Consider the following 57,381-nt stretch of genomic DNA (forward strand, 5'->3'; position numbering starts at 1 on the left):
CAGGTCGGCGCGCCGACCGGTGTCGCTGGCCGGCCGGGAGCGCAACTGGGCGCTCGTCATCGTGTCTCCCGGAGGTAGTTCGGGCCGGTACGCAGGTAGTACTTGTTGATGTCGGCGCAGCCGAGCCGCTGTTTGGGCAGCAGGGTGCCGGCGGTGAGCATCGCCTTGATGGGCAGCCGGGCGGCGTGCAGGACCCGCTCGGTGAAGGTCCGTACCGCCGGTCCGTCACCCCACCGGTCACGGGCGGCGGCGAGCCGGGGCACCAGCGCCTCGGCGGGTGTCGGCACCGGCAGTCCTCGGGCGGCCAGGGCGACCAGGGGCGCGGCGGCGGCCAGATGCAGGGTGATGGTGACGAACACGTCGGCCAACTCGTGCGGGTCGCGCGCCCACATCCGGTCGTCGCGCAGGGCGAGCCCGTTCGCGCCGTCGTGTCGGGGGTCGAGCCGGGCGCCGTCGTTGTCCTTGTAGAGCAGCCCGACAGCCCCGTCCGGGTGCACCAGCAGGTGGATGTTCTGCGGGTGCGCCTCCAACGCGATGCCGTGGCGCAGCCAGAGAAAGACGTGCCAGTCGAGTAGCAGGTCCAGGTAGGACTCCAGCAGCGCAACAGGCTGGTGCGGGCTGACCCGTTCGAGGACCGTGCCCGCCACCGGGTCGGCGGCGGCGAGGGCCGCGACCGGCACCACCTGAACGCCGGCCAGGTCGCGGGGAAATCGGCGCAGCAGGAAACCGCGGCGCTCGTCGCCGTCGACGTGCGCCCAGGTGCTCTCGTCGGCGTGCCGGATCCGGCCGGCGAAGCCGGGTTCGGCGGTGGCGATCCGGTCGAGCAGCCCGGCGACGGCCGCGCCGTCGGCGAGCGAGCCCGGTTGCAGCGTGCGTCTGTTGCGCGCGCCGAGACTCGCGGTCGGCAGCGGCAGTTTCAGATGCAGGTACGGGTCGTGGTCGAGCGCCACCGTCCGCATGGAGAGGGTGGGTCGCACCGGGGTCACCGGCAGGTCGACCACCGGGAGCGCGTCGCGGTTCACAGTGATCGGATGCGCCGGCAGCAGCAGCTGGTCCGGTCGCGGCGCGCTCGGCCACCACGCTGGCAGCTCGCCCGCGAGTCGGACGTCGTCGGCCGGGGCGGCGTACCAGCGCAGGGCGAACCGTGGGGCGTGCTCCGGGGCGTACCGGATCAGTTCGTCGTCGCTGAGACCGTGCCGGCACCGGTCGGTGGGGTAGACGGGATGGCCGTGGTGGGCGGCGAGCACGTCGTCCAGGAGCGCCGCCGGCAGGCCGGTCGGGGTGGTGGCCCGCTCGGCGGCCACTGCGGTGAGCACCCGCGCGCGGTTGCCGGCGGCGAGGCGTCGGGCCCGCAGGTCAGCGCGGCACTCGACGCCGAAGTTGCGCCAGCCGGCCTCGGCCTCGGCGTTGTCGTACGGGGCGAGCAGCGCCAACAGTCCGTCCAGCGTCTCGGTGCGCTGTGTCTCACCGGCGCGGGTCACCAGCAGCACCGTCGGCGCGGCACTGCGCAGGGCCTGCTGAAACCCGTCCGCCCGGACCGGAATGCGCAGCAGGCCGTCGGGGTGCGGCACCTGCCACCAGCCGGGGCCGTCCGCTCGGCCGGCACTGCTCAAGCCGAGGTGATCCTCGCGCAGCAGGGCGTCGAGCACCCGGGCGATCACCTCCCGCTCACACTCGTCGCTCACTCGACGATGGTCCACTGGAGGCGCTCGCGGAGGGCGGTCAGCGACTGCCGGACGGTGGTCTCGTCGGGACCGATGCCGTGCAGCACGGCGAGGTAGTCGCGGTTCGTGCCGGTGTGTTCGGCGGTGCGGCCCACCTCGCGCAGCGGACGGCAGCCCAGCCGGACGTCGCCGTGGACGGTGTCGAGGGGGCCCGGTGCGGCGACGAGACGGCCGGACCGGTCCGCGCAGACGTACTCGACCCGGGCGTGGCGGTCGACGGTGTCGGGAAGGCCGAGGGCGGCCAGGGGTTCGCCGAGGTGCAGCCGGATGACGTACTCGAACAACGGCACACCGAGCAGGTCGGCAAGGATCAGGTCCATCCGGTCACCGATCAGCCGGTAGTTCACCTCGATGAGCCGGACCCGGCCGTCGGAGACGACGTACTCGGTGTGGCAGGCGCCGAAGCCGACCCCGAGGGCGTCGAGCCGCTCCCGTAACTGGGTGCGTGCCTGCTCCGTCGGGGGCGACCAGGCGAGGTTCTGCTCGGTGAAGGTCGGCGGCGGGCCGAGGCCGGTGCGCCATCCGCCGATCGAGGCCAGCTCGGTGCCGTCGCCGAGGGTCTCGAAGGTCCGCAGCTCGCCGGCGAGGTACTCCTCGACCACCAGTGCCACGTCCGACCGCCGGCCACGGATCTCGGCGACCCGGGCGACCAGCTCGGCGTGGTCGGTCACCAGGTAGGCGTCCTCACTGGCCACCCCCTCGCGGGGTTTGACCACCGCCGGGAACATCAGGGTCGGCACGTCCGGCGTGGTGCCGGGGTCGACGGTGACGGTGCGTACCAGATCGAGGCCCGCAGCGGCGATCGCCCGGCGGGCCGCGGCCTTGTCCTTGCAGAGACGGGCGGCGTCCGGGTCCTTGCCGGGCAGACCGAGCTTTCGGGCGGCGATCGCGGTGGCCTCCTGGAGATGGTCGCTGTTGGACAGTAGCGCCACCGGCCGGGCGGGTGCCGCCGCCGCTACCACAGCGGCCGGGTCGCGGACGGCGCAACGCGCCACCCGCACGTCGGACGGCCATTCCGTGGGCCGGTCGGTCAGCACGGTCGCCGACAGCCCGAGCGACGCCGCCGCCGGGAGCAACCCGTCCAGGAGCGCGTCGGTGGGGTTGAGCGCGGTCAGGTACAGCTGCATACCGCCTCCGTCGACTACCACGATGTCGCTATTAGGGTAGCCTACCCTTATTAGACGGATTTGTTGCGGTCTGCCCGGTGTAGCAACCCGGCGGCCACCAGGCCACCGATCAACACCGCAGCCGCGCCCACCAACTGCCCCGTCTCCAGTGCCGAGGCGAAGGCGACCGTCACCACCTCCCGCTCGGCTCCCCCACGGGCCGCGGCGAGGGCCGCGGGAAACGACCCGGCACCGGCCAGGGCCGCCGGCAGCAGCGCCGCGAACCGGGCGTTCAGCACGGCACCCAGCACCGCGACGCCGAGGCTGCTGCCGACCTCGGTCATGGTGCCGTCGACTCCCGCGCCCGCGCCGGCCTTCGCCGCCGGGATCGCGCTCATCACCGCCTCGACGATGGCCGGATTGGCCAGTGCGCAGCCGACACCCATGACGAGCAACCCGACCAGCAGCACCCCGTACCCATCGGACGGAAAGACGGTGACCAGCGCCAGACCGGCCGCCAGCAGCGTCATGCCGACGGCGATGACGACCGCGAGGCCGAGCCGACGGATCACGCTCGCGACGACACCACTGACGTTGAGCAGCACGATGGACAGCGCGAAGGGTGCCATCCGCAGACCGGCCTCCCAGGCGGGGTAACCCCTGACGAACTGGAGGTGCTGGGTGAGCAGGAACAGCGCGCCGGTGGCACCGAACGTGATCAGCACGACGCCGGAGATCGCACCGACGAAGCGCCGGTCCCGGAAGAAGCGCATGTCCAGCATCGGGTGCGCGATCCGTCGCTCCCACCGCACGAAGATCCCGAGCAGGAGTACGCCGACGACGGCCGCGCCGATCACCTCGGTCGACGCCCAGCCGCGCTCCGGCCCGGAGATGATCGCCCAGACGACAGCGGTCAGACCGGCGGTGGAGAGCACGGCGCCGAGCACGTCGAGTCGGCCGCCGGCCGGCCCGCGGGACTCCGGGACCAGCGCGCGAGCGACGAGCAGGCAGGCCAGCACGATCGGCACGTTCATCAGGAAGATCGCGCCCCACGGCAGATGCGCGAGGATGGTGCCGCCGATCGGTGGCCCGACGGCGAAGCCCAACGCGCTGGTGGCGGCCCAGATGCCGATCGCCCGGGACCGCTCGGTGGCGTCGAAGACCTGCATCGCCACCGCGAGCGTCGCGGTGACCAGCAGCGCGCCACCGACGCCCATCCCGGCTCGCGCGGCGATCAACTGCCCGCTGATGCTGGCCAGACCGGCGGCCAGCGAGCCGACCCCGAACAGGACCAGCCCGACGAGCAGCATTCGACGGCGGCCGTACCGGTCGGCGGCGCTACCGGCGGTGAGCAGCAACCCGGACAGCACCAACGCGTACGCGTTGATCATCCACTGCACCTCGGCGGTGCTGGCGCCCAACTCGGTGGTGAGCACCGGCACCGCCACGGTCAGCACGGTGTTGTCCAACACCACGACCAGTTGCGCGGCGCACAGCACGGCCAGGATGAGCCATCGCTGGGGCAGTCGTGCCGATGTCGCGGTGTCGGTGGCCGGCTGGACCGTGGTCACGCCACCGCCTTGACGCCGTCCACTGCGGGCTGCTCGGAGGGCTGCTCGGCCGCCGGGCCGACGGGGCCGGGCCGGTGCGGGAACCGCCGCTGGTGGACGAGGCCGAGGGCGACGCCGGCGGCCACCAACACGATGGCCGCGACCGCGACCGCCGGATAGCCGACCTGGTCGGCCGCCGCGAGACCGATGGACGCCGCCACGAACGAGCAGACCAGGCCGAACGACGACAGCACCGTGAAGTCGGTGCCACCGGTGTCGGGTCGGGAGTAGTCCATGTTGACCGTGTAGAGCACGACGTTGGCGATGGTGTAGGCGACCATGAAGCAGCAGAGCGCGGCGACCGTTCCGCCCAGCGGCGCGCGGCCGTTCATCAGCGGCAGCAGCAACAGCGTCGACACCGTCAGCGCCCCGCCGCCGATCACGAGCACGCCACCGCGCCCGAACCGCCCGATGCCGAGCCCCGCGACCAGGCCCGCCACGATGGCCGGGACACTGGTCACCACACCGGTGACGACGCCGATCCGACCCAACGACCACCCGGCGTCGACCAGCGCCGGGGTGACCAGGGCGTACGCCATGCCCGCGCCGACGTAGACCAGTGGCACCACGCCGAAGGTCCACCACCGGCAGCCCGGCTGGCCGAACACCGACAGCAACGCCCGGTAGGCCGCGCCGACCCGTTCCACCCGATCGGTGCGGGGTGGCTCCCGGAACCGCCACACCACCACCAGGCCGACCGCCGTCATCGCGACCAGCAGGCCGATCGCCGGCGCCCAGCCGAACTGGTCGTAGACCAGGACGCAGGCGCCGCCGCCGAGCAGGTTGCCGAGGTAGCTCGCCGCCACCTGGATGCCGTTACCCGTCCCCCGCGCCGAGTCGGCCAGCATCCGGACCGCGACGGCGTCCACGGCGATGTCCTGGGTGGCCGAGAAGAACACGTACGCGGCGCAGATCGCGACGATCGGGCCGAGCGCGTCGGCCGGACTGGCGAAGGGCAGCAACGCCAGCAGCGCGAGCACCAGAGCGGTCTGGAGCACGAGCAGCCAGGAGCGGTAGTGCCCGCGGTGCCGTGAGCCGTACCGGTCGAGGATCGGCGCCCAGAGGAACTTGATGGGCCAGATCAGACCGACGATCTGCAACAGCGCCAGCGTGTCCAGCGAGGTGCCGCCGTCGCGCAGGATGGCGGTGAGCCCGACGGTGATGAAGCCGACGCCGAGGTACTGGGTGACGTACAGCGCGGTCAGGGTGCCGAGTCGGCCCTTCATGCCGCTTTCCAGTAGCCGAGGGAGGTCAGCCGGTCCTTGTCGACGCCGAGCGTCTTGCGGAGGTGTCGGGTGATGCCCCGGGTGGTGGCCGCCTCGCAGGCCACCCAGTAGTGGCCCGCACCGCTGGTCGGCAGGGCAGCGCAGACGGTGTCGACGAGGTGCTGACCCGCATCGCGCCGCGGCACCCAGGTGACGTCGTGGTGCGTCCGCGCCCGCAGCGCGAGTGCCTTCTCACCCTCGTGGGCGTACTCGAGCCACACCGTCGCCGGGATGTCGGCACCGGCGTCGAGCAGGCTGTTCACCGCGGGCAGCGAGGCCGCGTCACCGACCAGGTAGAGGTGCTCGGGCGCGGGGTCGGGCAGTTCGAAGGCGCTGCCCTGCACCGTCGCGCTGATGGTGTCGCCGATGGTGGCCGTGGTGGCCCAGCGGGCCGCGCAGCCGTCGTGGAGAGCGAATTCGAGGGTGAATCGACCGGTGGCCGGGTCGGGGTCGACCAGCGTGTACGCGCGTTGGTGGGCTCGCCCGTCGTTGTCGAACCACAGCCGGATCCACATCGTGGGGTGCACCCCGCACGCCTCCAGCAGGCCACCCCCGTCCAGGAGGAGTCGCTGGTAGTGGCCGTCGACTGACTCGGTGCCCAGGACGGTCAACTGAAAGTCCCGCCCGCCCATGGCCTTGAGGACCAGGGCCTCCCAGTTCCGTTTCACGCACCCCTCCAGGTAAGGTCATCCTTGGTTAGGGGAGGTTAACCTAAGTTGCGCCCCGGATGGAACAGAGGACAGCGCCCGATGACGTACCAGGAGAAGATCGCCGGTCTCGGTGAGCTGTCGTTGGTGACCGTCGACCCGGACCGGGACGCCGCACTCCTGCACGGTTGGGTGACCATGCCCCGCAACTCCTTCTGGGGCATGGGTTCGCACACCCTCGACGAGGTTCGCGAGATCTACGCCTTTGTGGACGGTCTGCCGACGCACCACGCGTACCTGATCACGGTCGACGGGGAGCCGGTCGGCCTCTTCCAGAGCTATCAGCCCGAGGCGGACCCGGTCGGCGAGCGCTACCCCGTCCAGCCCGGTGACGTGGGGATGCACCTGCTGCTCAGCCCCGACCGACGCCTCGCCCGCAGCCTCACCAACGCGGCGGGCCCGGCCATCGCCCGCTTCCTGTTCCGCGACCCGGCCGCGCAGCGCATCGTGGTGGAGCCGGACGTCCGCAACCACCTCGCCCTGCGCCGGCTGGAGATCGAGGGTTTCACCTTCGACTCCGAGATCGACATGCCGGACAAGCGGGCTCAACTCGCGTTCCTGACCCGTGACCGGTTCGCGGAGAGGCATCCGACGCCGGCCTGAGCACCGACCGTCAGCCGTTGGCGTTCCAGAAGCCGACGAGGGTCGCTGTCCACCAGGCGAGCTGCGAGATCGTGGCGGCGGCGACACCGGGTAGCAGGGCGGACCAGGGTGGGCGGCCCTGCACCGCCACGAGCCGGTCCCGGACCCGGCCGAGGAACAGCCCGTTGACGCCGACCACCAGCACCGCCAGCAACTTGACCCAGACCAGCCCGGACGACGTGTCCGGTCCGAGGGCGGCCCCGCTGGCGAGCAGACCCACCAGACCCAGCCAGATGAGCAGGTGCGCGCCGCGGGCGGCGGTGAGCACGGTGCCGAGCGGTTCCCGGCGCAGCAGCCAGCGCAGGCTGAACCAGTCCACCGTCAGCACCGCTCCGAAGCCCACCACCAGACAGGTCAGGTGGCAGAAGAGGGCGACCATCCGCGCACCCGGAGAGAGGGTGACGTGCGGCGCGACCAGGATCGCGATCAGCCACCCGAGGCCGACCGTCAGGACCGAGGCGACGATGGTGGCCCGGCCCGCGGCGCGCCGGTGACCACCGCGCCAGCCGGCAACCGGTGCCGGGGCGACCGCCTCGGGCAGGGGCGCGTTGCGGGTCCGGTGCGTCGCGCGCCGCACCGGGCGGACGGCGTCCGACGCGACGGCACGGTGGGCGGCGGGACGGGACGCCCGAAACTGTGGGTGGACGTCGACGTGCAGATCAGACGTTCGCATCGGCCGGACCTCCGGGCCGCATGCTCAGCCGCCCGATGCGGCGGTGGGCGCGCCGGGCCGGTCGTCCAACGCGTTCAGCTCGGCGGCCCGCGCCTGCTGGATCCGGCCGGCGAGCGCCCTCAGCTCCGGGCTGCCCCCGGCGGTCTGCTCGCCCCGGCACAGCACCACGGTCTGCGCGAGGTGCGCCCGGATCAGGCCGGCCGCCCGGGACGACACCTCGGTGTCGGACGCGGCACGCAGCTCGGCGAGGCTGGCCTGGGTGACCATGCCGGGCATCTGATGCCCCTCGTGAATGTTCAGCTCGGGCACGTTGCCCGCGGCCAGGAGCCCCCGCAGGTCCCGCAACTCCGCCTGATGGGCCTTCCGGACCTCGCCGAGCAGGGCCCGCAGGGACGGATCCGCCGGGCGGGTGTCGAGCTGGTCGATCAGCGCGAGCGCGCCCTCGTTCATCGGGATCAGCAGTTGGATGAAGGCGTCGTCGGTGCCGTTGAGCACCACCGGGGCGGTCGGCACCGCGGCGGCCGACGACGCCGCCGCCGTCGACGTTTCCGGTGCCGGGTTGGTGCGGCCCCAGCCCTGGCTGAGCCCGACGGCCACCGCCGTGGCGACCAGGGTCGCGGCGACGCCGACCAGCCGCCCGGCCCGTACGCGAAGACCTCGACGCTGCGCCATGCTCTGCTCGTCCATCCGATCGTCGGCGCTCACCGGGCGGCTTGGAACGCGCGGCCGACCACTGTCGCCTGGGCCCCGTCGCTGAACAGTCCGGACCGATCCTTGTCCGTGGCGGGCAGCCCGAACCAGGCGTAGCGCTGTAGGTAGGGGAGTTGACCGAGCATGGCGGTGGCGGCGGTGAGGAAGGCGGCCTGCTGCTGCTGGCTGGGGAACTGCGAACCGCCCCCGGCGAAGCGGATCAGCGCGAACTCGGTCAGCCAGATCGGCTTCCGGTAGCGCTGGTAGACGGCCTGGAGATACTGCCGGAGTTGGGCCACCGCGGTGGCGGTCGTGAAGTCGGCGCCGAACCAGTGCAGCGTGATGAAGTCCACCCGGTGGCCGCGGGCCTGAGCGCCGGTCATGAACCTGTCCAGCCAACCCTGCGGGTCCGGCGCACCCCAGGCGACCGCCGGGCTGCCCAGCTTGCTGCCCGTCGCCATCAGCTGCGGCCACAGGTCCAACGCCTGCTCGACGGTCATGTTCGCCTGCTCGGGCAGGTCCGGCTCGTTGAAGGTGAGCAGGTACGGCCCGGCGGCCCTGGCCCGGGCCAGCTCTGCGGCGGTGACGTTCTCCGCGCTGCGGATCATCGGCACGAACGTCGCGCCGCGCGGCGTGCTGATCCCCGGGTGCTGGGTGCCCCAGGTGTAGTACCAGCCGGCCTTGGAGTTCGCCAACGCCTGACTCGCCCCGGCGAAGTTCCACACCCCGACGCCCTTGCGGGCAGAGCTGACCGCCGGCGCTACCGGAGCCTTCGACGAGGGGCGTGCGCTCGGCGAGGGCGCGACGCTCGGGGTGGCGACGGCGGTGGGAGCGGCAGACGGCGGCGCAGCCCACGAGGGCGCGGACGGGTCGTCCGGCTGGATCACCACCGCCATGGTGATGGCCAGGACGGCGGCGGCCACCCCGGCGGCGAGGGACGGCACGAGGCCACGGGGCCGGTTCACCGCGAGGTCGACGACGCTCGGGCCGCCGCCCGCGTCGGTGGGCACCGGGCCGGGTGCCGTCGGTGCCGCGGCGGGCGCGGCGGTCGGGCCGGGCGGCGGGACGGCCTGCGCGGCGGCCGCCGGGGCGGCAGCGCTCGGCAGGTGGACGCCGAGACCCGCCGGCAGCGGCAGCAACGGCATGCCGGCGAGCAGTCGGTCGATCGGCAGGAGGGTGGTTCCCAGCCGTCCGCAGAACGCGCAGTCACGGACGTGTCGGGCCAGTCGCTTGCGCCACAGCGAGCTGGGCGTGCCGTCCCACTCGGCGGTCACGGCGCCCAGGTCCGGGCAGCCGGGGCGGGCGCGGAGCGCGCGTACGACGCCCCGGGCGCTCTGGATCTGCTCCTTCATCCGGTGGATCCGCACCGCGACGTGCCCGGGCGACAACCCGAGCGCGTCGGCGACCTCGTTCCGGTCGATCTCGCCGGTCTCCTCCAGCCACCACAGCGAGAGCAGTTCCTGGTCGTCCGGGTCGAGCCAGCGGGTCGCCTCGGCGACCTCGCGTCGTTGGTCGGTGAGGCCGAGCCGGAGGATGGTCATCCCCGCGAAGTCGGAGGCGGGGTCGGGCACGTTGTGGATCGCGTCCAGCCCGGCATCGCGGTTGAGCGCGACACGGCGGCGCGTCTCCCAGTCCCGCACCTGGCGGATGGTGATCGCCACCAGCCAGGACCGGTATGCCGCCGGGTCGTTGAGCGCCGGCAGGTACCGGATCACCCGTACCAACGTCTCCTGGACCACGTCGTCGACGTCGGCGTGGCCGCGCAGCGCACGCCCGACGATGTTGTAGACCAGCGGGAGCGAGGCCGCGACGACGTCGTCGAGCGCGCGCTGGTCGCCCTGCCGGGCCGCGACGACCAACCCGACATCGGGCAGTGCTCGACCGGCTGACGACATGGGTCTCACTCCTCTGGTGCTCATCCGCGCGGCGCCCACGCTGGTGTGCTGACCGCCCTCAAGATCGGAGACTCGCGGCAGCGGGTGGGATTACAGAATTCCCGGGCGGCCGGTTCGCCACAAGCGAGGCGGTTCCGTCGGCGGCGCATATGTGTCGGCGGCGGCGGGTATGGTGCGGGGTGTCGGTGTCGCCGGGCGCTCGCTCGCCCGCGCAACCAGGGCACCAGAGTTCGGGCGCCAGCGTGTGCGCCGAAGCGCCACCAGGTCGCACGGCCGACGTTGCCGAGGCCCCGGCGCACCCCTTTCGCTCAGACAGGATTCCTGCATGACATCGAACGACAACCCTCGCCGCGCACTGTTCCTCGCCACGTCGCCCGGTGACGTGCTGGACGGACCGGCGGTGACCTTCGACAGCAGCGAGGAGGCCATGCGGCGACTGCGCCACCCGTTCGCGGTGGAGCCCGCCCAGCCGGCCTCGGCTGCGGTCGACGCCCCCGCCCAGCGCGGCTGAGCTGGAGCGCACCCCCTTCTCCGAACGGCCCAGACCTGCCCCGGGTCATACTTTCGGGTAGTAAATAGTCGGTCGTTCGGGTAGGGTCGTTTCAGCACGTGAACGACATGACGCGGTGGCCAGGCCCGTGATCGTGGCCTTGCGACAGCGCGCTCCTGCCCGCAGGTGCGCCCCGGCGACAGCCGGTTCGGAGATCCTTCCGGTCGATCCGATCGACGGGCGAACGCCGGAGGGACCACCCATGTCCACGATCGTCGAGAACGCCACACGCACCGCCACCAACGCCACCAGCACCCGGGTCGGCCGGCGCGACAGCGATCAGAGCCCGGAGGATCTCCTCGCCGCCCTGGCGGCGACCTCGCCGCACGACCCTCGGCGCCCGGCGCTGCGGGAGCGCACCATCGAGGCGTGGCTGCCGCTCGCCCGGCACCTGGCGCGCCGCTACAGCGGACGCGGCGCGCCCGACGACGACCTGGCCCAGACCGCCTCGGTGGGGCTCATCAAGGCCGTCGACAACTTCGACCACAGCCGGGGGATCGACTTCAGCGGGTACGCCATCCCCACCATCATCGGCGAGATCAAGCGATACTTCCGGGATCGCACCTGGGCGGTGCGGGTGCCCCGCCGCCTGCAGGAGCTACGCCTGTCGATCAGCGCCGCCAACGGCGTCCTGACCCAGACCCTCGGTCGCCTGCCCACGGTGGCCGACATCGCCTCCTACCTCGACGTGTCCGAGGAGACCGTCCTGGAAGGGCTGGAGGGCGCGCGTGCCTACCGGGCCACGTCGCTGTCCACCCCGATCGGGAGCGACGGCAACCGGGAACTCGGCGACACCCTCGGCGCCGACGACCACGAGATCGATCTCGTCGAGATCCGCGTCGCCCTCGGCCCGGCTCTCGCGACGCTGCCGGAACGCGAGCGCCAGATCCTCAGCCTGCGCTTCAACGGCAACCTGACCCAGGCCCAGATCGCCGACCGGATCGGCGTGTCGCAGATGCACGTGTCCCGACTGATCACCCGCGCACTGGCCACGCTCCGTCAGAAGCTCGCCGACGACACCACCACCTGAGCCGGGTCACAGTTGGACGACGTGGCCCACCCGGGGCGGCGTACGACCGGCGAGGACGTCGAGCCACGCGTGCTGGAGGGCCGCCGGCCCGGCACCCACCCGAACGTCGAGCCACCGGCTCACGACGGCGGCGAAGCGTTGCCACGCCTCGGTGAACCGCTGGTCGAGCCCGTCGCGGCCCCAGTCGTGGCTGCGCTTACGCATCTGCACCGGCGCGAAGAACACCTCCTCGGCGGCGTCGGCGTTCGGCGTCTGGTTGGTGAGCCCGACCGCGATGTCCCGGACGAGCCGGTCGCCGAGACGTCGACGCAGGGCGGCGCGGGTCGAGGGCGCGCCGGACAGGTCGAGGTAGCCGCTCGGGACCACGTCGAGGGCGTCGATGTCGTCGTACGACACGACCTCGTCGTAGCAGCCGAGCGACCGGGTGAACGCCAGGTTGCCCGGTGAGGTGAGACCGACCAGGCGCGGTCCGCGCCGGTGCAGCTCGAACGCGGCGGCGTACGCGGTCTTGCTCGACGCCGACGACACCAGCAGCGCCTCGGCACCGTAGAAGTCGTTGTCGGCGACCTGGTCGGCCAGCATGAACGAGGTGAAGAACAGCGGCCGGAACAGGATCAGCAGGTCCTCCTGGTCACGCTGGTACGCCGGGTCGCCGGTGGTCGACCGGTACGCGTTGTACGGCGACGGCAGCTCGGCCCGGTGCGGGCTCGCCTCGCGGAACCCGGACGCGTCCACCCGGTCCGGCCGCACCACGAGGTGACCGGCGGGCGGGAGGTAGCCGTAGACCCGTTGCCCCACCTCGACACCGGCCACCGCCGAGGCGACCACCTCGGCGAAGCCCCAGAGTGGCGGCAGACCCCACTGCGGCCCGAGACCGTGGGCCGCCGGTGGGAAGAACTGCCAGTACCGCATCGAGTCGCCGAGCACCGCGTAGGTCACGTTGTTGGCGGTGAGGCCGACGCGGTCCACGCGCAGCAGCGCCTCGCCGTCGGACAGGACGGGGATGGAGCCATCGACGAGCGTCGTCTGCCCGAGGTCGTCACGCGCCACGGCGAAGGTCCATGAGTCAGCCATGAGGTGACGCTAGACAGCCCCGCAATCGGAGACAAGTGCACTGCGAGTGCAAAATCCCACTGCGTGCGAGAGGTCAGGGTCGGAGCGCGGCGAGGTCGCGGAGGTGCGCGAGCGGCAGGTGCGGTGGCCGCCACTCCACGAAGAGGGCCGTGGCGTCGTCCTCAAGCTGGTCGTCCTGGTAGCCGACGACCGCGCGGACCAGGCGACGCATCGTCTCCGGGCTGGGCAGCCCGTCGTTCAGGGCGCGGTTGACGAAGTCGACGAGCCGGTCCAGCCCGAACTGCTCCCCCTGCTCGCTACGGGCGTCGGTGATGCCGTCGGTGTAGGCGAGGATGCGGTCGCCCGGGTGCAGATCCTCCACGTGCACCCGCGGTCGACGGGGTGACATGTGGCCCAGGCCGAGCGGCAACGCGGTCGGCCCGGGTAGTTCCCGAACGGCCTTGCCGTCGCGCAGCAACATCGCACCGGGATGCCCCGCGTTGATCATGTTGAGCCGGCCGGTCCGGCGGTCCAGCTCGATGAGCAACCCGGTCGCGAAGAAGTTCGGATGCTCGGCGCGTACCCACCGGTCGATGCTGATCGCCGTGTCGACCAGGTCGAGGCCACACCGACGGGCATTGCGGTACGCGCTGACCACCAGCGAGGCCAGGGTGCTCGCCTTGATGCCGTGCCCGCAGGTGTCGAAGAGCCCGACGCTGAGCACGTCGTCGTTCAACGCGTAGTCGAAGATGTCGCCGCCGACGTCGTAGCACGGTTCGAGGATGGCGGTGACCACCAGATCGTCGGTGGCGAAGGTCAGCGGCGGAAGCAGGCCCCACACGATCTCGGCAGCGACCTGCATCGGCATCCGCCGCCGCATCCGCTCGACCACGTCACCGTAGAGCCGGCGGTTCACCAGGATCTGGGCGACGTTGACCGCCACCTCCCAGGCCGGGGCGTCCATCGCCTCGTCGGCGGCGGCCGGCGAGACGACTTCCAGTACGCCCATCCGCTCGCACCCGAGCAGCAGGGGCACCCACAGCCGGTCCGGGTTGTCGGGCGCGCGCTGGATGTCGAGGGTGGTGAAGGCCCGGCCGGCGAGCGTCGTCTCGATGGACAACTGGTCCCGGTCGGCACCCGCGCCGAGCAGCGGCACGAGGAGGGTCTGCGTGTAGTCGGCCAGATAGATGACGATCTCGCTGGCATCGATCTGGGGCGCCGCGCGGGCAACCAACTGCGACACCTCGTCCGGGCCGCCCCGGGGCGCGTTGAGCTGCAGCCAACGGACCACCTCGCCGATGTCGGCCACGCTCCACCTCCCCCTGTCCTCCCCGGTAGCAGGAGTACGTAGTGCGAGCGTGAGGCTACCTCGCCCGCCGGGCGCCCGGCGTCCACGAGTGGCCTACGCCCCAGGGCGGGTCGTGACGACCGGGCCGCCTCCGGCCCGAGACGGCAGCGCCCCGGGCGGGGCCGGAGGTCAGGGCTCCAGCACCACCTTGCCGGCCCGGCTGCGGTTTTCGGCGAACACCAGCGCCGCGGAGACCTCGCTGAGCGGGTAGCGGGCGGCGATCTGCGGCACGATCACGCCCTGCCGCAGCAGGTCGAGCACGATGCCGAGGTCGGTACGCAGGCGACGGCGGAACGCGGCGCGCCGGGTGAGCTGGCCGGCCCAGAAGTTGTAGAAGCCGGCGCGGTGGCCGTTGGGCAGGGCGTTCCAGGTGTAGAGGCGGGCCAGCAGCTTCACGAAGACCCACGCGACCGACTGCCCGGTGCCGACGGCGGCGGCGTTGCCGTAGACGACCAATGTGCCGCCGGGGGCGAGCAGGGCGTACGACGTCCGTACGCCCGGGCCGGCGACCGGGTCGAAGACGGCGTCGACCCCGCCCGGCGACAGCTCACGGACCCGCGCGGCCAGGTCCGGGTCGCGGTAGTCGAGCGGTTCGACACCGAGTTCGCGCAGCCCGGCGTGGTGCCGTTCGGCGGCGGTGCCGATGACCCGCAGGCCGAGGTGTCGGCCGAGTTGGACGAGCACACTCCCGACGCCGCCGTTCGCGCCGTGCACGAGGATCGTCTGTCCGGCCGTCAGGCTGGCGTTCCGCAGCATCTGCCAGGCGGTCACCCCGTTGACGACGACGGTCTCGGCCGCAGCAGGGTCCAGACCGGCGGGCACCGGGGCCAGGGCGTCGATGTCGACGAGCGCGTGCGTGGCCCAGGCGCCGGTCTTGGTGACCGCCGCCACCCGGGTGCCGACCAGCGCGTCGTCGCCGCCGGGGCCGACCGCCCGCACCGTGCCGACCAGGTCGTAGCCGGGCACGAACGGAAACTTCGGCTGGCCGGGGTAGAGCGCGTGGCGCATCTGCTGCTCGGCGAACGAGATGCCGGTGGCCTCGACCTGGACGAGCGCCTGCCCCCGGGCGGGGACGGGCATCGCGCGTCGGTGCAGCAGGAGGCCGTCAGGCTCCACCACGCCGGGCAGAACCACTTCGGTGATCGTCGTGTCGGTGGTCATCGGGTTCTCCTTTGTTTGTAAGTGTGCACTCACACACTTAGTTGGGCAAAAGATTGGGCCGCCGAGGCGGCCCAGCATCGGGGTCGGTCAGGGGTGGCGGATGCCGGCGGTCAGGGCGCGGGCCCAGGGCTCCGGGACCTGCTCCAGGCCGGCCGTCACGATCAGGTGGCACAACTGGCCGTACGCGAAGAACTGCTGCACCTGCGCGTCGCTGGCCCGGGCCCGACTCTGCACGAAGGTCGCGACCCGCCGGTAGCCGGCCCGCACCGCCTCGGCGACCTCCGGGATGTCCGTGACGGCCTGCGCCTGCACCTGGAAGAGCAGCAGGTCGCGATCGGCGATCAGCTCCGCGTAGGCGCCACCCATGGCGTCGAGGACCTCCTCCGGGCTGTCACCCCCGGCGCGCTCCGCGCCCGCCTCGATCGCTTCGGCGATCCGGTCGAAACACGCCCCGGCCGCCGCCACGAACAAGCCGAGCTTGCCGGAGAAGAGTCGGAAGACGTACGCCTCGGAGATGCCGGCGGCGGCGGCCACGGCGGTGACCGGGGTGGCGTGGAAGCCGGCGCGCGCGAACACCGACACCGCGGTGTTCAGGACGGTGACCCGGCGGGCCTCGGCGGTGGATCGCATGTTTGTAAGTGTGCACTCACAAACAACCTTCGTCAAGCCCGTCCTTCGGTCAACCCGCGGGCCGGGTCGCCGGGTCGAAGGCTGTCCGGCACGTCGTCCGCACTGCTGGCGGCGATCGAGCCGAGCAGCGCCAACGAGCGGGCGGACTCCGTACCGGGCTCGGCGTGGTAGATCACCAGCAGCTGCCCGTCGGCGCCCGCCACGGCGAGCTTGTCGCAGTAGAGGTCCAGGTCGCCCACCTCGGGGTGGTGCAGCCGGCTGACGATGCCCTCCCGCCGACGCACCTCGTGGCGCGCCCACAACTGCCGAAAACAGTCGCTCTTGAGGGACAACTCCCCCACCAGCGCCGTCAACCGCGGGTCGTCCGTGGCCCCGCCCGAGTCGGCACGCATCTGCCCCACCACGCTCTGCATCGCCTGCCGCCAGTCGCGGAACAGCTCCCGCTCGGCCTCGTCCAGGAACACCGCGCGGAGTCGGTTGGCACCCGGGGCGAGATTCGGCGACAGCGCCCTCGCCATCGGGTTGGAGGCCAGGATGTCCAGGTAGCGATTCTGCACGAAGGCCGGCATGGAGAGCTGCCGCAGCAGGTGCAGGATGCTGGCCGGCACCCGCTCGGCGGCCGATCGGGCCGCCCGCCGCGACCGCGCCCGGCTCAACCCGATCATGTACGCGGTGGCTTCCGGATCCAGTCGCAACACCCCGGCGAGGGCATCGAGGACCTGCACCGAGGGATGCCGCTCGCGACCCTGCTCCAGTCGGAGGTAGTAGTCGGCGCTGATGCCGGCCAGCATCGCCACCTCCTCGCGCCGCAGCCCCGGCACCCGGCGCAGGCCCACCCCCGGGCCGAGCCCGACGTCCTCGGGCCGGGTCTGCTCCCGGCGGGCGCGCAGGAAGTCGCCGAGCGGGTTCGTCGCGTCCATGCCACCGACGGTAGATCGCCGGGCGGCCCGGTGACTGGCTGTGTCACTACCAGGAACAGCTCGCCCTGCCGCCCAGGTCACTCGCGGCGGACAGTCGTTGATGGGTCGGATCCGTTCGGCCCGGGATGTCACCACGACTACCGAGACAAGAGGACGAGATGAGCGAGAACCTTCCCGGCGGTGCCCTCACCCCCGCTGACGGCCTCACCCTGAGCCGGATGGGCTACGGGGCGATGCAGTTGGCCGGCCCGGGTGTCTTCGGCCCGCCCCGCGACCGCGAGCAGGCGCTCGCCGTGCTCCGCGAGGCCGTCGACCTGGGCGTCCGACACATCGACACCAGCGACTTCTACGGGCCCGTCGTGGTCAACGAGCTGATCCGCGAGGCGCTCCACCCGTACCCCCAGGATTTGCATTTGGTCACCAAGGTCGGCGCGCGCCGCGGCGCCGACCGCTCGTGGATCCCGGCTCAGGAGCCGGACGACCTCAAGGCTCAGGTCCGGGAGAACCTCCGGCATCTCGGCCTGGACGTCCTCGACGTGGTCAACCTGCGGGTGGGCGTGGCGGAGGGCACCGGCGACGCGCCGCTCGGTGAGCAGTTCTCCGCCCTGGCGGAGCTGCGGCAGGAAGGCCTGATCCGGCACCTCGGGCTCAGCAACGTGACGCTCGACCAGCTCGACGAGGCCCAGCGCATCGCGCCGGTGGTCACCGTGCAGAACCTCTACAACCTCGCCAACCGCCGGGATGACGCCCTGGTCGACAGGTGCGCGGCGGAGAACATCGCGTTCGCGGCGTTCTTCCCGCTCGGCGGGTTCACGCCGTTGCAGTCCGACACGCTCGACGACGTGGCCGCCCGACTGGGCGCCTCACCGCAGCAGGTCGCCCTCGCCTGGCTGCTTCAGCGTTCTCCCACCACCGTGCTGATCCCCGGCACCTCCAGCCTGGCGCACCTGCGGGAGAACATGGCGGCGGCCGACCTGAAACTGCCGACCGACGTCATCGAGGAACTGGACGCGCTCGGCTCCTAGCGTTCGTGCGGCTCAGTGCTGGTGCGGCCGGTTGCGGATCAGGGCGAGCGCCAGCACCGCGGTGACGAGGAAGACGATGCCGGTGACCCGCAGCCCGGCCTGGACACCGGAGGTCAGTGCCTCCGCGATCGCCGTCCGGACCGGGTCGGGCAGGGGTTGGCTGCCGTTGACGCCCGAGGCCACCGCCGCCCGCACGGCGGTCCGGGTGGGTTCGTCGATCTGGTGCGCGGCGAGCCGGTCCGGCAGGTCGGCCACCATCGTGGTCGTCAGGAGCGTGCCGAGCAGGGACGAGCCGAGTACCGAGCCGACCTGGCGGGCGGCGTTCACCGCACCGGAGGCCATACCGGCCTGGGCGGGCGCGACGCTGGCCAACGCCGCCGCCGTCGCCGGCGCCACCACCAGTCCGGTGGCCGCGCCGAACAACGCGAACAGCGCCCACCGGTCACCGAACGACGTGGTCGGCCCCTGGTTGGCCAGCGCGAAACTGGCCACCGCACCGAGGACCAGACCAAGGGTCAACGGCGCCTTGAATCCGGTACGGCGGATCGCGCGCCCGGCGCCGAAGGCGACCAGCACGTACGCGCCGAAGAGCACCAGCATTCGCCAGCCGGTGTCCAGCGGGCTGAGCGCCTGGGCACGTTCGTGGAAGAGGACCAGCAGGATCGCCACGCCGGTGAAGCCGAACAGCGACACCGCGCCGACGACCATGACGGCGCTGAACGAGGCGGACCGGAACAGCCGCACGTCGAGCATCGGCGCACTGGTCCGCAGCTCGACCAGCACGAACGCGACAAGTGCGACGACCGCGACGACCCAGGCCGTCGACACCACCGGGTCGGTGTAGCCGACCTTGCCGCCCTGGATCAGCGCGTAGACGGCGGCTGCGATGGCGACGGTCCCCAGCAGCAGGCCGGGCACGTCGAGTCGGGCAGCGCTCGGCCGGGACTCGACCACCCCGACGATGGCGACGACGAGGGTGACCAGACCCAGCGCGATCGTCGACAGGTAGACGCTGTGCCACTGGTAGTGCCGCAGCAGGAAGCCGGCGATGAGTGGGCCGATCGCGAGGCCGATGCCGGACGCCGCCGACCAGGCGGTGATGACCTCGGTCCGTCGGTGCGGATCGGTGAACGTCGCGCCGAGGATCGCCAGGCTGTTCGGCAGGATCAGCGCTCCGCCGAGGCCGGCGACCAACTGCCCGACGATCACCCACCCGACGGTCGGAGCCTCAGCCACGACCGCTGCGCCGACGATCATCGCGACGACCCCGGCACCGAACATGCGCTTACGGCCAAAGCGGCTGCCCAAGGTGGCCGCGGACAGCACGACGCTCGCCACCATCAGGGTGTACGCGCTGGGGATCCAGACCAGAGTGGTGGGGTCGACCCGCAGGTCCCGCTGGATGGTGGTCAACGCGGAGACGGTCGCGGTGATCTGCAGAAACGTGATCATCGCGCCCAGGCACATGGCGATCAGGGTCACCGGGCGGGAGCCGCGCAGGGACGAGCGGGTAGGGGTGGCTGATCCGGGTGGGATCTTCCCGTGCGGGGTCGCTCCGTGAGGCGTCGCTCCGTGCGGGGTCGCTCCGGGCGGCGTCGCTCCGGGCGGGGTCGGGGCCGTGGCGCTGGTGGTCACTGAAGATCCTTCAAGCTGATGGCCTGACTTGCGTATGCTGAAGTCAGCACGATCCAGTGAAGCACCTGGCTAGCCTTCATGCAAGTCAGGTAGGCTGGTCGGCATGGAGGACCTACGAGACGATCGCGATTCCTGGACGAGCGAGAACTGCTCGGTAGCCCGGGCGATGGACATCGTGGGCAGCAGGTCAACGGTCCTGATCATGCGCGAGGCCCTGCTCGGCACACGCCGCTTCGACGACTTCGTCCGCCGGGTCGGCGTCGGCGAGCCGGCCATGGCCGCCCGCCTCAAGGACATGGTCGCCGCCGAACTGCTCGAACGAATCCCCTACCGCGAGCCCGGGCAGCGCACCCGCCACGAGTACCAACTCACCCGCAAGGGCCGCGACCTCCTGCCCGTCATCACCGCACTGCGCAACTGGGGCGACACCTGGGCCGCCACCGACACCGGCCCGTCCGTCGTCGCCACCCACCACGACTGCGGCGAACCGATCCGCGCGGTGCTCCGCTGCGCCGCCGGCCACGAGATCACCGACGGCGACATCGACATCATCGCCGGCCCAGGCCTCATCCGGCGCGACTGACCACGGCACCACCGACCCTGGGCCAACCGGTTAGTTGATCCTCCTCTCGCTGGATGCGCTCGCCAGCGCCCGTCGCGGCACCTAGGCCCGGCCGACAGCCGCGATCAAGGACGGAACGGCGCAGGGCGCGGCGCGACACGGCGCGGCGCGGCTCACGGCGCGGCCCAGCGCAGCGCAGCACAGCACGGCACGGCACGGCACAGCGCGGCACGGCACAGCGCGGCACAGCACGACGCGGCGCAGCGCGGCACGACGCGGCGCGGAGGGGCGGAGGGCGCGGGTATGGGCACGGCGTGGCACTACACGGGCACGAGGCGGCATGGGCACGAGGCGGCACGGCACTGCACGGGCACGGCTTCCTCAACTGATCAAGCCTTGTCGGCCTCGGTGGCGGAGCTGCCGTGATCAGCATCGAGCCCCGACAACGGATCGATCATGGTCGACTGAAAGTGTCGTACACCTGTCCTAGTGTCGGGTCATGGTCGAGGAGTTGGCGCAGGCAGACGAGGCGGTCGCCGCCTGCGTCGACGTCTCCGCCTGGCCACTTCCGGAACACGATCTGATCGCCGCGCTCGACGCCGCGCACCGCTTGGAGCAACGCCTGGCCGCCGTCAAGCTGACCCTGATCCGCGAGATCGACGGCCGCGGCACCGCCCGCGCCCACGGGGCATCCTCCACCGCCGTCTGGCTCCGCGAACGGCTACGACTGACCGTCCCCGCCGCCCGCCGCCTCGTCGACCTCGCCACCGCCCTGGACACCGGCCACCCCGGCATCCGACAAGCCCTGGCCGACGGCACCATCACCCTCGACCAGGCCCGGGTCATCGCCGACACCGCCACCACCGTGCACACCACCGCCGGCACGCAGGCCGCCGACAAAGCCATCAGCCTGCTCACCGACTGGGCCACCCAATTCGACCCCACCCACCTACGCAGACTCGGCACCCGCATCCTCGACCACGTCGCCCCCGACCTCGCCGACACCGCCGCCAAAGCCGCCCTGGACGCCGAAACCGCCCGCGCCGCCCGCGACCGCCACCTCACCCTCTCCGAACAGACCGACGGACGACTGCGGCTCACCGGCACCCTCGACACCGAAACCGCCGGCCTGCTCCGCGCCGCCATCGACCCGCTCACCGCCCCATCCGGACCAGACGACTCCCGGTCCCCCGGTCAACGACGCCACGACGCCCTCGCCGACCTGTGCCGACTCACCCTCCGCACCAGCGAACTACCCGAACACGGCGGCGACCCCGCCCAGATCGTCGTCACCACCACCTACGACGCGCTGACCCGACAGCTGAGCAGCGGCACCCTCGACACCGGCCTCACCCTCACACCCGAGGCCGTACGCCGCCTCGCCTGCGACGCCACCATCCTGCCCGCCGTCCTCAATGGCGCCGGCCAAGTCCTCGACGTCGGCCGACAACGCCGCCTCATCACCGGACCCCTCCGCCGCGCCCTCGTCCTGCGCGACCGCGGCTGCGCCTTCCCCGGCTGCGACCGACCACCCCGCTGGTGCGACGCCCACCACATCCACCACTGGGCCGACGGCGGCCCCACCAACCTGGCCAACGCCGTCCTGCTCTGCGGCCACCACCACCGACACCTGCACCACAGCGACTGGACCATCCAACTCAGCGGCGACGGCCACCCCGAATTCATCCCACCCGCCTGGCTCGACCCCGAACAACTCCCCCGCCGCAACCACTACCACCGACGCACATAGGAGCAGCCAGCCAACGCCGACCAGCCGGCGGGCGCACGGCCGACCTGCTCGATCAGCCCGACCTCTGAAGCTGGGCCACCAATCCGCCTGCGCTCTCGGGCAAGGGGGCAACCTCCGGTGGCTGGGTTCTGGATCAGCGGCCCGCTCCGCTTGCTCGACGGAACGCGGGCGCGATTCCGCCTGAACAAGACAGAGGCCAGGCCCCGCCTGCTCGACGGAACGCGGGCGCGGCTCCGCCTGCTCGACAGCGCGGACGAAAGCAGCCCGGCCACCGAACCACCGACCCTGTCGTTTGCTTCGCCTGTTGGTCGGCGGGCCGAGGCTGGCGACGAAGTCGTACAGGAGCAACTGCCCCGAGAACGACCGCGGCCAGACCGACCGGGACCAGACCGACAGAGCCCAGACCGACCGGGGGCCAGGCCGGCCGGGGCCAGGCCGACGGGGACCAGGCCGACGGGGACCAGGCCGGCCGTGCTGACGGCGAGGTGGGCGTCGAGGATCGCATCGTGTGCGACCTCGACCGACGGGACCGGCAGGTCCTGGAACCGGGAGAGTCCGCTGCGGTCCGCGCGTACGTCGTTGCGTGGTTCAGGATGCTGCCGTCGCGCCAGGTGGACGAGCGTCAGACAAGCCACGTCGCCGACCATCCGAACAGGACAACGAAGCCGGGCGGTCGACGGCGTCGCGCCGGAACACATGGCACAGATCTCTCAGGTCAACGCTTCCAAATGACGCGCAAAGTACCCGTTGTGTTACGAGCTTGTTTCCAAGATGACGGGCAGGTTACGGGTGCTTCTCGATGATCGGTACCGATCCTAGGTTTCGGCCACCGTCATCAGTCGTGGCGGCCGGCACCGAACGTGGAGGCAACGACGTGCCACAACCGAACGCACATCGGACCGGACGGGCCAGGTACGGGGTCAGCATGCTGGCCGCCGTTGCGCTGACCGCGGCCGGCCTGACCAGCCTGCCCGCCAGCGCCACCGCCGCGCCGGCCGACAGTGGGCCGACCGCCCGCTACCTCGTCCAGCTCGCCGAGGAGCCGCTGGCCACGTACACCGGCGGGGTTCCCGGGATCGCGGCCACCAAGCCGGCCGACGGGGCCAAGCTGAACCGCACGTCCGGGAACGCCGACGCGTACCGGGATCACCTGGGTCGGCAGCGTAAGTCGGTGCTGGACCACGTCGGCGTGCCAGCCGACCGCACCCGCGTCACCATGGAAACCGCGTTCAACGGCTTCGCCGCCGACCTCACCGGGCCGCAGGCCGCCCGGCTGCGCGCCACAACCGGTGTCCGAGCGGTGTACAAGAGCCAGAAGGTGCACGCCGCCACCTCGCACACCCCCGACTACCTGGGTCTGACCGGCAAGGGCGGGGTGTGGAAGAAGGAGTTCGGCGGAGACTCCCGCGCTGGTGAGGGCGTCATCATCGGGGTCATCGACAGCGGTTACTGGCCGGAGAGCGCGAGCTTCGCGCCGCTGCCCAGCCCCCGCCCCGACCAGGCCGTCATCGACGCCAAGTGGAAGGGCACCTGTGACGTCGGCATCGAAGCGCCGATCGCCTGCAACAACAAGGTGATCGGGGCACGCTGGTACAACGACAGCGGCATCGCCGATGCCTTCCCGGACGACTACTCCTCGCCGCGCGACCGCAACGGCCACGGCACCCACACCGCCAGCACCGCGGCCGGCATCCACGGCGTGCGGGCCACGTCGGGCACCCAGGACCTGGGCATGATCTCCGGCATGGCGCCGGCCGCACGGTTGGCGATCTACAAGGCTCTGTACGACAACGGTGCGGGCGGCGCGACCGGCACCGACATCGACATCGTGCACGCCATCGACGACGCGGTCGCGGACGGCGTCGACGTGATCAACTACTCGATCGGTGACGACACCGAGCAGTTCGGGGCGGTCGACGCGACGTTCTTCAACGCGGCCGCCGCCGGGGTGTTCGTCGCCGCCGCCGCGGGCAACTCCGGCCCGTTCGCCAACACGGTCGACAACTCGACGCCGTGGCTGACCACGGTGGCCGCGAGCACGACCGACCGGCAGAACACCCGGAAGCTCACCCTCGGCAACGGCACCACGATCGCCGGCGTGGGCATGGGCGAGACCGGTGTCGGGCCGGCCCGACTGGTCTTCGCGAAGGACAGCGCGATCGATCCGGACGGCGCCTACGGTGCCGGTCTCTGCGCCGACGACACGTTGGATCCGGCCAAGGTCAAGGGCGCGATCGTGCTCTGCCTGCGCGGCGAGATCCCGCGTACCGACAAGAGCATCGAGGTGGCACGGGCCGGCGGCGTCGGCATGGTGCTCTACAACGACGAGCTGAACTCCCTCAACGCCGACGTGCAGGCCGTGCCGACAGTGCACATCAACGAGGTCGACCTGGCCACCGTCACGGCGTACGTCGCCAAGGGCAACGCCACGGCGACCATCTCGCCGAGCAGGCTGGAGACGGTGGAGGCGCCCGCTGTCGCCGCGTTCTCCTCGGCGGGCCCGTCCAACCTGAACGCCGGCGAGCTGCTCAAGCCGGACATCAGCGCGCCCGGTCAGGACATCGTCGCCGCGTTCTCGCCGTCCATCGGCGGCAACGACTTCGCCCTGGAGTCGGGCACCTCGATGGCGGCGCCGCACATCGCCGGTATCGCCGCCCTGCTGCTGGCCAAGCACCCCGGCTGGTCGCCGGCGGCGGTCCGCTCGGCGCTGATGACCAGCGCCGTGGACAAGACCGACAAGGGCAACCCCATCAAGATCGGCACGTACGACGCGACTCCGCTGAACTACGGTGCCGGCCAGGTCGAGCCGGGCAGCGCCTTCGACCCGGGCCTGGTCTACGACTCCAACCAGCAGGATTGGATCCGGTACCTGTGCGGGGTTTCCGCCGACCGTGGCGGTGACTACGGACTCGGCGACCTGGACGGCTGCGACACCGTCGACGCGATCGACACGGCACAGCTCAACTACCCGTCCATCTCGTTGGGCCGGATGGTGGGCAAGCAGACCGTGACCCGGACTGTCACCAATGTCAGCGACAAGACCAGCACCTACACCTCCTCGGTGCAGGCCCCGCCGGGGTACAAGGTCAGGGTCACCCCGAAGAAGCTGCAGATCCGTCCGGGCCACAGCGCCCGCTTCACGGTCGAGGTCACCAACACCGGTGGTGCGTTCGACACCTGGGCCGACGGTTCGCTGACCTGGCGCGACCAGTTCAAGCACGCGGTACGCAGCCCGCTCGTCGTCCACAATTCCGGTCTGGTCGCCCCCGACGCCATCACCGGCAAGGGCACCTTCGGCAGCGTCCGGATCGCCGCCGAGGTGGGCTACAAGGGTCAGCTGGTCTCCCAGCTCTCCGGCCTCACCTCCGGTACCAGCACCGCGGTCACCCTGAAGGGCGATGGACCGAGTTGGGACTGGAGCACGTCGAACAACCTGCCGGTGCCGCTGCCCGCGTCGATCAGCAGGACCACCCTGCACGTCCCGGCCGGCACCCGCAGTCCGGAGATCCACGTGACGTCGGCGCGGCCCACCTGCTCCCACATCGACTGGGACGACGAGGAGGGCGTGATGGCGTGCACCGAGTTCAGCCTCAACGTCTACGACAAGTCCGGGAAGTTCGTCACCGCCACGGCCAGCACCCGGATCGGCGCCAAGGTCACCCTGCCGGACGGTGCCGGTGACTACATCGTGGTCGTCGAGCAGGAGTTCACCGAGAACATCAAGGACGGCGCGAACGCGTACACCGTCACCAGCTACCTGCCGGGCGCGCCGGGCACCTCGACCGGCCGGTTCACCATCGACCCGAAGCAGCGCAGCGTTCAGCCGGGCGCGACGGCGAACCTGTCCCTGCGCTGGTTCGGTCTCGCTCCGGGTCAGCGCTACGTCGGCGTGGTGGAGTTCCGCAACGGTGACGGCTCGCTGAAGACCGTGCCCGTCACCATCCAGTCCTGACTGCACCCCCCACCCGGCGGATCGGCGTGTGACCCAGGTCACCGCCGGTCCGCCGGCCCACTGTCGCGCCGGACAGAGGTGATCTGCTCGGCCCACGGTGATCGACAGTGGCGAGGAGAAGACACGGGGCGGCGGGAGCCCGACTCCCGTCCGCCCCGAACGTCTGCGCGGGCCCGTCGAGTTCGTCGGCCGAGCGACGGAGCTGGCGCAGTTACACCGGCTCGTCGCCACCCCGCCCTGCCTGATCCTGCTGGAGGGCGAGCCCGGGATCGGCAAGAGCCGACTCGTCGCCGAACTGCTGGCCGAACTCCCCGGACGACACCTCGTCGGCGAGTGCGACGACGTGCCCGAGCCTTTTCCGCTCGGCGTGCTGCTGGATGCGATCCGGGGCGGCGCCGACCGACTCGGTCCGCTCAACCCGGTGGCCGGGGCTCTCGCGCCGCTGCTACCCGAACTGGCCGACGTGCTGCCGAACGCCCCGCCCCCGTTGACCGACCCGGCGGCCGAGCGGCATCGCCTGCTCCGCGCCGTCGCGGCGGTGCTCGCCGCGCTCAGTCCGGCCACGCTGTTGCTGGAGGATCTGCACTGGGCGGACCCGGCGACCTGCGAACTCCTCGCCTATCTGAGCACCCGTCCGGTAGAGGGGCTGGCAGTCGTGCTGACCGCGCGTACGGCGACGCCGGGGAGCAGCACGCCGATCCACGACGCCCTGGCGCGCACTCCTCCGTGGAGCGTCACGCGCGTTGCGCTCGGCCCGCTGGACGCCGCCGACGTACACCGGTTGGCGGCCCGCACCCTGCGCCTCGACGATCCGCCGCAGCAGCTGACCACCACCCTGCTCGACCGCACGGCCGGCATCCCGTTCGTGGTCGAGGAGGTGCTGCGCACGCTCGCCGAGCGGGGCGGCGACCCGCTGGCCGACGACAGTGTCCCGTTCGTCCTGCGGGACGTGCTGCTCTGGCGGATGCGTCCGCTCGACGAGGCCACCCGGGAGGTGCTCGGCGCGGCGGCCGTACTGGGAATGATGCCTGACCAGCGCATCCTCGCCTCGGTGCTCAGCCTGGACCGGGTGGCGATCGGAGCCGCCTTGACCGCCGCGCACCGGGCGGGCCTGCTGCACGACGCCGGGGACGGCCTGCGGTTCCGGCACGACCTGGCCCGACAGGTGGTGTACGACCTGGTGCCCCGGGAGAGCCGGAAGTGGCTGCACCTGCGGGTGGCGCGGGTGTTGGAACAGGAGCTGCCGAGGCCGGTGGCCCAACTGGCGCACCACTACCGTCGAGCCGGCAGCGGGGCCGACTTCGTCCGCAACGCCGAGGCGGCCGCCGACCTCGCCACCGAGCGTGGCGACGACGCGACAGCGGCCAGCTTCCTGCTCCAGACGATGGACATCGCCGAGCTGCCCCGACCGGTACGGGTTCGGCTCGCCGCCAAGTTGGGCCGGTCGGCCATCGACGGACTCAGCCAGGCCGAGGCCATCCCGGTGCTGGAACGGCTGCTCGCCGACCGACGGCTGCCGCCGGGTGCCCGAGGTGAGCTGGGTCTGGTGCTCGGGCGGATGCTGCGACAGCAGGGCGAGGCGCTGCGCGGGTACACCGAGATCGAGCGTGCCGTGCCGTACCTGCGCGCGCCGCGCCGCAAGGCCCCGGCGCTCGCGGTGCTGGCGGCCCCCGACACCGTCGTCGGCCGGCACGTCGACGAACACCTGGCCCGCTGCGCGGAGGCGGAGACCGCCGCCACGGCCAGCGGGGATCCGGCGGCGCACCTCGCGGTCCGTATCGCCCGGGCCTCGTTGCTGCTGGAGCTGGGCGATCCGGCGGCCTGGGCGATCATCGCCGAGCTGCGCGCGTCCGCCGAGTTGGCCGACCGGCCCCGCGAGCACGCGCGAGCCTGCCTGAACTGGGCGCAGGGCGCGCTGCACGCCGGTCACCCGGAGCAGGCCGAAGCACTCCTGGCGGCCGGTCGGGCGCTCGTCGACGAGACCGGGTACGAGCGGCTGGCGTCCCTGGTCGAGGCGACCGAGCTGTCACTGGACCGGGCCGCCGGCCGGCTGGACGGGCTGGTCGAACGGCTCGGCCGATTGGTGGCCAACGCCGAGCGGATGCCCGTCACCCTGCTGGACGCGCGGGCCGAACTGGCCACAGTGCTGGCGCTGGTTGCCGGCACCGGACCCGGCGACACCGCCGAGGGCCGCAACGGAGCCGGCGGCACCACCGAGGGCCGCAACGGAGCCGGCAGCACCGCAGAGGAACGCAACGACCTGCGCAGCGCCGCCGAACGCCGCGACGACGTGCAGGCCGCTGAACGGGCGCTGCGGGATGTGGTAGCCGACGCTCGGCGGGTCGGCGCGATCTGGCCGCTGGTGCAGGCACTCTCGGCGCTGGCCCGGCTGCTGCTGGTCGACAGGCCGGACGAGGCGGTCGGGCACGCGTCCGAGGCGCTGTCGCTGGTGCGCGGGAAGGGCGTCCTGGCCTGGGCAGCCGAGGCTGTGCTGGTGTTGGCCGAAGCGGCAGCCGCGACCGGTGAACCGGCGCGGGCGGCGAGCGCGGTGGCCGAGTTGGAAGCCGGGATCGCCGGCCGCGAGGCTCCACTCGCCCTCGCCGCACTACGCCGATGCCGGGAGTTCGTGCCCGCCACCGGCAAACTCCCCTGGTGACTCACCATCTCCACCTACCGCAACCACTGAGGACACCGTGATGAACCTGCTCGACCAGCTGCGGACCCACCGGCTGTTGGCCATCGTGCGCGGCCCGGACCCGGCCGCCGCGTTCGTGCCGGTCGGCGGTGTCGACGCAGACGGTGCTCGGCGCTACCTCGACCGGGGCGCGACAGCCGTCGGTGTTGGTTCCCCGCTGCTCGGCGACGCCGTCCGAGGCGGCGACGCGACGGCGCTGCGCGAGCGCGCCGCCGCCTTCCTCGCAGCGGTCCGGCCATGACCGACCTGCTCACGCTCGGCGAGACGATGGCGGCGTTCCGCACCACCGGTCCACTGCGACTCGGCGGCACCGCCGGCATCTCCGTCGCGGGGTCGGAGTCGAACGTGGCCATCGGCGTGGCCCGGCTCGGCCACCGGGCGGCCTGGATCGGTGTCACCGGTGCCGACGAGCCCGGCGAGCTGGTCCGCCGTACGCTGCGCGCCGAGGGTGTCGACCTGACCTGGGCCCGGGTCGACAGGACCGCCCCCACCGGCCTGATCCTCTTCGAGAACCGTGTCGCCGACATCTTCCGGGTCACCTACCACCGGGCCGGGTCGGCCGGCTCGCGGCTGGGCCCGGCCGACGTGGCCCGGGCCTTCGACGTGCCGGGGTCGCCACCCCGGCTGCTGCACGTCACCGGCATCACCTGCGCGCTCGGCGTCGGGCCGTACCAGGCGGTGGTGGAGGCCGTGCGGCGCGCCCGCGCCGCCGGCAGCACGATCTGCCTGGACGTCAACCACCGCAACCGGCTCTGGTCGGTGGCCGACGCCGCCGCCGCGCTACGCCCGCTGCTGGCCTCGATCGACCTGGTGATCGCCTCCGACGACGAGTTGGCGGTGCTCACCGACGCGACCGACCCGGCCTCGGCGCTGCTCTCGGCCGGCGTCACCGAGGTCGTGGTCAAGCACGGTGCCGATGGAGCGACGAGCCACAGTGCGACCGGCACACTGCACCGTCCGGCCCGGACGGTGCCGGTGGTGGACACCGTCGGCGCGGGCGACGCCTTCGTCGCCGGGCTGCTCTCCGGCTGGCTCGACGGCGTCGACGCGTCGGCCCGACTGGACCGGGCCGTCACCACCGGCGCGTTCGCTGTCGCCACCCGGGGCGACTGGGAGGGCCTGCCCGACCGGGCGGAGCTGGCGCTGCTGGACCACGAGCCGGGCGGTACGGTCCGCTGACCGGGTGGAGGGCGGTCACCACGGATCGACAGGACCGCCCGCCGCCGCCCCGCAGATCGTTTGGAGGAGCGAGATGGAGCTGACCGAGCCGACCGTCTGGAGCACCGACCGGTTGGAGTTGGGCGAAGGGCTGCGCTGGGTCGACGACCGCCTGATCCTCGTCGATCTGCTGGCCGGACGGCTGCTGGAGACCGACGGCGACGCCCCCGCAGAGCTACGGGAGGTGCGTCGTCTCGACGTCCCGCTCGGCGCGGTAGCCCCGGTGGCCGGCCGGCCCGGTGACTGGCTGGCCGCCGCCGGAACCGGTCTCACAGTGCTGCCCGCCACCGGCGACCCCCGACCGGTCGCCGACCTGGTCGCTGACGCACCCGTTCCCACCCGGATGAACGACGCGGTCGCCGACCCGCACGGCCACTTCTGGGCCGGCAGCATGACGTACGCGATGACGCCCGGCGGGGGCACGCTGTTCCGGCTCACCCCCGGCGCGGCACCGGTGCCCGCGGTCACCGGACTGACCATCCCGAACGGACCGGCGTTCGACGCCACCGGCACCACCATGTACCTCGCCGACACGCCGCACGGCGAGATCGACCGGTTCATCGTCGACCCCGCGACCGGGGCCCTGAGCGGGCGGGAGCCGTTCCTCCGGTTGCCCTCCGGCGACGGCGGACCGGACGGCATGACCGTCGACGCCGCCGGTCACCTCTGGATAGCGCTGTGGGGCGGTTCGGCGGTCCGCCGCTACCGGCCGGACGGGACCCTGGAGCAGGAGATCCGGCTGCCGGCGAAACAGCCGGCCGGGATCTGCCTGGGCGGCCCCGACCTGCGGCGACTCTTCATCGGCACCGCCCGGGTGGGGCTGGACACGCCCGGCCGGGAGGACGGAGCGCTCCTCGCGGTGGACGTCCCCGTCCCCGGGCTGCCCGCCGCCCGGGCCGCCGCGCCGGTGGCCTGACCGGAACCCGGACCGGCCCGCCTTCCGGCCCCGCCGTCCCTTACTGCCCCGCCTTCCCTTACTGCCCCGCCGTCTCTTCCGGCTCCGCTGGCCGGCGACGCATACCGGACGTCCGGGCGGGAATAGCAGCGGTGGAGCGGGACATCCGGCGGGTCGGAAGGGGCGGGCGATGAGCACCGTGGGGCGGACGTCATGAACGGGCCGGTCGGCGACGAGCCGGTGGGCGAGCTGGAGTTGGTGCACACCTTCACCGGCCCGATGCCGACCGGGGTGAGCGTCTCGCACTCCGGCCGGATCTTCGTCAACTTCCCGAAATGGGGCGACGAGGTGCCGGCCACCGTGGTCGAGCTGCGCGACGGTCAGGAGGTGCCCTACCCCGACCAGGCATGGAACGACCCGTCCGGCGACGACGACGCGGGCGCGTTCGTTTCGGTGCAGAGCATCGTGGTGGACCCGGCCGACCGGCTCTGGGTGCTGGACACCGGCAGCCCGATGTTCCAGCCCACCAAGCCGGGCGGCCCCAAGCTGGTCCGGATCGACCTGGACACGGACACCGTCGCCCAAGTGATCACCTTCCCGGCGGACGTGGCGCTGCCGACGACGTACCTCAACGACGTCCGCTTCGACCTGCGGCGGGGCGAGGCGGGGGTCGCGTACATCACCGACTCGGCGGACTCCGGGCCGAACGGGATCATCGTGGTGGACCTGGCCAGCGGGGCCTCCTGGCGGCGGCTGCACGACCACCCGTCCACAAAGGCGGAGCCGCTGGCGTCGTTCCGGCCGGTGGTGGAGGGCCGGCCGTTCCTCGAACGGCCGGCCGACGGCCCGCCGAAGCCGGTGAGCATGGGTTCCGACGGCATCGCCATCTCCGCCGACGGCGAACGGCTCTACTACTGCCCGTTGGCGTCCCGACGCCTGCACAGCGTGTCCACCGAGGCGTTGGCCGACCCGGGCGTCACCCAGGAGGCGGTCGCCGACACAGTGGTCGACGAGGGCGACCGGGGCACCGCCTCGGACGGGTTGGAGAGCGACGACGCGGGGCGGCTCTACCTCACGGCGTACGAGCACAACGCGGTGCTGCGTCGACTGCCCGACGGCGAGTACGAGACCCTGGTGCACGACCCACGGCTGCTCTGGCCGGACACCATGTCGGTGGCCACCGACGGGTACCTCTACGTCACCGCCAACCAACTGCACCGGCAGGCGCAGTACCAGCGGGGCAAGGACCTGCGGCGCAAGCCGTACGCGTTGTTCCGCACCCGCATCGACGCCGGGCCGGTGCTGCTGCGCCGCTGATCGGACACCGCCGCGCCCGTCAGCTGGGGGGCAGGGTGCGGTCCAGGAGGTCGAACAGCGCGGCCCAGTGACGCTCGGTGGCCTGCTCGTCGTACATCGGGGTGTCGGCCATGGTGAAGCCGTGGTGCGCGCCCTCGTACACCTCGGAGCGGTAGCGGACCCCGGCGTTGTCCAGCGCCTTCTCCAGCGTGGCGATCTGCTCGGGCGTCATCGACTGGTCGGCGTCGGCGTGACCGAAGTACAGCTCGCCGGTGATCGAGCCGACGCCCCGGTGCGGGCTGTCCGGCGCGTCGGTGACGATCCGCCCGCCGTGGAAGCTGGCGACGGCGGCGATGCGGTCCGGGTGCGCCTCGATGGCCCGTAGCGCGTTCGTGCCGCCCATGCAGTAGCCGGTGATGGCGACCGGGCCGGGCCGGACGTCGTCGCGGGCTGCCAGGAAATCGAGGTAGGCGGCGGTGTCCCGGCTGACCACGTCGGGGGTCAGCGCCTCGATGAGCGGCATGATCTGCGCGAAGAGCGCGCCGCGCTGATCCGGCTCGGCGAGCCGGGACAGGTCGAAGATCGGTGCCCGGCCGGCCCGGTAGAACAGGTGGGGCGTCAGCACCAGGTAGCCCCGGGCGGCGATCCGCTCGGCCATCTCGACCAGGCGCGGACGGGGTCCGAAGGCGTCCATGAAGAGCAGCACGGCGGGGAACGGGCCGTCTCCGTCCGGCCGGCTCAGGGATGCGTCCGCGACTCCGTCACCGGTCGAAATGTCCACCGTCGTCGTCTGCACTGTGCCTCCTCGTACGCCGATCTTGGTTCGGTGGGAACGCTACTCCCCGTGTCGGCGGGCCCGGTCGGCAGCCGCGTGAACGCCGCGTCAAGAAATGGCGGTGACCCGTCGAAATGCCGTATCGAAGGGTCTTCCGTCGCCGTCCGCTGGTGACGATGGGTCCATGAGTCCTTGGCGGATGACACGCTGGGAACGCGGAGGACCGCCACCCGGCAGCGACGGCGACCCCGGTGAGACCGTGACCAGGGCGAGCGGGCCGCAGCGGCGGCACGAGGCGCTGGTGAGCGTCCGGCTCGGCCCTTCCGCGCCGGGCAGCCATCTGGTGGAGTACCTCCGGCACGAGCCCTGTGCGGTCGACGCGTGGTGGATCGCCGCCGACGTCGACGCCGTGATCCGCCTCTCCGCCGAGAGCATGACGGTGCTGCACCGCGCCGTGGCCGACCTGCGCCTTCGCGCCGGGGTGGAGGTGGCGGAGGCCAACTACATCCTGCGCGCGCTCGACCTGGGCGCGCCTGCGGGCCCGGGTGCGGAACAGGGCGTCCCGACCTGGGCGGTGTCCGCCGCATGAGCCGCCCCGTCGCAGCACGGATCGTGGTGGGGGTCGACCGCTCGTTCGCCGGGATGCAGGCGCTACGCCGTCCTGGGCACGGGCCGCGACGATCCGCCGCTTCGCCCACGACCTCGAACGATTCAGCCGATGACACCACAACCGCGGCACAGGCTCCATCCGCCGCAACCGCGGCACAGCCAACAACCGCCGCAACCGCGGCACCGGCGGCAACCGCCGCACGAACAGGAAGGACCAACCCGACGATGGACGAGGGCCCGATAACCTACGCCGTTCCGGTACGTGACCTGCCGGGACGGCTGGTACGGACGGTGCGGACCGGCCGCTCCCCACAGGGGCAACGGGTGGGCATCGCCTTCACCCGCCCCGAGCTGCTGGTCGCCGCCATGGGTCCGGAGCAGCCCTGGGAGGAGCTGTGCGAGTCGGCCCTGCGGGGCATGCTGGGCCCGCTCGGGATCGAGGTGATCCAGGTCGACCCGCTGCTGGTGGCACCGCCGCTGGATCCGAGGACCGTCGCCCGCCCGGAGACCGCCGCCCGCCCGGAGACCGCCGCCCGCCAGGAGGCCGCCGCCGTCGCGAGCGGTCAGGCCCGGACGAAGCGCACCGCGTCGGCGATCACGTGGCCGTCGGTGTCCTCGGTGCGGATCAACACGCTCCCCTCGGTGCCCGCCGTGAACGGATAGGTGCCCAGCGGCACCCACTGACCCCCGGACTGCCGCTGGTCGACGGTCCGGGTGGTCAACCCCCCGGAGTACGCGATGTCCACCGGCACGTTGCTCGCCCGGTTGGGGTCGGCGGTCCAGCGCAACTGCACCGTCCACGACCCGGAGACCGGTAGCGTCGGGCGGAACCGTAGCCGGTTGACGCCCTTGGCGGTGTTGCCGTCGTGCTCGTAGTCCGCGCCGTAGTAACCACCGATGCTGGTGCTGCGCAGCCACGTTCCGGCCCGGGTGATCCCGCTGGTCGACGCGTTGTCCAGGATCACCTCGCTGGTGGAGCCCCACTCCAGCACCGCGCCGTCCTGACGCAGCCGGCTCTGCAGGGCCGGCACACTGACGGCCTGCACGCCGAGGTTCCCGGCAAGCGCCAGGGACGCCGCGGTGGCCGCCGCCTGCCCGAGGATCATGAACACGGGTTCCATCCGGATCGAGCCGTAGGCGATGTGGCTCGCCGAGAGGCAGACCGGCACCAGCAGGTTGGCGCACTGCGCCTGGTGCGGCACGATCGCGCGGTAGCTCACCGGGTACGGCGCCGGCACACCGATCTGCACGTCCCCCTCGTTGCGCACCGTGCCGTTGACCACCACCCGCTGACAGTTGTGCGAGTCCATTGTGTAGCTGGCCAGGCCCACCGAGTCGGTGACGCGTACCCGGCCCCGACAGTCGGCCTCGGTCATCACGTACGCGGAGATCATCCGGCGGGCCTCGCGGATGTAGAGCAGCGGCGGCCAGCCGCCCGTGCCGGTGAACTCGTCCACCGGCAGCCCCCACCGGGCCGTCGAGTCGCGGACCGACGCCGGCAGCCGGCTGTCGTTGGCCAGGAACCACATCAACCCCTGCTGGTACGTGCGGTGCTCGGCGATGATGCTCTCGCGCGTCGCCCAGCTCGCCGTCGGGTACGCGTGGTTGAAGCCGATGTTGTCGGTCGACACGGCACCGTTGTTGTTGGAGTCGGTCTTCCCGCCACCGATCGAGTGGGTGGTGAAGTACGGTCCCGCGTAGCCGGCCTGGATGTGGCGCAGCAGCAGCTCGTACCGGATCGGGTCGTAGCCGGACGGCTTGCCGAACGGGATCCGGTTGGCCGCCTGGGTCAGGCACATCCGGAAGCAGTACGCCTGGATCCTGTCGTCGCCGCTGCCCTGCGGGGCGAGCGGGGTGGCGGAGATGCCGGGCAGCAGTCCACTGGCGGGCGAGCCGGCCGTCACGTACGGGTCGACGGGGTGGACGAACTGGTGGGTGTTGCGCGACTGCACCCCGTTGATCGTCTCGCCGTAGGTGTCGTTGGACTCCCGCCCGACGGTGAACCCGACGCCGGCCATGGCCAGCAGATCACCCTCGTAGGTGGCGTCGACGAACATCGCGCCCCGGTAGATCGAGCCGTCCTCGGTGCGCAGCTCGGTGATCCGGTTCCCGCTGCGACCCAGGCTGGCCAGCCGGGCGTCGACGACCACCGGTACGCCCGCCTCGGCCAGCATCTCGGCGAAGACGGCGGTGGCGACGTGCGGTTCGAAGGTCATCCGCAGCGGCGACGTCGGCGTGAGGGTTCCGCCGTGGTACTTCACGTACACCCGGCGGTAGAACTCGGCGGCGAGCCCGCCGATGGACGCCTGGACGCCGGTGTCGGTCGCGCCCAGCCCGGCGGTGCTCAACCCGCCGACGTGGCCGGTGGGCTCCACCACCACCGCGGTGCGGCCGAGCCGGCGCATGGTGATCGCGGCGGCCAGCCCGCCGGAGGTGGCGCCGTAGACGACAAGGTCTGCGGTGGTGACGGCGGCTCGGGCGGGGGCGGCCCGGAACGGGTCGGTGAAGCCGGCCAGGACGAGGCCGGCACCGCCGGCGACCAGCAGCCGACGACGGGACAGGGGCAGAGGCACGGACACGGCGGGCTCCCGAGGGGTAACCGGTGGAGGGGACGGTTACAGAAGCACGCCGCTGCCGCTGCGAGCGAAATTCTTCAATCTCTTCCGGCGGGTGTCAACGGTTCACGGGCGGTAGCGGTAACCCATTCCCGGCTCGGTGATGAGGTGGCGGGGGCGGGCCGGGTCGTCCTCCAGCTTGCGCCGCAGCTGGGCCAGGTACTGCCGCAGGTAGTTGGTCTCGTTCTGGTACTCCGGCCCCCACACGTCCTGGAGGAGCTGACGTTGGCTGACCAGCTTGCCGGGGTGACGCAGCAGCTTCTCCAGCACGCTCCACTGGGTGGGAGTCAGCTTGACCTCGGTGCCGTCGTCGCGCCGCACGCTGTGGTCGGCCAGGTCGACGGTGTGCTGGCCGATCCGCAGGGCTGGCACCGCCCCGCTGGGCGCGCCGAGGCGGCGGGTCACCGCGCGGATGCGGGCCAGCAGCTCTTCGACGCCGAACGGCTTGGTGACGTAGTCGTCCGCGCCCGCGTCCAGCGCCGCGACCTTGTCCTCGCTGCCGGCCCGACCGGAGAGCACGATGATCGGCACCGCGGTCCACCCGCGCAGGCCCCGGATCACCTCCACGCCGTCGATGTCGGGCAGGCCGAGGTCCAGCACCACCAGGTCGGGCGGGTGGCTGGCGGCGGCCTTCAACGCGGCGGCCCCGGTGCCGGCCACGTCCACGTCGTACCGGCGGGCGCGCAGGTTGATGCGCAGGGCACGCAGGATCTGCGGTTCGTCGTCGACGACCAGGATGCGCGTCATTCCTGCGGCCCCTCCGAGCTGGTCGGCGCGGCGGGCAGCCGCAGCACCATGGTGAGCCCACCGCCGGGCGTGGTCTCCGGGGTGATGCTGCCACCCATCGCCTCGGCCAACCCCCGGGACAGGGCGAGACCGAGGCCGACACCCGTCTGGTTGTCCCGGTCGCCGAGACGTTGGAACGGCAGGAAGACGTGCTCCCACTGGTCCTCCGGGATGCCCGGCCCCCGGTCGATGACCCGCAGCTCGACCTGGCCGGCGTGGGCGCTCGCGGTGATCGTGGGCGGCTGACCGGGCGGGCTGTACCGCAGCGCATTGGCGACGATGTTGACCAGCACCCGTTCCAGCAGGCCCGGGTCGGCGGTGGCGGCCGGCAGGTCGGCCGGGATGTCCGTGCCGACGGTCGCGGCAACCGGGCCAAGTTCGTCGAGCGCCAGGGGTACGGCGTCCTCCAGGCCGATCGCGGTCGCCGAGATGCCCAGCACGCCCGCCTGGAGCCGGCTCATGTCCAGCAGGTTGCCGACCAGCCGGGCGAGCCGGTCCAGTGACTCCTCGGCGGTCTCCAGCAACTCCTCGCGGTCGGCCTCGTCGAACTCGATGTCGTGGCTGCGCAGGCTGGTCACGGCCGCCTTCGCGGACGCCAACGGGGTACGCAGATCGTGGCTGACCGCCGCGAGCAGCGCGGTGCGCATCCGGTCGGCGGCGGCGAGGGGCCGGGCGGTGGCGGCCTCCTCGGCGAGCCGTTCCTGGCGCAGCGCGACGGCGGCCTGGGCGGCGAACGCCTCGACGATGCGCCGGTCGGCCGCCTCCAACCGCCGACCGCTGAGCACGACCGTGATCCGCTCGTCGACCGGTACCGCCGTCTCGCCGGCGTCCGGTGTGCACGCCGGCTGCTCGCCGACGCTCGCCACCACGCACCAGGCGTGCTCCTCCCGGGCCCGCTCCGGTCGCCCGCTGGCCTCCTCGGCCAACTCCAGCACGCTCACCGCGCGCAGCCCGAAGGTCTCCCGGAGCTGGTCGAGCAGGGCGGGCAGCGGACGTTCGCCGCGCAGCACACCACCGGCCACGGCGGCGAGGGTCTGCGCGTCGGCGGCGGCCCGCGCGGCCTCCCGGGTACGCCGGGCGGCCACGTCGACGATCCAGCTCACGGCCAGGGCCACCCCGACGAAGACGGCCAGGGCGAGCAGGTTGTCCGCCTCGGCGATGGTGAGCGTGCGGAAGGGCGGGGTGAAGAACCAGTTGAGCAGCAGCGAGCCGCCGAGCGCGGCGACCAGGGCCGGCCACACCCCGCCGACCAGCGCGACCCCGACCACCCCAGCGAGGAACAGCAGGATGTCGTTGGTCAACGTCAGGTCGGGCAGGGTCTTCAGCAGCACTGTGAGCAGCGGCATGCCCAGCGCCGCCAGGCCGAAGCCGAGCAGCCGGCGACGTCGGGACAGTGCCGCCGGTACGGCCGCCGCCCTCCGGCCCTTGCCGGCCTGTTTGTGGGTGACCAGGTGCACGTCGATCGAGCCGGAGAGCGCCGTGGTGGTCACCCCGACACCCCTCGCGAAGATCTGCGCGAGGCGGCCCCGCCGGCTGGCCCCCAGCACCAGCTGGGTCGCGTTCACGCCCTGGGCGAAGTCGAGCAGCGCGGCCGGCACGTCGGTGCCGAGCACCTGGTGGTACGTGCCGCCCAGGCTCTCCACCAGCACCCGCTGGCGGGCCAACTGGGCCGGGTCCGCCCCGGCCAGGCCGTCGCTGCGGGCCACGTGCACGGCCAGCAGGTCGGCACCCTTGCTGCGGGCCGCGACCCGGGCGGCGCGGCGGATCAGCGTCTCGCCCTCCGGGCCGCCGGTCAGCGCCACCACCACCCGTTCCCGGGCCTCCCAGGTGGCCGCGATGCCCTGCTGGCTGCGGTAGCGGTCGAGCTGCTCGTCGACCTTGTCGGCCAGCCAGAGCAGCGCCAGCTCGCGCAGCGCGGTGAGGTTGCCGACCCGGAAGTAGTTGCCCAACGCGGCGTCGATCTTGTCGGGTCGGTAGATGTTGCCGTGCGCCATCCGCCGGCGCAGCGCCTCCGGGGTCATGTCGAGGAGCTCGACCTGCTCGGCGGCGCGGACGATCTCGTCCGGCACGGTCTCCCGCTGGGTGGTGCCGGTGATCTGCGCGACGACGTCGTTCACCGACTCCAGGTGCTGCACGTTGACGGTGGACAGCACGTCGATCCCCGCGTCGAGCAGCTCCTGGACGTCCTGCCAGCGCTTGTCGTGCCGGGAACCGGGAACGTTGCTGTGCGCCAGCTCGTCGACGACGGCGATCTCCGGCCGGCGGGCCAGCACCGCGTCCAGGTCCATCTCGGTGAACTCCGCGCCGCGGTAGTCGATGGTCCGGCGGGGCACCTGTTCCAGGTCACCGAGCATCGCGGCGGTGTGTTGACGGCCGTGGGTCTCCACGAAACCGATCACCACGTCGGTGCCGCGCGCGGCCCGCCGCTGGGCCTCCTCCAACATGGCGTACGTCTTGCCGACGCCCGGGGCGGCTCCGAGGTAGATGCGCAGTTCTCCGCGTGGCACGGGGACATCCTCCCTGCTCAGATCGGCCGGCGGGGCCGTGCCCGGTGGACACGGCCCCGCCTGCGGTGTGCTCAGCGAGCGGCGAACTGCTTGTCGAGGGCGAGGTTGAGCTTCAGCACGTTCACGCCGGGCTCACCCATGAAGCCGAGCGCCCGCCCGTCGGTGTGCTCCTTGACCAGCTTGCGGACCGCCGCCGGGTCCGCGCCGCGCTCGCGCGCGACCCGGTTCACCTGCAGTTCGGCGTACGCCGGGCTGATCTGCGGGTCGAGGCCGCTGGCACTGGCGGTGACCGCGTCGGCGGGCACCGCCGGGTCGGCGGGCGCGTCGCCCCGGATCGGGGTGACCACCCCGCCGGCGGCCACGTAGTCCTCGCCGGGCTGCGCCGGCTCCACCGTCACCCCCTGGTACTCGCTGACGAACGGCGTGGCCGGGGCGGCCTGGTTGACGCTGACCACTCGGGTGACCGGGCCGGTCAGGCCGTCGGCGTGGAACACCGCGAGCACGGCGCCCACCCCGTCGTCGGTGCAGTACGGGCGTCGGCCGTCGACGCCGTCCAGCTCCCCGACGGCCTTGCTGCGTGCGCAGACCTGGGTGAGCAGGCTCTCGCTGGATTCCTCGGGGTCGGTGGCGATGGTGTCGACGACGCTCTCCGGGCCCAGGTTGCTGGCCGAGGTGGAGGTCGGGTCGTAGCCGTCGCCGGCGGCGGAGGGGCGGGACTGGAAGTACCGGGCGATCGGGTTGCCGTCGGCGTCGGTGAAGGACTGGCCGATCAGCGCGCTACCGACGATCGTCCCGCCCGAGGAGATCAGCGAACCGTCGGTCTTGTGGTTGAGGCCGGGTAGCTGACCGAGCGCTACCAGGGCCAGCGGGTAGACCAGGCCGAGCAGCACCGTGAAGACGAGTACGGCGCGCAGCGCGGCGAGGTGTTGGGCGATCCAGGTGGGTAGGCGCATCACGAAATCCCCGGGAAGAACTGGATGAGCAGGTCGATGATCTTGATCCCGATGAACGGCACGATGATGCCGCCCAGTCCGTAGACCAGCAGGTTGCGGCTGAGCAGCTTCGACGCGGCGGCCGGCCGGTACCGCACGCCCCGCAGGGCGAGCGGGATCAGCGCGATGATCACCAGGGCGTTGAAGATGACAGCGGACAGGATCGCCGACTCCGGGCTGGCCAGCCGCATGATGTTCAGCGCGTCCAGGCTCGGATAGAGGCCGGCGAACATGGCCGGGATGATCGCGAAGTACTTCGCGATGTCGTTCGAGATGCTGAACGTGGTCAGCGCGCCACGGGTGATCAGCAACTGCTTGCCGATCTCCACGATCTCGATCAGCTTGGTCGGGTCGGAGTCGAGGTCGACCATGTTGCCGGCCTCCTTGGCGGCCGACGTGCCGGTGTTCATGGCCACCCCGACGTCGGCCTGGGCGAGCGCCGGCGCGTCGTTGGTGCCGTCACCGGTCATCGCGACCAGCCGACCGCCCTCCTGCTCCCGCTTGATCAGCGCGAGCTTGTCCTCCGGCGTCGCCTCGGCCAGGAAGTCGTCCACCCCGGCCTCGTCGGCGATCGCCTTCGCGGTACGCGGGTTGTCGCCTGTGATCATCACGGTCCGGATGCCCATCCGGCGCATCTCGTCGAACCGCTCCCGCATCCCGGACTTGACCACGTCCTTGAGGTGGATGACGCCCAGGGCGCGGGCGGGCGCACCGTCGACGTGCTCGGCGACGACGAGCGGGGTGCCGCCGGTGCCGCTGATCGCGTCCACGATCTCGCCGACCTGCTCGGTCGGGTGGCCGCCGTTCTCCCGTACCCACTTCATCACCGCTGCGGCGGCGCCCTTGCGGACCCGGCGGGCCGTGCCCGACGCGCCGCCGTCGACGCTGGCGTCCGGGCTCAGGTCGACGCCGCTCATCCGGGTCTGCGCGGTGAACGGTACGAAGGTGGCGTGCGGCATCACGCCGGGCTCGCGCTCGCGCAGCCCGAACTCGTTCTTCGCCAGGACCACCACCGAGCGCCCCTCCGGGGTCTCGTCGGCCAGGCTGGACATCTGCGCGGCGTCGGCCACCGTCGCGGCGTCGACCCCCTCTACCGGGACGAACTCGGCGGCCTGCCGGTTGCCCAACGTGATGGTGCCGGTCTTGTCCAGCAGCAGGGTGTTGACGTCGCCGGCCGCCTCGACGGCCCGGCCGCTCATGGCCAGGACGTTGCGCTGCACGAGGCGGTCCATGCCGGCGATGCCGATGGCGGAGAGCAGCGCCCCGATGGTGGTGGGGATCAGGCAGACCAGCAGCGAGATCAGCACCACGCCGGTGACACCGGAGTCGGTGATCGCCCCGCTGTCCGGTGCGGCCGCCTGGTACGCCTTGGAGAAGATGGCCAGCGGCTGGAGGGTGACGACGGCCAGCAGGAAGATGACGGTGAGCGCGGCGAGCAGGATGTTCAGCGCGATCTCGTTCGGCGTCTTCTGCCGGTTGGCCCCCTCCACCAGGGCGATCATCCGGTCGATGAAGCTCTCCCCGGGCTTCTGGGTGATCTTCACGATGATCCGGTCGGAGAGCACCTTGGTGCCTCCGGTGACCGCGCTGCGGTCCCCACCGGACTCCCGGATGACCGGGGCCGACTCGCCGGTGATGGCCGACTCGTCGACGCTGGCGATGCCCTCGACGATGTCACCGTCACCGGGGATGATGCCGCCCGCCTCGACGAGCACCACGTCGCCCTGGCGCAGGTCCGGCGCCGGCACCGCCTCGTCGCGGTAGGTGTTGGCCCGCGCGCCCGGCTTCCAGTCGATCAGCCGGGTGGCGATGGTGTCCTTCTTCGCCTGCCGCAGGGTCGCGGCCTGGGCCTTGCCCCGACCCTCGGCGACCGCCTCGGCCAGGTTGGCGAAGACGACAGTCAGCCAGAGCCAGATGGTGATCGCCCAGGCGAACACCGACGGGTCGGCCACCGCCAGGACGGTGGTGAAGGCCGCGCCGACCTCCACGATCAACATCACCGGGTTGCGCCACATGGTGGCGGGGTTGAGCTTGCGTACCGCGTCCGGCAGGGACCGGATCAACTGCTTGGGGTCGAGCAGCCCCCCACCGATCCGGTTGCCCTGGGTGGCGGGCGTACCGGGGAGTTGCTCTGTTGGGGCGGACGTGACGGACATGTCCTCGTTCCTCATGATGGTCAGAGCCCCTCTGCCAGCGGACCGAGCGCGAGCGCGGGCAGGAAGGTCAGCGCGACGAGGACCACGGTGACGCCGACGACCATGCCGATGAACAGCGGTCGGTGGGTCGGCAGGGTGCCCTCGGACGCGGGGGTGGGTGCCTGGCGGGCCAGCGAGCCGGCCAACGCGAGCACGAAGATGAGCGGCAGGAACCTGCCCAGCAGCATGCACATCCCGAGCGCGGTGTCCCACCAGGTCGTGTTGACCGTGATGCCGCCGAACGCCGAGCCGTTGTTGTTGCTGGCCGAGGTGAACGCGTACAGCACCTCGGAGAGGCCGTGCGGGCCGACGTTGAGCGCCGTCGAGTTGTTGCCGGTGCCGAACGCCGCCGCCGTACCGACGAGCACCAGGATCGGCGTGATCAGAAAGTAGAGCGAGGCGAACTTGATCTCGCGGGACCCGATCTTCTTACCCAGGTACTCGGGAGTGCGGCCCACCATCAGCCCGGCCACGAACACCGTGATCACCGCGAGGATGAGCAGGCCGTAGAGCCCCGAACCGGTGCCGCCCGGCGCGACCTCGCCGAGCATCATGTTGACCATCGTCATCATGCCGCCGAGCGAGGTGAACGAGTCGTGGAAGGAGTTCACCGCACCGGTCGAGGTGAGCGTGGTGGCGGCGGCGAAGGTGGCCGAGTTCGACACGTCGAACCGGACCTCCTTGCCCTCCATCGCCGCGCCGATCGCCTGCGGCACCGTCCCGTGGCCGGCCAGCTCGAAGATGTTGGTGATGGCGACGCTGAGGAACGCGAGGATGCCCATCACCGCGGCGATCGCGTAGCCCTGCCGGTTCTGCCCGACCATCCGACCGAAGACCCGGGGCAGGCTGAACGGAATCAGGAAGATCAGGAAGATCTCCAGCCAGTTCGTCCAGGTGGTCGGGTTCTCGAACGGGTGCGCGCTGTTGACGTTGTAGAAGCCGCCACCATTGGTGCCCAACTCCTTGATCACTTCCTGGCTGGCGACCGGACCACCGGTGATGGTCTGGGTGCCGCCGGTCAGCGTGCTCACGTCGGTGCCGCCGGACAGGTTCTGCACCGCCCCGCCGATCATCAGCGCGATGGCGCCGAGCACCGCGATCGGCAGCAGGATCCGCAGCGTGATCCGGGTCAGGTCGACCCAGAAGTTGCCGAGCTGCCCGGTACGGCTGCGGGCGAAGCCGCGTACCAACGCGACGGCCACCGCGATGCCGACCGCCGCCGACACGAAGTTCTGCACGGCCAGGCCGGCCATCTGCACCAGGTGGCCCATCGTCGACTCACCCGAGTACGACTGCCAGTTCGTGTTCGTCACGAACGACACGGCCGTGTTCCACGCGCCGTGCGGCACCACCGGGTCGAACCCGAGCGACAGCCACAGGTGGTTCTGCACCCGCTGGAACAGGTACAGGAACAGGATCGAGACCGCGGAGAATGCCAGCACGCTGCGGGCGTACACGCCCCAGGTCTGCTCGGCGGCCGGATTGACCCCGACCAATCGGAAGATGCCCCGCTCGACGCGGGACTGCTTGGTGCCGGAGACCGCCCGGAACATGTAGTCGCCGAACGGCTTGTAGACGGCGACCAGGGCCGCCACCAGCGTCAACACGAAGATGACGCCTGCTGTTGTCATGGTCATCAGAAGCGCTCCGGAAACAGCAGGGCGAACACCAGGAACGCGCCCAGGACGACCGCGAGCACCAGACCAACGGCGTTGACCGCGTTCACAGCTTCTCCACCGCCCGGACCACCAGGGCGAGCACTGCGAACAGCACCACCGTCAGGACCACGAACACCACGTCAGACACGCTGACTCCTCAGCCGGAAAGGTTCGTCGCGACCGCCTTCCGGTCGCGCCGGGCAATCAAAGCCCCACCACCCGCCGAACGGCAGGGGTCATAACGCGACCATGACGGGGGCGAACCTTTTCTTGACGTGGTTTTCACGCCCGCCCACTGAACAGGTGAAATGCGGCACAGACCCCTCGGTGGTCCGCAGGGTTCACCACCGACCGTCCCCCCTTTGCTCTGCACCCGCGGAGGCGACACTCACGGTCGGTAGCCGGTGCCTCCGCGGGTGCAGAGCAAAGGCGGCGCGCCCCTGCGGGTGCAGAGCAAAGGCGGCGCCTCCGCGGGTGCAGAGCAAAGGGAGAAATGCGCGCGGGAGAGGGGCTAAGCGCGGCCCGGATGGGCCGGCTCATGGCGCGCTGTGGCGCAGGTGCGGGGCCCTTCAGGCCGGGCGGCGCGCCACCAGCACGTCTCGCATGATCGACTGGTCCACCCGGTGCCGCAGCGCGCGGTAGGGCTCGTCGTCGACCACGGTCAGGCCGGCGTCGACCAACGCCGCCGCCGCGTCGTCCCGACTGGCGACGTGGGTGTTCCAGGAGATCCCGAGCGCACCGCCGGGACGCAACAACCGGGCCCAGACCGGCGCGGCGTCCGCCAGCAACGCCAGCGGGTCGCGGGTCAACCCCTGCCCAGCGGTACGGCTGCCGTGCTGCACGCCGTACGGCGCGTCGGCGACGACCAGGTCCACGGTCTCCGGGCGGAAGAACTCCGCGGAGCGGGCGGTGTCGGCGTTGACCACGTCCAGCAGTTGCGTCTGGCCGGCCTTGTGCTCCTCACGGGTCGGCGCCAACTCGATCCGTACCCGCCGGCCGACCACCTTGCGCTCCCGTCGCACCGGCCCCGACTCCAGCACCCGGTGCTTGACGCGCTTCTGCTTCAGCCAGGTGGTGACGAACGCCCGGTACGCCTCGACATCCTTCTGGTCACGCTCGATACCGGCCGCGTCGAAGCCGTACATCAGCGCCTGGTTGAGGGTGGTGCCCCGACCACAGAGCGGGTCGAGCACCCGGAACCGGCGGCTGGTCATCTCGGCGGCCCAGTCCGAGGCGAGCAGTGTGACGTTGAGCAGCAGCTTGGTGAACTGCTCGTTGGTCTTGCCCGGGTACTTCTGAATGGTGAGCAGATCGTCGTCGTAGCGGTCCAGACGGCTCCACTCGATCGGCCGCAGCAGCTCACCGACGATCTCGAACAAGGCGTACCCGGCGGAGAGGTTGCCCAGGACGGCCAGGTCACGCTCGGTCAGCCCGTCACCGGTGAACGTGATGTAGGACGCCCCTCCGACGACCTCGGTGTCCAGCTCGCCGATCCGGCCGTCCAGCGCCGAGCGGCCGAAGATCTCCAGCTCGGCCCGGGTGAGGTCGACTGCGGCGCGGGCGTACACCCGGTTGGTGGCGGGCAGGATCAGCAGGCCGTAACGCGTCATGATCCGGCGAGTATTCCACAACGGGTCACGGTCGCCGGGAACCGGAGCGGCCGCCGGAGCGACTACCGGTACATGGGGTGTGAGCAGTGGCGGGAGGTCCTGTCCGCGCAGCTGGACGGGGAGGAGACCGCCGCCGAACTGGCGGCGGTGCAGGGGCACCTCGACGGGTGTGCCGATTGCCGGGCCTGGTTCACGGCGGCGGCCGCGGTGACCCGTCGGGTTCGTACCCGATTGGTGGTCGATGTGCCCGACCGGACGGCGGCGATCCTTGCCGCCGCCGGCGCGGACCCGGCCCGCCGGTCACGGTGGCGGCGTGGCCCGCTGGTCGCCGGCCTGCGAAAGGTGCCCGGACGGGGTCAACTGGCCGCCGGGTTGCGAGCAGCGTTCGGACGTGGCCCGCTCGTCGCCGGCCTCCGGGTGGCGCTCGGGTTGCTCGGCGCGGTGCAGCTGGTGCTCGGCCTGGCCCAGGTGGGCCGGGGCGCGACCGCCGACCACCTGCACCCCACCGGCCAGCACCTGTGGCACGAGTCGGCGGCGTGGAACGTGGCGGTTGGCGCGGGCTTCCTCTTCGTGGCGTTGCGCCGCAGCCCGCCCGCCGGGCTACTGCCGATGCTCAGCGCGTTCGTCGGCACGTTGCTGCTGTTGTCGGTGAACGACCTGGCCACCGGTTCGGTGGGCGGGGAACGGCTGATCAGCCACGGCTTCCTGGTGGTCGGATACCTGATCACCGTGCTGCTGTCCCGGCCCGGGCTGCGCCCCGGTGGCCCGGCACCACAGCGGCAGCCGACGCCGTCGCGCTGGCGCTTCGGGGCCGACGAGGTGGACCGGCCGCTGCGGGTGGTGCCCCCCGGCTCCTATCCGGCGCAGGCGGCCGACCGGTTCGCCGCCCCGGCGGCGCAGATCGGTGCAGTCGCCCCGGCGGCGCGGGTTGATCAGGCCACTTCGGGCGGTAAGACCGCCGCGGCATCGCGGGCGGGGCACGCCGCTGCGGCATCACGGACGAGTCGGACCGGCCGTCGCGCGGCCTGAGCGGGTCCTGCTGCTCTCAGCCCTCCGTGGGGCGGGCCGGTCCCCTGTCGGCGAGGGCCTGCGGGATGACCTGCTCGACGATGGTCAGCAGGGTGGTGGTGAGCAGCAGGTGCACCTGGGCTCGGGTCAGCGCGCCGCGCTGAAGCCACTCGCGGGCGGTCGACGTCGCCAGCCCGCCGTACGCGCGGACCATCCCGCGCAACTCCTCGCGGTGCTCCGCCTCGCCGGCCAGCCCGACGGCGACCAGCATCCGGTCCGCGGCGACCTCCTCGGCCTCGGCGAGCACCCGCTCCACGTCGGCGTCGCCGCCCATCCCCCGGGCGGTGACCGCCGCCAGCCACGAGGTGCTGTGCCGGGACACCACGTCGAGGAACCAGGTGACGCTGGCGTCGACCCGGGTCCGGAGATCACCCTTGGGCAACCGCTCCAGAGCCACCTCCGGAATCGTCACCATGACCCGGACAACCTCCAGATAGAGGTCCTTCTTCGCACCGAAATAATGGTTGACCAGGCCGCGGGCCACACCTGCCTCGCGGGCGACGTCGGTGGTCGACACGTCCGCGTACGGGCGCTCGCCGAACAGCCGGACCGCGCAGGCCAGGATCTGGCCGCGCCGCGCGTCCGGCTCCAACCGGCGGCGACGAGGCACCGTCTCGACACTCATCTGCCCGACCCTATCGGCAGCGCGGTGGTCAGCCGCCGATCCTCGCCCTGATGGCGACGAAGCCGAGTAGCCACCCTCAGCCACTGACCGTCGACCGGCTCTCGAAGTCGACGGAACCATCCGCCCGACGCCTCGCCCACATCGCGCTCACACCTAGATCAAGTGATGAAAAGTAGGTCTGGAAGACCGTGCTGACCTACTTTTCATCACTTGATCTTCGGAGCCTCAGTCGGTGCAGGGAGATCTTGGACAGTTTCCGTTAGGGGCTAACGGAAACTGTCCAAGATCTAGAACTAGAGGGCGGGCGGCGCGCGGCGTGGAACGGGCCGTGGCGACAGTGGTTCGGCAGTTGATCTCGACTTATTGACATGCTGCCAACAGGACGCGAGGGTGGTGCACATGTCGACGCCCGACCATCCCCCCTCGCCCTGGCGCGAACCGGAGCACGACGACCTGGCCGAGCTGGCCCGCACCTTCTTCAGCAAGGAGGTGCTGCCGCACGCCGAGCGCCTCCTCGCGCAGGGCCACCCGGACCGCGAGCACTACCGGCGCGCCGGCGAGCTGGGGCTGCTCGGCCTGTCGGTCCCGGAGGAGTACGGCGGTGGAGGCGGCGGGTTCACCCACGAGGCGGTGCTGCTGCACGAACAGGCGTACGCCGGGGAGAGCAGTCTCGGCCTGGCCGTCCACAGTGGCATCGTCACCGGCTACCTGGCGGCGTACGGCAGCGAGGAGCAGAAGCGGCGCTGGCTGCCCGGCCTGTGCAGCGGCGAACTGGTCGGTGCCATCGCGATGACCGAGCCGGACGGCGGCTCCGATCTTCAGGCGATGCGCACCCGGGCGGTCCGCGACGGCGACGACTACCTGCTGACCGGTGCGAAGACGTTCATCACCAACGGCGGCCTGGCCGACCTGGTCATCGTGGCCGTGAAGACCGACCCTGAGCAGCGGGCGGCCGGCGTCTCGCTGCTGGTCTGCGAGGTGGGCGGCGACCCGGAGGGCTTCCGGCGAGGCCGGCTGCTGTCCAAGATCGGCCTGCACGCCAACGACACGGCGGAGTTGTTCTTCGACGAGTTCCGGGTGCCGGCGGCCCACCTGCTCGGCGGCGCCGAAGGGCTGGGCTTCGTTCAGCTCATGCAGCAGCTTCCGCAGGAACGGCTGGTCATCGGCGTGGGCGCGGTCGCCGCCATGGAACGGGCGGTCGCGCTGACCATCGCGTACGCCAAGGAGCGCACCGCCTTCGGCAAGCCGCTGATGGGTCACCAGAACACCCGGATGGTGCTCGCCGAGTGCGCCACCCGGGCCCGGGTCAGCCGCGTCTTCCTGGACGACTGCATCGTCCGACACACCCGTGGCGACCTGGACGTGGCCACCGCGGCGATGGCGAAGTCATGGCTCACCGACGGGCAGTGCGAGGTCGTCGACAGGTGCCTCCAGCTCTTCGGCGGCTACGGCTACACGACGGAGTATCCGATCGCCCGGATGTACGCCGACGCCCGCGTCCAGAAGATCTACGGCGGCACCAACGAGATCATGAAGGAGTTGATCGCTCGTGCTCTCTGAGGCGTACGTCTATGACGCGGTCCGCACCCCGCGCGGACGCGGCCGGGACAGCGGCGCGCTGCACGGGGTCAAGCCGATCTCCCTGGTGGTCGGCCTGATCGACGCGTTGCGGGAGCGCAACCCCGGCCTGGACGTGGGCCGGTTGGAGGATCTGCTGCTCGGCATCGTGACCCCGGTCGGCGAGCAGGGCGGCGACCTGGCCCGGGCGGCCGCGTTGCTGGCCGGGTTGCCGGACCAGGTCGGCGGGGTGCAGCTCAACAGGTTCTGCGCCTCCGGGTTGGAGGCGGTCAACTCGGCCGCCGCGCGGATCCGCTCCGGTTGGGAGCACCTGCTGCTGGCCGGTGGGGTCGAGTCGATGTCCCGGGTGCCGATGGGCTCCGACGGGGCTGCCTGGGCCACCGATCCGCAGACCGCGCTGGCCACGTCGTTCGTGCCGCAGGGCGTCAGCGCGGACCTGATCGCCACCCTGGAGGGCTTCACCCGCGACGACGTGGACGGCTACGCGCTGCGGTCGCAGGAGCGGGCCGCCAAGGCGTGGGCCGGCGGGTACTTCACCCGGTCGGTGGTGCCGGTCCGCGACGGCAACGGGCTGGACATCCTGACCGTCGACGAGCACCCGCGCCCGGAGACCACCCGGGAGGCGCTGGCCACGCTCACCCCGTCGTTCGCCACGATGGGTGAGGCGGCCGGCTTCGACGCGGTCGCGTTGCAGAAGTTCCACTGGCTGGAGGCCATCGAGCACGTCCACCACGCGGGCAACTCGTCCGGCATCGTGGACGGCGCGGCGCTGGCGCTGATCGGTTCGGAGCAGGTTGGTCGGGATCTCGGTCTCACCGCGCGCGCCCGGATCGTCGGCGCGGCGGTCACCGGCGCGGACCCGACGCTGATGTTGACCGGCCCGATCCCGGCCACCCGGAAGGCTCTCGCCGTGGCCGGGCTGACCCTCGACGACATCGACCTGTTCGAGATCAACGAGGCGTTCGCCGCGGTGGTGCTCAAGTACGTCCGTGACCTGGGCTTGGACCCGGACCGGGTGAACGTCAACGGCGGCGCGATCGCGCTCGGCCATCCGCTCGGCGCGACCGGAGCGATGCTGCTCGGTACGGCGTTGGACGAGTTGGAGCGCCGCGACCTGCGCCGGGCCGTGGTGACCCTGTGCATCGGCGGCGGCATGGGCGTCGCCACCGTTCTCGAGCGCTGCTGACCCGGAGGACGACCATGACCCACACCATCCGGTACGACCGCGGCGCCGACGGCATCGTCACGCTCACCCTGGACGACCCCACCCAGTCCGCCAACACCATGAACCGGGCGTACGTCGCCTCGATGGGCGCGGTGCTGGACCGGCTGGAGGCCGAGCCCGATCTCGTCGGCGTCATCGTGACCAGCGCGAAGTCGACCTTCTTCGCCGGCGGCGACCTGCCTGAGATGATCCGGGCGACCCGTGCCGACGCGCCCGATCTGGCCGACCTGCTCGGCACCATCAAACGGGACCTGCGCCGGCTGGAGACGCTGGGCCGACCGGTGGTCGCCGCGGTCAACGGCTCCGCGCTCGGCGGTGGCCTGGAGATCGCGCTCGCCTGCCACCACCGGATCGCGCTGGACACGCCCGGCAGCCGGCTCGGGCTGCCCGAGGTGACCCTGGGCCTGCTGCCCGGCGCGGGCGGCGTCACCCGGACCGTGCGGATGCTCGGCCTGGCCGGCGCGCTGACCACCGTGCTGCTCACCGGCCGGCGGATGCGCCCGACCGAGGCGCTGTCGGTCGGGCTGGTCGACGAGGTGGTCGCCACGCCCACCGAACTGCTGGACCGGGCACGGGCCTGGATCGCGGCGAACCCGCGCCCGGCGCAGCCGTGGGACCGGCCGGACTACCGGATGCCCGGCGGCACCCCGGCCAGCCGCTCGCTGGCCGCACAACTGCCCGCCTTCCCGGCAACGCTGCGCAAGCAGCTCAAGGGTGCCCGGCTACCCGCGCCCGAGGCGATCCTCGCCGCCGCCGTCGAGGGCGCACAGGTCGACCTGGAGACCGCCCTGACCGTGGAGACCCGCCACCTGATCGGGCTGCTCACCGGGCAGGTCGCCAAGAACATGATCGGTGCGTTCTTCTTCGACCTGAAGGCCGTCAACGGTGGCGCGGCCCGACCGACCGGTGTGGACGCCCCACCGGTACGCCGGGTGGGGGTGCTCGGGGCCGGCATGATGGGCGCGGGCATCGCGTACGCCTGCGCCAGCGCCGGGCTGGACGTCGTGGTCAAGGACGTCACGCCGGAGGCCGCCGGCCGGGCCCGCGAACACGCCGAGCGCCTACTGGCCCGCGCGGTACGCAAGGGCCGCACGACCGAGGCGGACGCCCGCGCCGTCCTGGACCAGATCAGCACGACCGACCAGGTCGACGCCCTCGCCGGCTGCGACGCGGTCATCGAGGCGGTTTTCGAGGATCCGGCGCTGAAGCAGCAGGTCTTCGCCGAGGTGCTGCCCGTCCTGGCACCCGACGCGCTGCTCGCCTCCAACACCTCGACCCTGCCGATCACCGGCCTGGCCGGCGGCGTGGACCGGCCGGCGGACTTCATCGGCATGCACTTCTTCTCGCCGGTGGACCGGATGCCGCTGCTGGAGATCGTGGTGGGCGAGCAGACCGGGGACGTGGCGCTGGCGCGGGCATTCGACCTGGGCCGGCGGATCGGCAAGACCCCGATCGTGGTCAACGACGGTCGGGGCTTCTTCACCAGCCGGGTGATCGGCAGGTTCATCGACGAGGCGGTCGGCATGGTCGCCGAGGGTGTCCCCGCCGCATCGGTGGAGCAGGCCGCCCTCCAGGCCGGCTACCCGACCGGGCCGCTGGCGCTGGCCGACGAGGTCAGTCTCACGCTGATCCAACGGATCCGCCGCCAGTTCGAGGCGGCCAGCGAGGAGTTCCGCCCGCTGCCCGCGCACCGCCTGGTGGACGAGCTGGTCGACGCGTACGACCGGCCGGGGCGCGCCGCCGGACGCGGCTTCTACTCCTACGACGAGGGTGCCCGGGGCCGGCTGTGGTCCGGGCTGGCCGACCTGATCACCGACGCGGGTCGGGCGGTGCCGTTCACCGACCTTCAGGAGCGGATGCTCTTCGCCGAGGCGCTGGACGCGCTGCGCTGCCTCGACGAGGGGGTGCTGCGCACCGAGACGGACGCCAACATCGGCTCGATCTTCGGCATCGGCTTCCCGGCGTGGACGGGCGGGGTGATCCGCTACGTCCGGCAGTACGCGGGCGGCCCGGCCGGCTTCGCGGCCCGTGCCACCGAGCTGGCCGCCAGCTACGGCGACCGGTTCACGCCCCCACCCGACCTGGTCGACCGGCTCGCCGCCCTGCGGGCCGAACCGGCTGACGTCGCGTGATGGCGGCGCGCGGCGGGCCGCTGGCCGGGGTGCGCGTGGTCGAGCTGGCCAGCCTCGCCCCGGCGCCGTTCGGCTGCATGGTGCTCGCCGACCTCGGCGCGGACGTGGTGCGGGTGGACCGGCCGGGCGCACCGGGAGCGGGCCGGCTGGCCGCACCGACCAGCGGGCCGTTGCAACGCGGCCGGCGGGTCACCACGCTGGACCTGAAGTCCCCGGCCGGGGTGGCGGACCTGCTGCGCCTCACCGATCGCGCGGACGTGCTGGTCGAGGCGTACCGGCCGGGGGTGGCCGAGCGGCTCGGCATCGGGCCGGAGGTGTGCCAGGCCCGCAACCCCCGACTGGTGTACGCGCGGATGACCGGCTGGGGTCAGGACGGCCCGCTGGCAGCCCGCGCCGGGCACGACATCGACTACATCGCGGTGGCCGGGGCGTTGGAGCCGCTCGGGCGGGCCGGCGAACGCCCGTACGCGCCGATGAACCTGCTCGGCGACTTCGGCGGCGGCGGGATGCTGCTCGCCGTCGGGGTGCTGGCCGCGCTGCTGGAGCGGGAACGCTCCGGCTTCGGCCAGGTGGTCGACGCGGCGATGGTGGACGGCTCGGCGCTGCTCACCTCGTTCCTGCACGGGCTGCTCGGCGCCGGCCTGTGGGCCGCCCCGCGCGGGGGCAACATGTTCGACGGCGGGGCCCCGTTCTACGACACGTACGCCACCGCCGACGGTGGATTCATGGCGGTCGGCGCGATGGAGCCGGCCTTCTACGCCGTACTGCTCACCGGTCTCGGCCTCGCCGACGACCCGGACCTGCCCGCCCAGTACGACCCGAGCGGCTGGAACGACCTGCGCCGCCGGTTCACCGAACGGTTCGCCGAGCGCACCCGGGACGAGTGGACGGCGGTCTTCGCCGACCTGGACGCCTGCGTCGCCCCGGTGCTCGCCCCGGGCGAGGCGCACCGGCACCCGCACAACGCGGCCCGGGGCACGTTCGTCGAGGTGGGCGGCGAGATCCAGCCGGCCCCCGCGCCCCGCTTCGACCGCACCCCGACCGCGCGGCCGACCCCGGCACCCGATCCGGAGCAGGACGTCCTACCCATCCAGGAGATCCTCACCGCCTGGCGGTGAGCCCGGCGGTCGGCGGCAGGGTCGATCCACAGAGGAATCCTCGGGGCACCTCCACGGGTGTCACGTTGATACCGTCGTCCTGATCGTGAACTGGCAGACCAAAGGGGACGAGCATGGCGAGCGGAATCGACCCGGCCGGCCTCAGCCGCTCACTCGAAGACGCCATGCGCCTGCTGAGCCAGGTTCCGGGTTCGGCCACGGCGCAGCCGGACGACGCCGACGCGCAGGATGACAGTGCCGCACCCGCCGTCGACCAGATCACGGGGCGGGGCACCGGCGGGAATGGTCTCGTCGAGGCGGAAGTCTCCGCCTTCGGCGCGCTGCAGGCCCTGGTGATCGACCCGAGCCTGTCCCGGGGTGGCACCGGTGCCATCGCCGAGTACGTCCTGGAGGCGGTCCAAGCAGCGCAGGCCGACGAGCGGGCCCGCAGAGCCCAGCTGACGGCGGCCGCTCACGTCGACACCGTGGCCCTCGCCAAGCAGCTCGAACGTGTCTCGGAAGACGCGTTCCGGGGTTTTCAGCAGATGATCGGCGACCTGGACGTCGTCACCCGCCGGACCGGCCAGCGCTGAGTCATGTCCGACGGGATCCAGGTCGACCTCGACGCTCTCCACGGCGCGGCGGCGGCGCTCGCGACAACCGGCCAGCAACTCGGCGCGGAGATCGCCAGCCTCGAGTCGACTGTCAACGGGGCGGGTAACCCGTGGGGCGACGACGAGGCGGGTTCGCTCTTCGGCGCCGCGTACGTGGAAGTCCTGACCCACGCGCTCGACGTCTACCGATCGATGGCCGACCAGTTGTCGGAGGCCGCCGGGAACCTCGACGCCGGTGCCGACGCCCACGAGGCGACCGAGATCGCGAACACCGAGCTCTTCACGAGGATGGAGCTGCCCAGTGGGTATGCAGCTTCCTCCTGAACTCGCCGAGGCCCTGGGATGGGTCGGGTTCACCTGGCCGGCCGCCGACGAGGAGTTGCTTTTCCAGGCGTCCCAACTGTGGTTCGCGTTCGCCGGCCGGCTCCGCACAGCCGTCGGGGAGGCGGAGGCGGGCGCGGCGAAGGTCGGGATGACGAACAGCGGGGACGACGTCCGCGCGTTCGAGCAGGCGTGGCAGGACGAGGAGGGTGCACCGCGCCGGATGGAGGACGGCGCGCAGGCTGCCGAGCTGATCGGCATGGCGTTGCTGGTGATGGCCATCATCACCCTGACCCAGAAGATCCTCGTCATCGTCCAGCTGACGATTCTGGTGGTTCAGGTAGCGATCGCGTTGGCAGCAGCGGCACCCAGCCTCGGCTCCTCGTTGGCCTCGATCCCCGTATCGATCGGCCTTGCCCGGATGGCGATCCAGCGGATCATCAAGGAGATCGTCGAGCGGGTCGTCAAGGAGATCGTTCCGCGGTTGTTGAAGCGTGCGAAGACGCTGCTACGCCGTTTCAACCGCAAGGGCGCAAAGCCGGGTGGCCCGGGACGACCCGCTGTGCCCGGCCCGCACACCTCCCCGCGCTACCACAACACCAAGCCGATGCTCGACAAGTACCGCAACGAGCACCTGCCCGGAGGGCACTTTCCGACGGCGGTGCGCCGGCTCAGTCCAGAGGAGCTCGAACAGCACCGGGTCTTCTTCGACAGCAACGGCATGTTGCGCAGCGCCAAAAGTGGCGAACCGTTCGACACGTCGAGCGCTCAGACCGTGTTCAGCGGAAACGGTCAGGCGATCTTCGTGATGGACCGGAACGGCAACCTCTACGCGTCCAACTACCAGAAGGTCGGCGATTTCCACCACTCCACACTGGGCAACGGGCAGCCGGTCGCCGCAGCGGGCGAGCTGGTCGTCAAGGACGGTAGGGTCCAGTACGCCACGGCGCGCAGCGGTCATTACCAGCCCGACGTGAGCCACATGGCCAATCTCGACGCCGAGTTCAAGCGCAACGGCGTGGGCGGGGTTCCGATCCTTGCCTGGGACGGCAGCCAGATCTTCTAGGGGAGTCGACGAGCATGGGTACGGACAGTTGGAAGGGTCACGTGAACGGGATCCTCTACGGGGTCCAGTTCGATCGGGTGCTCGACGACTCGGTGGTGACCCGGGTCGTCGACGGGGTGACCACCGGGCTCTACCCAGGTGACCGAATGGAGACGCGTGACGCGCTGGACCAGGCGCTGCGCTACTCGGGCCCGCTGAACGACCAGGCGGAGACGCACCACGGTGAGGACGAGATCCGCTCGTTCTTCCGCCGGCTCTCCGCCGCACTGGCAACCCCGCCTTCGAGCTGATCAAGAGGTTTGTGTCAGGGAATCGCCGTCCGGTGACGCAAACCTCTTGATCAACGGAGGTGGGGACGGGTGGGGGGACGGCCTTGGGGACGGGTGGGGGTGGGGGCGACGGGCGTGGTACCAGGTGGCGAAGAGGGCTGCGGCCAGGAGCAGCTCGGCCAGGTCGCCGCCGTAGTACATGAGTTGGGCGGCCGAGCGGAACGCTTCCGGGTCGCGGTCGGTGAGGCCGGGTGGGAGGGTTTCGGCCTGGGCGTACAGGTGCTTGGCCAGCACGGCGTGGCCGGCCGACGCGGCCAGCAGCGCGACGACCCGAACCGCCAGCCCGGGGCGACGCGGCGCCGGGTCCGGTCCGGCCAACGACCAGGCGAAGAGGTACCCGGCGGCCAGGTAGTGCAGGTGCACGGCGTGATGCAGGGCCGGTTGCCGTTCGGCCGCCGCGTACAGCGGGGTGAGCAGCACCAACGCCAACCCGCCGGTGGTCAGCAGCGCGGCGGTGGCCGGATGGGCGAGCAGATGTAGCAGGCGGGCGCGCAGCAGCCGGCCGACCGCTCGGCGTACCGGCGGCGGCGCGATCCGCAGCAGCAGCGTCACCGGGGCGGCGAGCACCAGCCCCAGCGGGGCCAGCATGCCGAGCAGCAGGTGCTGCGCCATGTGCCCGCTCGGGTTGTCGGGACGTTGGGCGAGCGGCCCGACGGCGACCGCCAGCAGGGTGCAGCCGACCAGCCAGGAGGCGGTGCGCCGGTGGTCCCAACCCCGAGGGTCCCGGATGGCGGCCAGCACGTAACCGACCGCCAACAACGCGACCGGGGCCAGCGGGAACCAGGTCGGCCCGGCAGCACCGTGTCCGGCGTGCGCCAGCGGCCCGACCGCCGTCATCGGGGGCCGGCGTCGGGCCGGCGGGAACGGGCCCGCCACAGGACGGCCACGCCGGCCAGCAGCAGCACCGCGCCGGCCACGTTCCAGACCACGTCGTACGGCACCAGGTGTACGCCGTAGCGGATCTGGTGCAGCCGCAGCACCTTGTGGTCGACGAGCCCGTCGAAGAGCTGGAATCCTCCGGCGCCGAGCAGGAAGCCACCCCAGGCGAGCCGGCTCGACAGGGCACGCCGTCGACGCAGGTCGGCGAACCAGAAGAACCCGCCGACCAGGGCGATCACCTCGGCGGCGTGCAGCAGCCCGTCCGAGAGCAGCGCCACCGATGGGGTGGAGCGGTCGTAGAAGTGGTGCCAGGCGAGGAGTTGGTGAAAGACGATCTCGTCCACCGCGGCCATGATCGCGATGCCGATCAGGACGCCGACGAGGGTCGAGGAACGAACGTCGGCGGCGCGTGGACCTGGCAGACGCAGATCGGTCACCACGCACCTCACTTCCACGTTCGGCTGGCCTCAAATTACTCCGGAACGGACGAACCACGTCACCGAAGCCGACGAGGCACGCCCACGCGGGACGTGATCGACACGAGTTTCGGGAAACCGGGGTGTCCGGCCACGGGGTCCGCCGCGACTTCCGGGAAGCCTTGTTGATCAAAGCCGAGCGGCCGGCGATGTCCCCGTTTCGCGACTCCCGGACCCCGCCCGGCATGATCA

50 protein-coding genes (1 of these 50 only partly in view) are annotated in these 57,381 nt (G+C 71.9%); 23 read left to right on the plus strand and 27 right to left on the minus strand.

Annotated elements, in window-relative coordinates:
* The 6 genes in view from AB0877_RS01070 to AB0877_RS01095 are tightly spaced (at most 50 nt apart) and all read right to left on the minus strand, a layout consistent with a single transcriptional unit that may run on beyond the window.
* Positions 1-60, minus strand: partial view of an IucA/IucC family protein gene (locus AB0877_RS01070; RefSeq protein ID WP_366605515.1) — the 5' portion only. The gene continues 1,539 nt to the left of window position 1, outside the view; 60 of the gene's 1,599 nt are visible here — the first part of the coding sequence; the start codon lies at positions 58-60; its stop codon lies beyond the left edge, outside the window.
* Entirely contained in the window at positions 57-1,685 is a 1,629-nt protein-coding gene (locus AB0877_RS01075; RefSeq protein ID WP_366605517.1) for an IucA/IucC family protein, read from the minus strand. The genes AB0877_RS01070 and AB0877_RS01075 overlap by 4 nt, the downstream gene beginning before the upstream one ends.
* Positions 1,682-2,851: a siderophore biosynthesis protein gene (locus tag AB0877_RS01080; protein ID WP_366605519.1), complete on the minus strand. Its 1,170-nt coding sequence runs from the start codon at positions 2,849-2,851 to the stop codon at positions 1,682-1,684. Before AB0877_RS01080 ends, AB0877_RS01075 begins: the two co-directional genes overlap by 4 nt.
* 50 nt (positions 2,852-2,901) lie before the next feature.
* Positions 2,902-4,401 carry an MFS transporter gene (locus AB0877_RS01085; RefSeq protein ID WP_366605521.1) on the minus strand — a complete coding sequence of 500 codons (1,500 nt, stop codon included), beginning with the start codon at positions 4,399-4,401 and terminating at the stop codon, positions 2,902-2,904.
* Positions 4,398-5,666 carry an MFS transporter gene (locus AB0877_RS01090; RefSeq protein ID WP_366605522.1) on the minus strand — a complete coding sequence of 423 codons (1,269 nt, stop codon included), beginning with the start codon at positions 5,664-5,666 and terminating at the stop codon, positions 4,398-4,400. Before AB0877_RS01090 ends, AB0877_RS01085 begins: the two co-directional genes overlap by 4 nt.
* Complete coding sequence (locus AB0877_RS01095) at positions 5,663-6,373, minus strand: siderophore-interacting protein (RefSeq protein WP_366605524.1); 711 nt, start codon at positions 6,371-6,373, stop codon at positions 5,663-5,665. Before AB0877_RS01095 ends, AB0877_RS01090 begins: the two co-directional genes overlap by 4 nt.
* Positions 6,374-6,454: 81 nt before the next feature.
* Here AB0877_RS01095 and AB0877_RS01100 point away from each other — a divergent pair, with 81 nt between their 5' ends.
* On the plus strand, positions 6,455-7,015 hold the full coding sequence (locus tag AB0877_RS01100; RefSeq protein WP_366605525.1) for a GNAT family N-acetyltransferase: 561 nt from the start codon (positions 6,455-6,457) through the stop codon (positions 7,013-7,015).
* Between the two features lie 10 nt (positions 7,016-7,025).
* Here AB0877_RS01100 and AB0877_RS01105 read toward each other — a convergent pair whose 3' ends face one another.
* The 3 genes from AB0877_RS01105 to AB0877_RS01115 are packed head-to-tail and all read right to left on the minus strand — an operon-like array spanning position 7,026 to position 10,312.
* Positions 7,026-7,727: a hypothetical protein gene (locus AB0877_RS01105; protein WP_366605527.1), complete on the minus strand. Its 702-nt coding sequence runs from the start codon at positions 7,725-7,727 to the stop codon at positions 7,026-7,028.
* Positions 7,728-7,751: 24 nt separating this feature from the next.
* Positions 7,752-8,432 carry a DUF305 domain-containing protein gene (locus AB0877_RS01110; RefSeq protein WP_366605528.1) on the minus strand — a complete coding sequence of 227 codons (681 nt, stop codon included), beginning with the start codon at positions 8,430-8,432 and terminating at the stop codon, positions 7,752-7,754.
* Entirely contained in the window at positions 8,429-10,312 is a 1,884-nt protein-coding gene (locus tag AB0877_RS01115) for a sigma-70 family RNA polymerase sigma factor (protein WP_366605530.1), read from the minus strand. The genes AB0877_RS01110 and AB0877_RS01115 overlap by 4 nt, the downstream gene beginning before the upstream one ends.
* A 325-nt stretch (positions 10,313-10,637) precedes the next feature.
* On the opposite strand from AB0877_RS01115, the gene AB0877_RS01120 reads away from it, so the two are divergent.
* Positions 10,638-10,823 carry a hypothetical protein gene (locus tag AB0877_RS01120; protein ID WP_366605531.1) on the plus strand — a complete coding sequence of 62 codons (186 nt, stop codon included), beginning with the start codon at positions 10,638-10,640 and terminating at the stop codon, positions 10,821-10,823.
* 241 nt (positions 10,824-11,064) lie between these two features.
* Positions 11,065-11,892, plus strand: coding sequence for an RNA polymerase sigma factor SigF (locus AB0877_RS01125; RefSeq protein ID WP_366605532.1), 828 nt, complete (start codon positions 11,065-11,067; stop codon positions 11,890-11,892).
* A gap of 6 nt (positions 11,893-11,898) precedes the next feature.
* On the opposite strand, the gene AB0877_RS01130 is transcribed toward AB0877_RS01125, so the two are convergent.
* The 5 genes from AB0877_RS01130 to AB0877_RS01150 form a co-directional block, all read right to left on the minus strand.
* Entirely contained in the window at positions 11,899-12,966 is a 1,068-nt protein-coding gene (locus AB0877_RS01130; protein ID WP_366605534.1) for a DUF2855 family protein, read from the minus strand.
* Between the two features lie 73 nt (positions 12,967-13,039).
* Positions 13,040-14,254 (minus strand): PP2C family protein-serine/threonine phosphatase, encoded by a 1,215-nt coding sequence (locus AB0877_RS01135; protein ID WP_366605536.1) that lies wholly within the window; start codon positions 14,252-14,254, stop codon positions 13,040-13,042.
* Positions 14,255-14,422: 168 nt separating this feature from the next.
* Entirely contained in the window at positions 14,423-15,454 is a 1,032-nt protein-coding gene (locus AB0877_RS01140; protein WP_366605538.1) for a medium chain dehydrogenase/reductase family protein, read from the minus strand.
* A gap of 87 nt (positions 15,455-15,541) precedes the next feature.
* Entirely contained in the window at positions 15,542-16,084 is a 543-nt protein-coding gene (locus AB0877_RS01145; protein WP_366605540.1) for a TetR/AcrR family transcriptional regulator, read from the minus strand.
* A gap of 32 nt (positions 16,085-16,116) precedes the next feature.
* A complete protein-coding gene (locus AB0877_RS01150; RefSeq protein WP_366605542.1) occupies positions 16,117-17,004 on the minus strand; it encodes a helix-turn-helix transcriptional regulator in 888 nt (295 codons plus the stop codon).
* A 158-nt stretch (positions 17,005-17,162) separates the two neighbouring features.
* Between AB0877_RS01150 and AB0877_RS01155 the strand changes: the two genes are divergently transcribed.
* Positions 17,163-18,029: an oxidoreductase gene (locus tag AB0877_RS01155; RefSeq protein WP_366605543.1), complete on the plus strand. Its 867-nt coding sequence runs from the start codon at positions 17,163-17,165 to the stop codon at positions 18,027-18,029.
* A 12-nt stretch (positions 18,030-18,041) separates the two neighbouring features.
* Here AB0877_RS01155 and AB0877_RS01160 read toward each other — a convergent pair whose 3' ends face one another.
* Positions 18,042-19,496, minus strand: a complete 1,455-nt coding sequence (locus tag AB0877_RS01160; RefSeq protein ID WP_366606157.1) for an MFS transporter — start codon at positions 19,494-19,496, stop codon at positions 18,042-18,044.
* Positions 19,497-19,767: 271 nt separating this feature from the next.
* Here AB0877_RS01160 and AB0877_RS01165 point away from each other — a divergent pair, with 271 nt between their 5' ends.
* From AB0877_RS01165 to AB0877_RS01200, 8 genes are all read left to right on the plus strand, one after another.
* On the plus strand, positions 19,768-20,247 hold the full coding sequence (locus AB0877_RS01165) for a helix-turn-helix domain-containing protein (protein WP_366605545.1): 480 nt from the start codon (positions 19,768-19,770) through the stop codon (positions 20,245-20,247).
* 478 nt (positions 20,248-20,725) lie between these two features.
* Positions 20,726-21,976 (plus strand): DUF222 domain-containing protein, encoded by a 1,251-nt coding sequence (locus tag AB0877_RS01170; protein ID WP_366605547.1) that lies wholly within the window; start codon positions 20,726-20,728, stop codon positions 21,974-21,976.
* Positions 21,977-22,901: 925 nt separating this feature from the next.
* Positions 22,902-25,928 (plus strand): S8 family serine peptidase, encoded by a 3,027-nt coding sequence (locus AB0877_RS01175; RefSeq protein ID WP_366605549.1) that lies wholly within the window; start codon positions 22,902-22,904, stop codon positions 25,926-25,928.
* A 97-nt stretch (positions 25,929-26,025) separates the two neighbouring features.
* Positions 26,026-28,584, plus strand: coding sequence for an AAA family ATPase (locus AB0877_RS01180; protein ID WP_366605551.1), 2,559 nt, complete (start codon positions 26,026-26,028; stop codon positions 28,582-28,584).
* A gap of 40 nt (positions 28,585-28,624) precedes the next feature.
* Complete coding sequence (locus AB0877_RS01185) at positions 28,625-28,864, plus strand: hypothetical protein (RefSeq protein WP_366605553.1); 240 nt, start codon at positions 28,625-28,627, stop codon at positions 28,862-28,864.
* Positions 28,861-29,802 carry a sugar kinase gene (locus AB0877_RS01190; protein WP_366605555.1) on the plus strand — a complete coding sequence of 314 codons (942 nt, stop codon included), beginning with the start codon at positions 28,861-28,863 and terminating at the stop codon, positions 29,800-29,802. The genes AB0877_RS01185 and AB0877_RS01190 overlap by 4 nt, the downstream gene beginning before the upstream one ends.
* Before the next feature lie 73 nt (positions 29,803-29,875).
* Positions 29,876-30,757 (plus strand): SMP-30/gluconolactonase/LRE family protein, encoded by an 882-nt coding sequence (locus tag AB0877_RS01195; protein ID WP_366605556.1) that lies wholly within the window; start codon positions 29,876-29,878, stop codon positions 30,755-30,757.
* A gap of 192 nt (positions 30,758-30,949) precedes the next feature.
* Complete coding sequence (locus AB0877_RS01200) at positions 30,950-32,053, plus strand: L-dopachrome tautomerase-related protein (protein WP_366605557.1); 1,104 nt, start codon at positions 30,950-30,952, stop codon at positions 32,051-32,053.
* A gap of 19 nt (positions 32,054-32,072) precedes the next feature.
* Here the strand turns inward: AB0877_RS01200 and AB0877_RS01205 are convergent, their stop codons facing one another.
* Positions 32,073-32,828: a dienelactone hydrolase family protein gene (locus AB0877_RS01205; RefSeq protein WP_366605559.1), complete on the minus strand. Its 756-nt coding sequence runs from the start codon at positions 32,826-32,828 to the stop codon at positions 32,073-32,075.
* Positions 32,829-32,991: 163 nt separating this feature from the next.
* Between AB0877_RS01205 and AB0877_RS01210 the strand changes: the two genes are divergently transcribed.
* Together AB0877_RS01210 and AB0877_RS01215 are read left to right on the plus strand one after the other, a co-directional pair.
* A complete protein-coding gene (locus AB0877_RS01210) occupies positions 32,992-33,396 on the plus strand; it encodes a hypothetical protein (RefSeq protein ID WP_366605561.1) in 405 nt (134 codons plus the stop codon).
* Positions 33,397-33,641: 245 nt separating this feature from the next.
* Positions 33,642-34,079: an SAV_915 family protein gene (locus tag AB0877_RS01215; protein WP_366605563.1), complete on the plus strand. Its 438-nt coding sequence runs from the start codon at positions 33,642-33,644 to the stop codon at positions 34,077-34,079.
* On the opposite strand, the gene AB0877_RS01220 is transcribed toward AB0877_RS01215, so the two are convergent.
* The 8 genes from AB0877_RS01220 to AB0877_RS01255 form a co-directional block, all read right to left on the minus strand.
* A complete protein-coding gene (locus AB0877_RS01220; protein WP_366605565.1) occupies positions 33,980-35,995 on the minus strand; it encodes an FAD-dependent oxidoreductase in 2,016 nt (671 codons plus the stop codon). The genes AB0877_RS01215 and AB0877_RS01220 overlap by 100 nt on opposite strands.
* Positions 35,996-36,097: 102 nt before the next feature.
* The gene (locus AB0877_RS01225; RefSeq protein ID WP_366605566.1) at positions 36,098-36,778 is read right to left on the minus strand and encodes a response regulator; all 681 of its coding nucleotides are present in this window, start codon (positions 36,776-36,778) and stop codon (positions 36,098-36,100) included.
* On the minus strand, positions 36,775-39,324 hold the full coding sequence (locus tag AB0877_RS01230; protein ID WP_366605568.1) for a DUF4118 domain-containing protein: 2,550 nt from the start codon (positions 39,322-39,324) through the stop codon (positions 36,775-36,777). Before AB0877_RS01230 ends, AB0877_RS01225 begins: the two co-directional genes overlap by 4 nt.
* Positions 39,325-39,395: 71 nt before the next feature.
* On the minus strand, positions 39,396-40,277 hold the full coding sequence (locus AB0877_RS01235; RefSeq protein WP_366605570.1) for a potassium-transporting ATPase subunit C: 882 nt from the start codon (positions 40,275-40,277) through the stop codon (positions 39,396-39,398).
* Complete coding sequence (gene kdpB, locus AB0877_RS01240; protein ID WP_366605572.1) at positions 40,277-42,472, minus strand: potassium-transporting ATPase subunit KdpB; 2,196 nt, start codon at positions 42,470-42,472, stop codon at positions 40,277-40,279. The genes AB0877_RS01235 and kdpB overlap by 1 nt, the downstream gene beginning before the upstream one ends.
* Positions 42,473-42,492: 20 nt before the next feature.
* The gene (gene kdpA / locus AB0877_RS01245; protein ID WP_366605573.1) at positions 42,493-44,148 is read right to left on the minus strand and encodes a potassium-transporting ATPase subunit KdpA; all 1,656 of its coding nucleotides are present in this window, start codon (positions 44,146-44,148) and stop codon (positions 42,493-42,495) included.
* The gene (gene kdpF / locus AB0877_RS01250) at positions 44,148-44,237 is read right to left on the minus strand and encodes a K(+)-transporting ATPase subunit F (protein ID WP_036410889.1); all 90 of its coding nucleotides are present in this window, start codon (positions 44,235-44,237) and stop codon (positions 44,148-44,150) included. Before kdpF ends, kdpA begins: the two co-directional genes overlap by 1 nt.
* 501 nt (positions 44,238-44,738) lie before the next feature.
* Positions 44,739-45,779, minus strand: a complete 1,041-nt coding sequence (locus tag AB0877_RS01255; RefSeq protein ID WP_366605575.1) for an SAM-dependent methyltransferase — start codon at positions 45,777-45,779, stop codon at positions 44,739-44,741.
* A 72-nt stretch (positions 45,780-45,851) separates the two neighbouring features.
* On the opposite strand from AB0877_RS01255, the gene AB0877_RS01260 reads away from it, so the two are divergent.
* Complete coding sequence (locus tag AB0877_RS01260) at positions 45,852-46,808, plus strand: zf-HC2 domain-containing protein (RefSeq protein WP_366605577.1); 957 nt, start codon at positions 45,852-45,854, stop codon at positions 46,806-46,808.
* A gap of 16 nt (positions 46,809-46,824) precedes the next feature.
* Here AB0877_RS01260 and AB0877_RS01265 read toward each other — a convergent pair whose 3' ends face one another.
* Positions 46,825-47,472 (minus strand): TetR/AcrR family transcriptional regulator, encoded by a 648-nt coding sequence (locus AB0877_RS01265; protein ID WP_366605579.1) that lies wholly within the window; start codon positions 47,470-47,472, stop codon positions 46,825-46,827.
* 399 nt (positions 47,473-47,871) lie between these two features.
* Here AB0877_RS01265 and AB0877_RS01270 point away from each other — a divergent pair, with 399 nt between their 5' ends.
* The 8 genes from AB0877_RS01270 (at position 47,872) to AB0877_RS01305 (ending at position 55,795) form a co-directional block, all read left to right on the plus strand.
* Positions 47,872-49,032, plus strand: a complete 1,161-nt coding sequence (locus AB0877_RS01270; RefSeq protein WP_366605580.1) for an acyl-CoA dehydrogenase family protein — start codon at positions 47,872-47,874, stop codon at positions 49,030-49,032.
* Positions 49,022-50,236, plus strand: a complete 1,215-nt coding sequence (locus AB0877_RS01275; RefSeq protein ID WP_366605582.1) for an acetyl-CoA C-acetyltransferase — start codon at positions 49,022-49,024, stop codon at positions 50,234-50,236. Before AB0877_RS01270 ends, AB0877_RS01275 begins: the two co-directional genes overlap by 11 nt.
* A gap of 14 nt (positions 50,237-50,250) precedes the next feature.
* Positions 50,251-52,407 (plus strand): 3-hydroxyacyl-CoA dehydrogenase NAD-binding domain-containing protein, encoded by a 2,157-nt coding sequence (locus AB0877_RS01280; protein ID WP_366605584.1) that lies wholly within the window; start codon positions 50,251-50,253, stop codon positions 52,405-52,407.
* Positions 52,407-53,525, plus strand: coding sequence for a CaiB/BaiF CoA-transferase family protein (locus AB0877_RS01285; protein WP_366605585.1), 1,119 nt, complete (start codon positions 52,407-52,409; stop codon positions 53,523-53,525). Before AB0877_RS01280 ends, AB0877_RS01285 begins: the two co-directional genes overlap by 1 nt.
* 113 nt (positions 53,526-53,638) lie before the next feature.
* On the plus strand, positions 53,639-54,097 hold the full coding sequence (locus tag AB0877_RS01290) for a YbaB/EbfC family nucleoid-associated protein (RefSeq protein WP_366605587.1): 459 nt from the start codon (positions 53,639-53,641) through the stop codon (positions 54,095-54,097).
* Between the two features lie 3 nt (positions 54,098-54,100).
* Positions 54,101-54,442, plus strand: coding sequence for a hypothetical protein (locus AB0877_RS01295; RefSeq protein WP_366605589.1), 342 nt, complete (start codon positions 54,101-54,103; stop codon positions 54,440-54,442).
* Complete coding sequence (locus AB0877_RS01300) at positions 54,420-55,505, plus strand: hypothetical protein (RefSeq protein WP_366605590.1); 1,086 nt, start codon at positions 54,420-54,422, stop codon at positions 55,503-55,505. Before AB0877_RS01295 ends, AB0877_RS01300 begins: the two co-directional genes overlap by 23 nt.
* A 14-nt stretch (positions 55,506-55,519) precedes the next feature.
* The gene (locus AB0877_RS01305; protein ID WP_366605592.1) at positions 55,520-55,795 is read left to right on the plus strand and encodes a hypothetical protein; all 276 of its coding nucleotides are present in this window, start codon (positions 55,520-55,522) and stop codon (positions 55,793-55,795) included.
* On the opposite strand, the gene AB0877_RS01310 is transcribed toward AB0877_RS01305, so the two are convergent.
* Entirely contained in the window at positions 55,796-56,671 is an 876-nt protein-coding gene (locus AB0877_RS01310) for a cytochrome c oxidase assembly protein (protein WP_366605593.1), read from the minus strand.
* Positions 56,668-57,150 (minus strand): DUF2243 domain-containing protein, encoded by a 483-nt coding sequence (locus tag AB0877_RS01315; RefSeq protein ID WP_366605595.1) that lies wholly within the window; start codon positions 57,148-57,150, stop codon positions 56,668-56,670. Before AB0877_RS01315 ends, AB0877_RS01310 begins: the two co-directional genes overlap by 4 nt.
* Positions 57,151-57,381: the final 231 nt, after the last annotated feature.

This window comes from Micromonospora sp. NPDC047644, from assembly GCF_040704315.1.
Classification (GTDB): Bacteria; Actinomycetota; Actinomycetes; order Mycobacteriales; family Micromonosporaceae; genus Micromonospora.

Coding starts and splice junctions, on each gene's coding strand:
- AB0877_RS01255 (WP_366605575.1), bottom strand. CDS start 45,779: ATGACGCGTTACGGCCTGCTGATCCTGCCCGCCACCAACCGGGTGTAC.
- AB0877_RS01285 (WP_366605585.1), top strand. CDS start 52,407: ATGGCGGCGCGCGGCGGGCCGCTGGCCGGGGTGCGCGTGGTCGAGCTG.
- AB0877_RS01280 (WP_366605584.1), top strand. CDS start 50,251: ATGACCCACACCATCCGGTACGACCGCGGCGCCGACGGCATCGTCACG.
- AB0877_RS01155 (WP_366605543.1), top strand. CDS start 17,163: ATGAGCGAGAACCTTCCCGGCGGTGCCCTCACCCCCGCTGACGGCCTC.
- AB0877_RS01235 (WP_366605570.1), bottom strand. CDS start 40,277: ATGCGCCTACCCACCTGGATCGCCCAACACCTCGCCGCGCTGCGCGCC.
- AB0877_RS01270 (WP_366605580.1), top strand. CDS start 47,872: ATGTCGACGCCCGACCATCCCCCCTCGCCCTGGCGCGAACCGGAGCAC.
- AB0877_RS01185 (WP_366605553.1), top strand. CDS start 28,625: ATGAACCTGCTCGACCAGCTGCGGACCCACCGGCTGTTGGCCATCGTG.
- AB0877_RS01160 (WP_366606157.1), bottom strand. CDS start 19,496: ATGTGCCTGGGCGCGATGATCACGTTTCTGCAGATCACCGCGACCGTC.
- AB0877_RS01120 (WP_366605531.1), top strand. CDS start 10,638: ATGACATCGAACGACAACCCTCGCCGCGCACTGTTCCTCGCCACGTCG.
- AB0877_RS01100 (WP_366605525.1), top strand. CDS start 6,455: ATGACGTACCAGGAGAAGATCGCCGGTCTCGGTGAGCTGTCGTTGGTG.
- AB0877_RS01165 (WP_366605545.1), top strand. CDS start 19,768: ATGGAGGACCTACGAGACGATCGCGATTCCTGGACGAGCGAGAACTGC.
- AB0877_RS01140 (WP_366605538.1), bottom strand. CDS start 15,454: ATGACCACCGACACGACGATCACCGAAGTGGTTCTGCCCGGCGTGGTG.
- kdpA (WP_366605573.1), bottom strand. CDS start 44,148: ATGACCATGACAACAGCAGGCGTCATCTTCGTGTTGACGCTGGTGGCG.
- AB0877_RS01310 (WP_366605593.1), bottom strand. CDS start 56,671: ATGACGGCGGTCGGGCCGCTGGCGCACGCCGGACACGGTGCTGCCGGG.
- AB0877_RS01260 (WP_366605577.1), top strand. CDS start 45,852: ATGGGGTGTGAGCAGTGGCGGGAGGTCCTGTCCGCGCAGCTGGACGGG.
- AB0877_RS01080 (WP_366605519.1), bottom strand. CDS start 2,851: ATGCAGCTGTACCTGACCGCGCTCAACCCCACCGACGCGCTCCTGGAC.
- AB0877_RS01215 (WP_366605563.1), top strand. CDS start 33,642: ATGGACGAGGGCCCGATAACCTACGCCGTTCCGGTACGTGACCTGCCG.
- kdpB (WP_366605572.1), bottom strand. CDS start 42,472: ATGTCCGTCACGTCCGCCCCAACAGAGCAACTCCCCGGTACGCCCGCC.
- AB0877_RS01125 (WP_366605532.1), top strand. CDS start 11,065: ATGTCCACGATCGTCGAGAACGCCACACGCACCGCCACCAACGCCACC.
- AB0877_RS01190 (WP_366605555.1), top strand. CDS start 28,861: ATGACCGACCTGCTCACGCTCGGCGAGACGATGGCGGCGTTCCGCACC.
- AB0877_RS01200 (WP_366605557.1), top strand. CDS start 30,950: ATGAACGGGCCGGTCGGCGACGAGCCGGTGGGCGAGCTGGAGTTGGTG.
- AB0877_RS01130 (WP_366605534.1), bottom strand. CDS start 12,966: ATGGCTGACTCATGGACCTTCGCCGTGGCGCGTGACGACCTCGGGCAG.
- AB0877_RS01295 (WP_366605589.1), top strand. CDS start 54,101: ATGTCCGACGGGATCCAGGTCGACCTCGACGCTCTCCACGGCGCGGCG.
- AB0877_RS01290 (WP_366605587.1), top strand. CDS start 53,639: ATGGCGAGCGGAATCGACCCGGCCGGCCTCAGCCGCTCACTCGAAGAC.
- AB0877_RS01175 (WP_366605549.1), top strand. CDS start 22,902: ATGCTGGCCGCCGTTGCGCTGACCGCGGCCGGCCTGACCAGCCTGCCC.
- AB0877_RS01115 (WP_366605530.1), bottom strand. CDS start 10,312: ATGTCGTCAGCCGGTCGAGCACTGCCCGATGTCGGGTTGGTCGTCGCG.
- AB0877_RS01195 (WP_366605556.1), top strand. CDS start 29,876: ATGGAGCTGACCGAGCCGACCGTCTGGAGCACCGACCGGTTGGAGTTG.
- AB0877_RS01105 (WP_366605527.1), bottom strand. CDS start 7,727: ATGCGAACGTCTGATCTGCACGTCGACGTCCACCCACAGTTTCGGGCG.
- AB0877_RS01145 (WP_366605540.1), bottom strand. CDS start 16,084: ATGCGATCCACCGCCGAGGCCCGCCGGGTCACCGTCCTGAACACCGCG.
- AB0877_RS01150 (WP_366605542.1), bottom strand. CDS start 17,004: ATGGACGCGACGAACCCGCTCGGCGACTTCCTGCGCGCCCGCCGGGAG.
- AB0877_RS01265 (WP_366605579.1), bottom strand. CDS start 47,472: ATGAGTGTCGAGACGGTGCCTCGTCGCCGCCGGTTGGAGCCGGACGCG.
- AB0877_RS01210 (WP_366605561.1), top strand. CDS start 32,992: ATGAGTCCTTGGCGGATGACACGCTGGGAACGCGGAGGACCGCCACCC.
- AB0877_RS01090 (WP_366605522.1), bottom strand. CDS start 5,666: ATGAAGGGCCGACTCGGCACCCTGACCGCGCTGTACGTCACCCAGTAC.
- AB0877_RS01170 (WP_366605547.1), top strand. CDS start 20,726: ATGGTCGAGGAGTTGGCGCAGGCAGACGAGGCGGTCGCCGCCTGCGTC.
- AB0877_RS01305 (WP_366605592.1), top strand. CDS start 55,520: ATGGGTACGGACAGTTGGAAGGGTCACGTGAACGGGATCCTCTACGGG.
- AB0877_RS01225 (WP_366605566.1), bottom strand. CDS start 36,778: ATGACGCGCATCCTGGTCGTCGACGACGAACCGCAGATCCTGCGTGCC.